The following is a 57,671-nucleotide window of genomic DNA, read 5'->3' as shown; positions in this document are numbered from 1 at the left end:
GCCGCAGCGGCACCCTCTCGGCCGGTCGCCACTGCCGGCTGCTGCCCACCGCCGACGGCTGGGCCGCGATCAGCTGCGCCCGGCCCGACGACCCCCCGCTGCTCGGCGCGCTCATCTCCCGCGATATCGAGGACGATCCGTGGCCGCAGGTGACCGAGTGGTTGCTGACCGCCACCGGCACCGAACTGGCCGAACGCGCCGACCTGCTGGGACTGGCCGCGGGCCCCGTCGCGGCGCCACCTGCCGCCGCCTCGACGGAAACGACCGCGCTGCCACCGCGCCCGGTCGACGGACTGCGCGTGGTCGACTTCAGCTCACTGTGGGCGGGGCCGCTGTGTGCCCATCTGCTCGGCCTGGCGGGAGCGCGAATCATCAAGGTGGAGACGCCGTCTCGGCCCGACGGTGCCCGCCGCGGTGACCCGGCGTTCTATCGGCTGCTGCACGCCGGTCACGAATCGGTCGTCCTGGCCCCGAACGATCCCGGCCAGCGGGCCGCACTCGCCGACCTCGTCGCCTCCGCCGATATTGTGATCGAAGCCTCGCGGCCCCGCGCACTGGCCGGATTCGGGCTCGACGCACAGGCTTTCGCGGATTCCGGCGGCACCTGGATCTCGATCACGGCGTACGGCCGGGCGTCGAACCGAGTCGGATTCGGTGACGATGTCGCCGCCTGCGCGGGACTGGTGGCCTACACCGCCGACCACACCCCGCTGTTCGTCGGCGACGCGATCGCCGATCCACTGACCGGGCTGGCCGCGGCGACGCTGGCGATGTCGGCCCCCGCCGACGGCTCCGGCCGATTGTGGGACGTCGCAATGTCTTCGGTGGTGGCCGCGACCCTCGATCCGCCCTCGGCCACCGAGCCGATCGACGAATCACGGATCACCGCACCGAGCCGCCGCGAACCCCGGGGCATCGCACCGGACAGCGGCCGCGACACCGCCACGGTGCTCGCCGAGCTGAGTGGACGGCCGCGGTGACGAAACCCGCACTCGCCGAGTGGCAGCGCAGTACGACAGCGCTCCTGCCGACCGGCTGGAATTCGGGCTCGCCGCGACGGGCGGCCCGCACATGACCGACATGCTGATTCGCGATGCCGAGGTGTCCGGGGCGCGCACCGATGTCCTGGTACGAGACGGGATTGTCGCGGCGGTCGGCGGGTCACCGGCAGTGGCGGGGATGCCCGTCCTCGACGCTCGGGGTGGGGCGTTGTTGCCGGGCCTGCACGACCACCACCTGCATCTGCATGCGATGGCGGCGGAGGCGGATTCCGTTCGCTGCGGTCCGCCGCGCGTCCACACGGGCCGGGAGTTGGCCACGGCGCTGGCCACAGCACCGGGGAGCGGCTGGATCCGTGGCGTCGGGTACGTGGAAACCGTTGCCGGACTGCTGGATTCGACCACGCTCGATGCGCTGTGCCGGGAGCGGCCGGTGCGCATGCAGCACCGTAGCGGTGCGATGTGGATCCTCAATTCGGCGGCGGCCGGGCTCGTCGATCTGGCATCGGCGACCGAGCCGGGGGTGGAACGTGACGAGCGCGGCCGGGCGACCGGCCGTATCTGGCGAGCCGACACCTGGTTGCGGTCGCGGCTGCCCGATACCGGACCGCCCGATACCGCGGCGGTGGGGCAGCAGCTGGCCGCCTACGGCATCACCGGAATCACCGATGCCACACCGGATCTGACCCCGGATTCGCTCGCGAACCTGATCGGCGCGGTCGCGTCGGGGGCGATCCCACAGCGCGTGCAGTTGCTCGGCGTGCCGCTGGGCCACACCGGAATTCCGGCGATCGGCGCGGCGGGAACCGCGCTGCGCGGCAGCGAGCCCGCCGTCACGGTGGGTCCGTACAAGATCGTCATCGCGGACTCCGACCTGCCCGACCTCGTGGACCTGGAGGAAACCGTCCGGCGCGCACACGAATCCGGCCGCCCGGTCGCGGTGCACTGCGTCAGCCGGGAGGCGCTGCTCATCCTGCTCGCCGTATTCGATGCCACCGGCACGATCGCGGGCGACCGGATCGAGCACGGCGCGCTCGTCCCGGCCGAATCCCTCGACTCGCTGCGGCGTTTCGGGCTCACCGTCGTGACCCAGCCCGGTTTCCTCGCCGATCGCGGCGACGACTACCTGCACCGGGTCGATCCCCGCGATCTTCCGGACCTCTACCGCTGCCGGAGCCTGTGCGAGGCGGGGGTGAGCCTGGCCCTGTCCAGCGACGCCCCCTACGGCCCGGCCGACCCCTGGCAGGTGATCGCCGCCGCCACCGAGCGCCGGGCGCCCGACGGCTCGGTCGTGGGCGCCGCGGAAACCCTCTCCGCGACAGCGGCTCTCGACCGATATCTGGCGCCGCTGGACGATCCGGGCGGTCCGGCCCGCACCGTCACGGTGGGCGCCACGGCGGATCTCGTGCTGCTGGACCGGCCGATCGCGCAGATGTACGCCCAGCCGAGCAGTGCCGCGGTCCGCTACACGCTCATCGGCGGAACAGTGGTGTACGAACGGCCTTGACGCCGGCGGTACCGTCGGCGGACCACGCCGCTAGCGTCGCCGCTGCGCGGCCCGCACGGCGACGTAGGACAGGGCGACGACAACGGCCAACTGCGCGAAGCGGATCGATGTCGTGTCACCCAGACCGCGCGTGACGGTGAAATAGAGGCTCACCGCCAGCAGCACGAGACAAGCTACCCCGGCAATCGATCGACCCCACCTCATAGGTCGAACGATACCGGCCCGGCGCAACGGCTGCGGACCGCGGATGCCGCGATCAGCGACGACGCGTACGGGCTGATCGAGCCCCCGGGGGTGGTGTGCCACTGTGTCCGGCGCCACCCGATTCGCCCTCCGGCGCCACCGGCACACACCCCCGCCCGAAGCCGCCAATCGACTCGAAGGGCGTGCCTGAACTGCGCGGATGTCACCTCCGGACGATCATGGCCCCGTTTTGGAACGGGTGGTTGGGATCAAGATTCTCGTTTTCCGTAAATAGCGTTCTCGGGTGTCCTATGATCGGCACCACACCGCACTGGCGGCCGCCATAGTCCTCGGCGTCCGGCTTGCTGCGGCCCGAGGAGAAGAACAGCCATGACCGCATCCTTCGTGGATCTTTGGCCGCCAGGGTTCGCCTGAAGGGAGCATCCGCTCACCGCGAAGGCCGCCCGGACGCACCGCGCCTGCGCACCGGGAATCCCGGCCGTCGCCATCTCATCCGCCTCTCGAATCACAATCTCATCGAAGTAGCTGAGGTAACACTCGTGGCTGATAAAACAGACACTCAATACATCCAGCCGACAGCAGCGGAGGACGCGGGCCGTATCGATCCGTCCCGCGTCGGGCGGCTGATCGCCATTCTCGTGGCATTGGTGCTGTACACCGAGGTCGCGCCGATGCAGCTCGGCATGGTCTCGATCGTCGTGCCGAAGCTCGCGGGCTCCTTCCCCGGCGCCGGCGCGGGGGTGACCTGGGCCGTCACGATCGTCGGCATCGCCGGCGGCGCCAGCATGGCGCTGATCGGCAAGCTCGGTGACCTGATCGGCAAGAAGCGCGTCGTGCTGCTGTCCGGTCTGCTGTTCCTGATCGGCGCGCTGCTGTGCGCCCTCACCCACAGCTGGGCCCTCTTCCTGATCGGCCGCGTCCTGGGCGGTGCGTCCTGGGCGATGACCGCGGTCGAGTACGGCCTGGTCCGAGACCTGATGCCGCGCAAGTGGATTCCGGTCGCCGTCGGCGTCATCGGCACCGGCTTCGGCATCGGCGGCGTGCTCACACCCATCATCTGCGGCGCGCTGACCGATCACTACACCTGGCGGTCGGTGTTCTGGTTCCTGATCATCTACGTCGCGGCCACCACCCCGCTGGTCATGATCGCGGTACCCGAATCGCCGTTCCGGGTGAAACAGAAGCTCGACATCCTCGGCGCCGTCCTGTTCGGCGCCTCCATCGGCCTGATCCTGCTGTATGTCAGTGAGGGTTCGACCTGGGGCTGGGGCGAGATCACCTCGCTGGCGTACCTCGTCGTGGGCGTGATCCTGTTCCTCGCGTTCATCGCCTGGGAGACGCGGGCACCGGAACCGATGATCGAGTTGCACCTGCTGCGCTCACGCGCGGTGGCGATCCCGATGGCGGTGGCCTTCCTCGTCACCCTCGCCATCAGCGCGGTCAGCATCATGATCGCGTACATGTTCCAGACGCCCAAGGGTCCGGACCTGGAGAACCAGATCATCGCCGGCGCCGCGGCGCAGTACCATGCACCGGCGGCCATCGTCGCGAAGGCGATGAGCTTCAAGGGTGACATCAGCTACGCCAACGGCTTCTCGACCTTGCAGATGGCGCTGCACATCACCGTGTGGACCGCGGCGTTCGGCATGATCTTCGGTGTCCTCGGCGGCTGGCTGTGCCGCATCGTCGGGGCCCGGATCCTGTTGATCACCAGCGGTATCACGCTGCTGGCCGCCTGTGCGCTGTGGATTCCGTGGCACAAGACCTGGCAGGAGCAGGTCTTCATCGGCCTGCTGTACGGCATTTCGTTCGGGTTCTACTACGCCGCCAACCCGAACCTGCTCATCGACGCCGTTCCCGCCGATCGGCAGGGTGTCAGCGCCGGCATGCTGGCGGTCTTCGGATCCATCGGCACCTCGGTGGGTACCGCGGTCTTCACCGCGATCGCGTCGGCGCATCCCTTCCAGATCGTCGCCAACCAGATGGGCAAGATCGTGGTCAGCGATGTGCCCAGCGTGTACACCGACACCGGGTACAAATGGTCCTATGTCGCGGTGGGCGTCGTCCCGGCAGCCCTGACGCTGCTGCTGGCCCTCGCCCTGCGCACCGGCCGGACACCGTCGCGCGGCGGCGCTGCCGCCGAGTCCGAGGCGGCGGTCCTGACCGAGGCCGGCGGCGCCGGCACCGCGGGCGTGTTCTGACCCGAACCCGCACGGCCGACAGCCCGGCCGCGGTTCCCGGTACATCATCGGAAACCGCGGCCGGGCTTCGTTTTTCGGCGCGATCAGCGCGGCATCGGGTGGGCCTGGAAGAAGTCCCACATGATCTGGTTCGCGTCGATCGAGTGAGTGGTGCTGCCGGTGAGGGCTTCCGGGCTGGGCAGCGAGCCGCTCGGCCAGGTGTGGCCGCCGCCGAGCACCGAATACAGTTCGACGGTGCCGTCCGCCGGGCAGTCGAAGGTGGTCAGGTCGACATCGGGGGTGACGTGCTGCCGGGCGGGCGTGGTCCCGCAGCCGTTGCGACGGGCCCAGGCGACGGCGTCGTCCGGAACACTCTGCGGGCCCGGCCCGTTCACGGCCGGGCCGCCGTTCTCGGCACGGGCGGTGCTGCCGTCGGGGGCCGGCAGGTAGGCCGCGTTCGGTCCGGGACCGCCGGTGTAGGAGACGATCGGATCACCGGTGCCGTGGAAGGCGACCACCGGCACCGGCCGGGTCGGGTGGCACCAGTCGAAGTCCTGGAGGCCGGCCACCGGCGCCACGGCCGCGATCCGGTCCGACAATCGGCAGGCCAGCGCCGAGGTGGTGAACGCACCCATCGACAGCCCCGCCACGTACACCCGACGCTGATCCACGCAGAGGGTCGACGCCACGTTGCCGATGAGATCCGACAGGTAGTCGACGTCGGCGCTGCCGGGGGTGAAATCCCAGCGCGGCAGGCCCGGCTCGTCGATCTGCGGTGTGACGGTGACGAATCCGTGCTTGCTGCCGAAGTCGCCGAGGCCGCTGCTGCTGCGCTCCAGTTCGGCGGGTTCCAGGTAGCCGTGCAGATCGAAGACCACCGGGGTCGGCCGGTCGGCCCCGGGCGGCACGTCGAGGAGGTAGTGGCCGGTCTCGCCCGCGGCCGCGAACTGGTGGGTGGACGATCCGGCCGCGGTGGCGGTCGCACCGCAGCCCGCCGAGGGTGCGGCCGGATCGTCCGCCCGGGCCACGGCATTGTGGCCGGTCAATGTGGTGGTCACCGCGACGGCCGCGGCAGCCGCGGCGACGATGCCGAGTCCGCGGCGCACACCGGATGGCGATCCGGTGGCCCGCGGCGAATTCGAAACTCTGGACATGGCAGTCATCGTGTCATCCGTCGCGCGGTTGATATCAGGAAACCTGACAATTTGTCGTAGTTCACAGCGCCCGGCGCACGGCGCCGGTGCTCGCGCGGTGGCGGTGCTCGGCCGCCCGGGTTCGCGCCGGAGGCGCCGGGATGGATGATGGAATGCGATGGCCGGAACATGCTCATTCACGATCGCGGCGGGGGTGATCGCCGTCGCGGTCGCGACAGCCGTCGGCGGTTGTGCCTCGCCCGCGCCCGCGGGCTCGCACCCGGCGGCATTGCCGGACAACGCGATCGGCAACAACGACATGCAGTTCGACACCAACCGGAAACCGGTGCTGGCGGCCGGTTCCGAATGTTCGGGCTTCACCGCGAAGGTCCGGGCGGCCGCCGCCGTTGCGGACAAGACCGCGGCCACGCCGATGGAACCCGGCCACGGCTGCTGGGCCGCCGACGGCCACGACGGCATGGTCAGCATCGTCACGACGGCGACGGCCTTCGGAAAGTTCTGGCGGCGCGGCTATCCCGACGACGACGGCAGCGGGCTCACCGCGAGCATCGTCGACGCCGGTACCGCGCAGTCGTTCGAGCGATTCGTGCTCGACCACCGCTACTACGGGGTCCGGGCCGGCAGCCAGTGGACCGCCGGGCTGAGCAGCGGCCTGACCAAGACCGCGTGCATGGTGGTCGTCGACACCGGGTCCGCGCAGCCCCTGCTGGTCGACCTCACGCAGCAGGTCCCGCACGGCGATCCGGCGACCGGGACCGTGGCCGGGCTGTGCGCGACGACCGAACAGGTCGCCCGGGCGGTGCTCGACGAACAGGATCCCGGCGGCGGCAGCCGGGTGCCCTGACACCGGCTCACGGTGTGCCGCAGGGTGAACCGGCCGCCACCGCGACCCCGGCGGTCGCCGAGCCGGAATCCGTACCGGTGGTGACCGGCCCGGACTGCGGGCTGTGCACCACGCCGGGCTGGTCGGTACAGCGGCGGAATATCGGCTGAGCGCGGGGTTCGCGGTTGCGTCGTTCAGCCGCGCAGGCCGAGCAAGCGCAGCGCGTTCTCCTTGAGGATCTGCGGCCGCACGTCGTCCTTGATCTCCAGCTGATCGAAATCCTTCAGCCAGCGGTCGGGGGTGAGCACCGGGTAGTCGGAGCCGAACAGCACCTTGTCCCGCAGCAGGCTGTTGGCCTGCCGGACCAGTTGCGGCGGAAAGTATTTCGGCGACCAGCCGGACAGGTCGATGTACACGTTGGCCTTGTGGGTGGCGATCGAGATGGCCGAGTCGACCCACGGCACCGACGGGTGCGCCATGATGATCCGCAGCCCGGGGAAGTCGGCGGCGATGTCGTCGAGCAGCATCGGGTCGGAGTACCGCAGCTTGATGCCGCGCCCGCCCGGCAGGCCCGCGCCGATCCCGGTCTGGCCGGTGTGGAACAGCGCGATGGTGCCCAGTTCCTCCAGCGCGCTCCACAGCGGGTAGTAGGCCGGATCGTCGGGCTGGAACGCTTGCAGGCTGGGGTGGAACTTGAAACCCAGCACGCCGTAGTCGTGGGCCAGGCGGCGGGCCTGGTCGATCGCGGCCGTTCCCTTGCGCGGGTCCACGGAACCGAACGGGATCAGCACATCGGCGTGTTCGGCGGCCTGTTGGGCGATCTCCTCGCTGGACAGCGCCGGATGTCCGAGGCCGGTGGTGGCGTCGACGGTGAAGATCACCGCGGCCATCTGCCGTTCCCGGTAGTACGCGGCCAGGCTCGCCACGGTCGGGGTCCGATCCTGGTCCGCGCGAAAGTATTTCGCCGAGGCGTCCAGCAATTCCCGGTCCAGGGAGCAGTGACCGTGGCCGTCGGACTCGATGTGGGTGTGCACGTCGAGCGCGACGATCGCGTCCGGGTCGATGCGCGATACGTAAGACATTGTCCGCAAATTCCTTTCGCCGGTCAGGGCAGCGCGTCGGACTGTTGTTTGGCCTGCAACAGCCGGATCAGCAGGGTGTCGCGGGCGGCGACCATCCGATCCCGGTCGATGCCGGCCAGTTCCCGGTCGACGCCGTCGACCAGCAGCGTGGTGAGTTCGGGGGTCAGTTGCGGGGCGCCGAGGTCGTCCATCCACGCCTGCGCGGGCGGGCCGAGATGTTCCAGGGTGTGCGCCATTCCACCCGGACCACCCGAAAGATGTTGATTGACCAGCGGTCCCAGCAGCGCCCAGCGCAGTCCGGGCCCGTTGGCGATGGCGGCGTCGATGTCGGCGACGCTGGCGACGCCTCGTTCGACCAGGGAATACGCTTCCCGCCACAGCGCGGCCTGCAGGCGGTTGGTGACGTGGCCGGGCACCTCCTGACGAATCCGGATGGGCCGCTTGCCGATTCCGGTGTAGAAGGCCGTGGCGGCGTCGGCGATCTCCGGTGCGGTGCCCGGTCCGGGCACCACCTCCACCAGCGGGATGAGGTAGGCGGGATGGAAGGGGTGGCCGACCAGGACGCGTTCCGGGTGCCGGGTGCACATGCCCTGCAACTCGGACGGCATCAGGCCCGACGAACTGCTGGCGATCGGGACACCGGCCGGGGTGGCGGCGTCCAGCGCGGCGAACAGCGACTGTTTCAGCGCGATGTGCTCCGGGCCGCTCTCCTGGACGAATTCGGCCCCGGCCACGGCCACGGCGAGGTCGTCGGCGAACCGCAGATTGTCCAGGGACGCGTGCTCGCTCAGACCCAGCTCACGCAGGGCGGGCCACGCGGTGCGGACGGCGTCGAGCAGCCGCCGGTGGGCGTCCGGCGCGGGATCGTAGGCGGTGACGTCGAGTCCGCGCGCGAGAAACAGTGCGGCCCAGCCCGCGCCGATCACCCCGGTACCGACGACGGCGACCCGCGTGACCGCGCTCATCGCGCCGCCTCCGGCCGGATCGGCCCGCGGCCCGAGCGGCGTCACCGTACCGCCCGGTTGCGAGCGAAATCGACGAAGGCGTCCAGTGCGGTCGGATCGGTCAGCGCACCCGGGGAGGCGACGGTCTCCGGGGCCGCGCCTTGCAGGATCTTCTTGACCGGGACCTCGAGCTTCTTCCCGGTACGCCCGTAGGGGAGCGCCGGAACACCGACGATGTCGTCCGGGATGTGGCGCGGCGACAGGGCCCCGCGGATCAGTGTCACCAGCGCGGCGCGCAGTTCGTCGCCGACCGGCGTGCCGCCGCGGGTGACCACGAACAACAGCAGCCGGCCCATGCCGCCGTCACGATCCTCCAGGTGCACCACCAGGCTGTCGGTGATCTCGTCGACATCCTGGAGGGTCCGGTAGAACTCGGCGGTGCCCAGCCGGACGCCGCCGCGGTTCAGGGTGGCATCCGAACGGCCGGTGATGACGCAGGAGCCCTCGGCCGAGAACCGGCACCAGTCGCCGAACCGGAACACGCCCGGATAGCGATCGAAGTAGGTGTCGCGCAATCTTTTTCCGTCGGTATCGCCCCAGAAGGCCACCGGCATCGAGGGCATCGGCGCGGTGAGTACCAGTTCGCCGACGTCACCGATCACGATGTCGCCGTCGTCGTCGAACGCCTTGGCGTCGACACCCAGACTCGCCCCGGACATCTCACCGGCCCACACCGGTTGCAGCGGCGACCCCTGGATCAGGCCGGTGCACACGTCGGTGCCGCCGCTGCCGACGTTCAGCAGTACCCGATTGCCGAATTGCTCTGCCACCCAGCGGAATCCCTCCGCCGACAACGGACTGCCCGCGACACCGAGCTGACGCAGCCGGGTGAGCCCGAACTCCTCGGCCGGCCGCACGCCCTCCTTGCGGCACGACATCAGATAGCCGGGGCTGGCGCCCATCAGGGTGGCGCCGGTGGCCTCGGCCAGCCGCCACTGTTCCCGCAGATCCGGGAACAGCGGATTGCCGTCGATCATGACGATCGAGGCGCGCAGCAGCAGCGCCGAGATCAGCGAGTTCCACATCATCCACGCGGTGGTGGTGAACCACAGCAGCCGATCCCCCGGCCCCAGATCCCAATGGAACGCATGGTTTTTCAGGTGCTCGACCAGGATGCCGCCGTGGCAGTGCACGATCGCCTTGGGCAGGCCGGTGGTGCCCGAGGAGAACAGGATGTAGAGCGGATGCTCGAACGGCACCGGCTCGAAGGTCAGCGATTCGTCCGTCGCCGCGGCCACCTCGGTCCACGACACCGCCTCCGGCAGGGTGAGATCCCCGTAGGGGACGTGCACCACGTGGCGCAGCGACGGCAGCGCCGCCCGGATGGCCGCGACCTCGTCGCGCCGGTCGACCGCCCTGTCCCCGTAGGTGTATCCGGCCACGGCGAACAGCAGCACCGGATCGAGTTGGCCGAAGCGGTCGATCACGCTCGGCGCACCGAATTCCGGTGCGCAGGTGGACCAGATCGCGCCGAGGCTGACCGTCGCCAGGAAGGCGATCAGCGTCTCGGGGCAGTTCGGCAGATAGCCCGCGACCCGGTCGCCGCGGCGCACCCCGAGCCGGACCAGCCCGGCCCGCACCCGGCGCACCTGCTCGGCCAGTTCGCCGAAGGTCAGCTCGAGCGGCGCGCGGGTCTGCGAATGCGCCACCACCGCAACGGTATCGATGTCCTCGGGGTCACCGAAGCAGTGCTCGGCGTAGTTCAGGGTGGCGCCGGGGAACCATTGCGTGCCGGGCATGGCGCGCTCGACCAGCACGGTGTCGTACGGGGTGTGCGCCTTCACCTCGAAGTACTGCCACACCGACTCCCAGAACGCCGCCGTCTCCCCCACCGACCAGGCATGCAGCGCCGCGAAAGAGCCGAAGTCCAGGCCGCGGTCGGCCCGCAGCCAGCGCAGATAGCCCTGGATCGCCGCGTGCTCCACCCTCGCCGGATCGGGGGTGTAGAGCAATTCCGGCCCCGCCGCACCGACAGTCATCGCTGATCTCCTGAGTTGTTCCCGGTCGCGGTCACCTTGCCCGCCCGGCCCGCGAGAAAGTCCGTCATCCGCCGCTTCGCCTCGTCGCTGCTCTGCGCCACCGCCGCCATCAGCGACTCCAGCAGATAGCCGACCTCCGGACTCGCGGACGCGATCTTCGGAAGTGCTTGCAGTACAGCATAATTGGAGACCGGCGAGTTGTCCGCGATGCGGGTGGCCAGCTCGATCCCGCGCGCCAGCCCCGCGCCTTCGGCCACCCGGTAGTTGACCAGCCCGAGGTCGGTCGCCTCCGCCACCGACAGCACCCGCCCGGTGAGCATCATGTCGGCCATCCGATGCGCGCCGATCAGCCGCGGCAGCCGCACCGACCCGCCGCCGCCGACGAACAGCCCGCGCTGCCCCTCCGGCAGCGCGAAATACGCCGACTCCTCCGCCACCCGCACGTGCGCGGCCGACGCCAACTCCAGCCCGCCCCCGATCACCGCACCCTTCAGCACCGCCACCACCGGCAGCGTGCCCGCTTCGATCCGGGCGAACGCCTCGTGCCACATCCGCGAATGATGCAGTCCCGCGAAGGCGTCGCTCTCGTCCAGCGAGCTCAGGTCCAGCCCGGCCGAGAAATGCTCACCCGCCGCGGCGAGCACCACGGCCCGCACCCACCGCGGCGGTGCGCCGAACCAGGCCCCGAGCGCGCGAATGGTGTCGTCGTCCAGGGCATTTCGCTTCGAAACCCGGTTCAGCGTCAGGACCGCCACGTCACCGTGGCGTTCCAGATCGAGGGAGGCAGGCAGTGTCGGTTCGCCGTTGCGCACATTCGGTCCTCAATTAACAGGAATCCTGATATCTTCACCATCCTGCGACGTCACCGGATCCGTGTCAATGTCGAGACCCGTAAGTAAAAGTGAAACCACATTTACAAAAGTTACGGGCTCGGCTACGGTGAGCTGTGCATGCGCCTGCCGGTCCCGGCGGGCCCGGTCGCGATGCCGGCCGTATCCGAGCAGCCATCAGGAGCAGGACCGTGACCGAGCGCAGGGCCACCGCCCCGGGTGCGGACACGGTTCCGGAGCACCCGCCCACCCCGAAGGGGCGCAACAGCCGGGAACGCCTGCTGGCCGCCGCCACCACGCTGTTCGCCGAGCGCGGCTACGCGCGGGTGCGGATCACCGACATCACCGAGGCCGCGGGGCTGTCGCCGGGCGCGTTCTACCGGTATTTCACCGATCGGCGCGAGCTCATGCTGGTACTGATGCGCGCGCTGACCGACGAGGTGTTCGATTTCGTGCGGGTGCCGTGGGACGAGTCCGATCCGGTGGCCACCGTATCCCTTTCCACCCGGCGGTATTTCCAGTTCTATCTGGAGCATCGCGGGTTCTTCGCGGTCCTGGTGGAGCTCGCCCAGACCGATGCCGAGGTCGGGCGGATCTGGGCGGATTCGCGGCGCGCGTTCTACGCTCGCATCGCCCAATCACTGCGCCGCGGAATGGAATCCGGCACCGTGCGCGCCGATGTCGATGTCACCGTCGCCGCCGAACTGCTGGGCGGCATGACCGAGTTCTACGCCTTCCAGCGCCTGGTCCTCGCCGACGGCGCCGTCACGGAGGTGCCGCTGGACCAGGCCGCCCGCCATCTCGCCGAGATCTGGACCTCCGGGGTACTGCGCCGGAACCTGCCTTCGTCCGCACACGAGCCGGTGGCCGGGTTCGCGCCGCCGGGACACGGGGAGTAGTCACGCCATGAAATCCACACTGCTGTCGCGCCGCGATCTGGAATTCCTGCTGTACGAGTGGCTGAATGTGGCCGCGCTGACCGAGTATCCGCGCTACGCCGACCATTCGCGGGAGACCTTCGACGGGATGCTGGAGTTGTCGGCCGCCCTCGCCGAACGCGAATTCCGCACCCACAATCGCAAGAACGACCTCCAGGAGCCGCATTTCGACGGCGCCACGGTCCACATCATCCCCGAGGTCGGGCAGGCGCTGACCGCGTTCGCGCAAACCGGGCTGATCGCCGCCGCGATGGATGAGGCGGTCGGCGGCCTCCAGCTCCCCCACACGGTGCACCGCGCCTGCTTCGCCTGGTTCCAGGCCGCCAACATCGCCACCTCCGGCTACCCGATGCTCACCATGGGCAACGCCAATCTTCTTCTCGCGCACGGCAGCCCGGAACAGGTGCGCACGTACGTCGAGCCGATGCTGGCGGGCCGGTTCTTCGGCACCATGTGCCTGTCCGAACCGCACGCCGGCTCCTCGCTGGCGGATCTGACCACCCGCGCGGTCCCCGACGGCGACGGCCGCTACCGGATCTTCGGCCGCAAGATGTGGATCTCCGGCGGTGATCACGAACTCTCCGAGAACATCGTGCATCTGGTGCTGGCCCGGGTGGAGGGCGCTCGCCCCGGCGTCAAGGGGTTGTCGCTGTTCGTCGTGCCCAAGTACCTGGTGAACCCGGACGGTTCGCTGGGCGCCCGCAACGATGTCGCGCCGGCCGGCCTCAATCACAAGATGGGCTTCCGCGGCACCACCAACACCATGCTGAATTTCGGTGAGGGCGCGCATCTTCCGGAGGACGGGCCGGGTGCGATCGGCTATCTGATCGGCGCCGAGAACCAGGGCCTCGCCTACATGTTCCACATGATGAACGAGGCCCGCATCGGTGTCGGAACCGGCGCGGCGGCCCTGGGCTACACCGGTTATCTGGAGGCGCTGGAATACGCCCGGACCCGGCCGCAGGGCCGCCCGCTCGGCCACAAGGACCCCACCGCGCCGCAGGTGCCGATCGTCGAGCACGCCGACGTGCGCCGGATGCTGCTGGCCGCCAAGAGCTATGCCGAGGGCGGCATGGCGCTGGCGCTGTACGCCGCGACCCTGCTGGACCGCAGCATCGCCGATCCGGACGACGCCGCCCGCGCCGACGCCGCCCGCCTGCTCGACGTGCTGACGCCGATCGTCAAGAGCTGGCCGTCGCAATGGGGCCTGGCCGCCGACGATCTCGCCATCCAGATCCACGGCGGCGCCGGGTACACCCGCGACTGCAACGTCGAGCAGCACTACCGCGACAACCGCCTCAACCCGATCCACGAGGGCACCTACGGCATCCACGGCCAGGACCTGCTGGGCCGCAAGGTGATCGCCGACGGCGGCGCCGGACTCGGCCTGCTGGTGGCCGCGATCCACCGCACCATCGCGGCGGCCCCGCCCGAACTCGATTCCCACACCGAGCAATTGGCCACCCGGGTCGACCGGCTCGCCGAGGTCACCGCGGCGCTGTGGCGCGACGGCGACCCCGCGGCGGCACTGGCGAACGCCACGGTGTACCTGGCCGCCGCCGGTCACGTCGTGGTCGCCTGGATCTGGCTGGAACAGGCCCGCGCCGCCCACGGCCGCACCGGACCGTTCTACGACGGCAAGCGGGCCGCGGCCCGCTACTTCTTCACCTACGAACTCCCCACCGTCGACGCACAATTCGACCTGCTGACCTCCGGCGACACCCAGTTGCTGGACCTCGACCCCGACTGCCTCTGATCCCGGGCCGCCGCCCCGCCGCCGAGCTGCCCGGCGCCGGAATTCCACGCGGCGCGGCGATCGGTTCTCGTGCACGCCACCCGTCGGTGGTGTCCGTGATTCCGCCTCGCGGAGCCCTCGTCCCGTGGGATCGTGCCGACATGCTGATCGAATGCGGAGTGTGGTTCTCGAGGTTGGCTGTGGCCGGGGTCTTCGGACTTTCGGCGATCGGGAAACTGGCCGATCGGGTGGCGACCGCCGAGGCGGCGCGCGAGTTCGGGGTGCCGATCCGGTGGTCCGCGGCGGTGGCGATACTGCTGCCGGTGAGCGAGGGCGTGATCGCGGTCGCGGTGCTGCCGGCGCCGACCGCCGTCGCCGCGGCGGGTGCGGCGATCGTGCTGCTCGTGGTACTGACGGCGGCCGTGCTGCGCTTGCTGGCCGCCGGATCCCGGCCCGCGTGCGCGTGTTTCGGGGCGGCGAGCGCCGAGCCGATCGGGGGCGCCACGGTGACCCGCAACGGGGTGCTGCTGCTGGTGGCCGCGGTCGCGGCGACCGGCTCCGCGCTGCGCCCCGGCGTGCCGGGTGACCTGCCCGTACCGACCTGGGCCGGGCTCGCGGTGATCGCGGTCCTGGCGACCTGGCAGGTGTGGACCCAGGGCCGGGTCGCGATGCTGCGGCGTCAGGTGGACCGGCTGGCGCTCGCCGATCTCGGCAGGGAGGGACTGCCCCCGGGTGCGGCCGCGCCGGAGTTCGAATTGGCCGACACCCACGGTGGCCGGGTGGCCCTGGCGGATCTGGTGGCGGACGGGCGCTCGCTGCTGCTGGTGTTCGTGCACGCCGAATGCGATATCTGCGCCGTGCTGGCACGGGAGCTGCCCCGCTGGCAGGCGCGGCGGTCCGGCGCCTTGACCATCGCGGTCGTCGGCAACGGCGACGTCGAGTCGTACGCGGCCTGGGCCCGCGCGCACGACTTGGGCGACCTGCGCGTCCTCGTGCAACAGGGCAACGAGGCGGCGCTGCGCTACCGGGTGCGGGGAACTCCGTCAGGGGTACTGGTCGGTCCCGACGGGCGCATCGCGGCGGCGGTGGGACGCGGGCCGATGGCGATCCGCGAGCTGATGATCACCGCCGACGGCCCGGCGCGGCGGCGCGATCCGGGCCTCGAACGCAGCAGCCGGCCGTAGCGCCGGCCCGCTCGGCGACACGCCATGCGGAGGCCAAGTGCCACAACGATTTCGGCGTGTCGATATTTGCTGTGTGGTTACCTGGAGATTGCTACTCAGTCACTGTCCGGCTCGTCAGAGGGGAAAATCATGGCCGATTTCGCCTTCACCGATTACTCCGGCAAAGAATTCATCATCCGACTGAACAACGATCAGCGCATCGAGGAGGCGCGGCGCATCCTCTCCGGCAAGGAGCAGATGTCCGTGCACGTGATGGGCCGAATTCGCAAGCAGCAGGCCCCGTACAACCCGGGCTGGACCTTCCACCTCGACCCCGACACCATCTCGTTCTTCACCGTGGCCATCGAGGTCTGCGACTCCAGTATCGAATACGCCGAGGAACATCTCGACGAGGCGTGTGGCGCGTTCCTGCCGGGCTGCTTCTGGTGTCCCTGGTCGTCGAGACTGACCAGGGAACTCCCGGCGGCATAGCCGCCCGGTGGGGGTGACGCCGCTACCCGGCGTCACCCCCGCCGCTGTCCGGTGGCGGCCGACCGGGAACGCCGTACGGGTGAGAGGCGAAGGGGCGCTATCTCGTTCGCACCCGGACCGGGATACTCCCCCATGCGCGCAGGGTGTTGTTGTGGTGGCGCCGGACAGGGCCGGTGAGTTCGACGCTGTGCACCCGCCGGACCAGCGCGGTGAGCAACGCCTCGGCCTCGAGCCGGGCGACGTGCTGGCCGACACACTGGTGGATGCCCATGCCGAACCCGACATGCCCGGAGGGGTCGCGGCTCAGATCGAAGGCGTCCGGGTCGGTCCAGCGGCGGGGATCGCGGTTGGCGGCGGCGAGGAACATCAGGATCTTGCGGCCGCCGGGGACGGTGTGGCCGCCGATGCGGATGTCGTCGGTCGCGGTCCGGAAGAAGGTCTGCACCGGCGATTCCCAGCGCACGGCCTCGTCGAAGGCAACCCGGGCCAGCGCCGGATGCTCCCGAAGTCGTTGCCACTGCGCGGGATTGGTGGCCAAGGCGTACAGGATCGCCGACAGGGCGTGCACGGTGGTGTCGACACCCGCGGACAGCAGTGAGCGAACGACCAGCGGCGCCTGCTCGGAAGTGATCTCACCGCGGTCGGCGGCGGCCCAGATCGCGGCGCCGAAGCCGTCTTCGGTGAGCAGGGGCCGAGCGCACTGCTGTTGCGCCCAGGCGAGCAGCTCACCGGCTCCGGCGGCGCCCTTCTCGACCAGGTCGTTGGCGGGCCCGAAGGCGTTGAACAGGTGATCGCCGTAGGGCAGCAGGTGCTGCCTGCCCTCCTTCGGGATGCCCACGGCATCGGGGAACACGCGTAGCGGGAACACCTCGGCGAGATCGGCGACGGCGTCGAATTCGTTCGTCCCGGACAGAAGCCGGTCGACGAGACGTTCGGCATCGGCCATCCATCTGTCCCGCAGGGTGCGCAGCGCCCGCGGGCCGAGGATCCGCGCCAGCACCCGGCGCGGGGCGTCGTGCAGCGGCGGATCGGCCTCCAGCAGCAGACTCGGTGTACGCCAGGGCTTTTCGGTGCGGAAGTTGGACAGGCCGACGCCGGCCGCGGATTGGAAACCCTGCCAGTCGACCAGCGCGGCACGCACCTGCTCGTAGCGGGCGAGCGCGTAGACATCATATTTCGTCAGGTACACGATCGGTCCGGCGTCGCGCAGTTCGGCGTGCAGCGGCAGCGGGTTCTCCAGCACCTCGTGGCCGAACGGGTCCGCATCGCTGGTGGGCAGCAGGCCGGAGCCGAGAGCTGTGGTCATGATCGGGAATTCCTCTCGGGGGCGGGCCGGTTCAGAGATCGAGGACGAGAATGTCACTGCGCGAACGAGATACGCAGACGAACAGGCAGTCACCGGCGTCGCGCTCGTGGTCCTCCAGCACGGCGTCACGGTGGTCGGGCCGCCCGGCGAGCACCGTCGTCTCGCAGGTACCGCAGGTGCCCTGCCGGCACGAGGACAGCACCTCCACCCCGGCGGCGGCGACGGCATCGAGGATGGTCCGCTCGGGCGGGACGGTGACGGTGATCCCGGTACGGGCCAGCCGCACGTCGAAGGAGGTGCGCGGCGCGGCGGCATCGTCGCGCCCGGCGAACCGCTCGGTATGCAGGGTGTAGCGGGGCCAGCCGGCACAGACCTCGGTCAGCGCGTCCAGCAGCGGCGCCGGGCCGCACGCGTAGATCTTCACGCCCGAGCGTGGCGCGCCGAGGAAGCCGCGCAGGTCCAGGCGGCCGCACTCGTCCTCGGGCGCCACCAGGACCCGGTCGCCGAAACGGGCCAGTTCGCCGGTGAACGCCATCGAGGCGCGGCGACGGCCGCCGTACAGCAATTTCCATGCGGCGCCGACCCGTTCGGCCTGATCGAGCATCGGCAGCAGCGGCGTGATGCCGATACCGCCCGCGACGAACAGGTACTCCGGCGACGGGATCACCGCGAAGTTGTTGCGCGGGCCACCGACGCCGACGAGGTCGCCGACCGCGAGCCGATCGTGCACGAAGGCCGACCCACCACGGCCGTCCGGTTCGCGCAGCACGGCGACGCGGTAGCGGTGGGGGTCCCAGCGATCCCCGCACAGCGAGTACTGCCGGATCTGCCCGTTCGGCAATACCAGATCGATATGAGCGCCCGGGGCCCAGTCGGGCAATCGCTGCCCGGACGGCGCGACCAGGTCCAGCGCGACCACGTTCTCCGCGACCGCCCGTTTCTCGGCGACACGCACCACGGCAACCGCGCCGGGTACCGAATTCGCCTGTGCGTCAAGCGGTGTCGGCATACTCATGTGGCGACCTCCTCGTCTCCCCCTCAGCGTGACCGGGGTCACCGGGATCCGGAAATTTCGTCCCAATGAATGGAAGAGGGATGTGCGGCGGGTCACGCCGCCGTCAGGCTGGGAACATGCCGCGCACCGCGACGGGTGAATCGTCCCTCACGCGGGCGATACGCATCCTCACCGCCTTCACTCCCGAGGAACCGGCCCTGCCGGTCACCGAAATCGCCCGGCGTACCGGCCTGCCGAACGCGACGGCCTCCCGGCTGATCGCGGAACTGGCCGCGCACGGCCTGCTGGAACGCCGGCCGGACCGGCTGATCAGCATCGGCATGCGCCTGTGGGAACTGGCCGCGCGCGCCTCCCCGGCGGTGTCACTGCGCGACGCCGCGATGCCGTTCCTGGAGGACGTGCACACGGTGGTCGGCCACCATGCCCAGCTCGGCGTGCTCGACGGCACGGATGTGCTGTTCCTCGAACGGCTGTCGGCGCGCGATGCGGTGATCAACTATTCCCGGGTGGCCGGGCGACTACCGCTGCACATCTCGTCGTCCGGGCACATCCTGCTCGCGCACGGCGGCGACGCGCTGCGGCAGCGGATACTGAACGGCCCGCTGCCGGCCCGTACGGCACGCACCGTCGTCGACCCCGCCGAATTGGCCGCGGTGCTCGCCGACACGCAGCGGCTCGGATACACCCTGTTGCGCGGGCACGTCCACGAGGACGCGGCGGGTGTCGCGGTCCCCGTGCGCAACGGCATGCACGAGGTGGTCGCGGCCCTGTCGGTCATCGTCCCCAACGATGCCCGCGCCGAATCCTACGTGCCGGTGCTGCTGGCGGCGGCCCGGGGCATCAGCCGCCGGATCGCCGAAAACCGTTCCGATTCCAGAATGCGGTAATGCGGTCCACGCGGCTCACACCGACGGAAACAGGCAGGATAATGTCGATGTCGAACGGCTCCGGACAGCCTCGACCCCGGCCGAATCGGCCAGACTACCCGCCCCGAAGTAAAGATTGCAATGCTTGCGATAATTGGCGTAGCGTCCGGGGATGGATATCAGGAGGACCCGGTGACGAGCCCGCGGCACAAACGCATCACCCAGCGTCGCATCGCCGAGGTGGTCGCCGCGGAGTTGCGGGCCCGGATCCTGTCCGACGACAGCGCCGAACGATTGCCGCCGCAGGAACAACTGGTCCAGGAATTCGGGGTCAGCTATCCGTCGGTCCGGGAGGCCTTGCGCATCCTGGAGACCGAGGGGCTGATCACGGTGCGCCGGGGCAATGTCGGTGGCGCCGAGGTGCACCGGCCCGATCCCGCTTCGGCCGCTTATCATCTCGGCCTCGGTTTGCAGGCCGCGCATGTCACCCTCGGCGATCTGGCCGTCGGCCTGCAGATGCTGGAACCCACCTGCGCCGCCGCCTGCGCCCGCCGGGCCGACCGCGAGACGGCGGTGATCCCGGCGCTGGAGGCGAATCTGGCGTCCTGCGCCGAACTGATGGGCGAGGGTCTGCCGTTCACGTTGGCGGCCCGCGCCTTCCACGATCTCGTCGTCTCCTTCAACCCCAATGTGACGGTCCGCTACGTGGTCAGCACCCTGGTCGCGCTGTGGTCCGCGCACGAGGAGACCTGGGCCGAGATCCTCACCAGGAGTGGCGAATACCCGTCGCCGCGGGATTCCGCGGAATCACTGGACTGTCATCGGCACATCATCACCGCCATCGCGGACGGCGACGCCGAGGAGGCCGAGCGCCACTATCGCTCGCATCTCACCGCCACCCAATCGCTGGTGCTCACCCATTTCGACACCGGCCCGGTCGACGTCTCCTCCGCCCAGGTCGGCGCGGCCATCCAGCAGAGCCGCGGCACCCATATCTGAGGGCCGCGCCCGAATCAGGGTGCGGTGCGGTAGAACTCGGCCGCGGTGACCGTGACGGGAACGCCGAGTTCGGCGGCGACCGCGGCGATCGCGGCGTCGCCCACGGCGAGATCGGCCCGGCCGTCGGTGGTGAAGTGCGGGGCGAGGAAAGTGTCGTAGTGGGTACGGATCTCGGCATCGGTGTGCCGGCCGAGGAAGGTCCGCAGGTGCCGCACCGTGGTGTCGGGATCCTCATGGATCACCCGCAGGGCGCGCCGGTGGGCGCGCACCGCGGCCTGCACCGCAGGATCGTCCGGCGCGAGGAACGTGGGGTCGACGGCGATGCCGACGGTGGGAATCCGGAAATGGTCGCCGACCCAGATCGGGGCGGGCCAGCCGCGACCGGCGGCGATCGCCTCCGGGGCCATGGTGCTGCCGACATAGGCGGCGTCGATGCCGCCGTCGTGCAGCCGGCGCAGATCCATGCCGTAGTCGCCCGGTGACCGGACCACGCAGTGGACGTCGCGATCCGGGTCGATACCGTTGCGGCGCAGCACGATCCGAGCGAAGCAGCCCGGCGGGGTGTGCGCGGCATGGACCGCGAGCCGGCGGCCCGCGAGCCGGTCGGGGGTGAGGAACCAGAACAGCGGAGCGTGGGTGTTGACGGTGAGCGCGACCCACGGGACGCCACCGGTCAACCGGGACAGCAGCGCACGACCGAGGCCGATCGTGGCGCCGCGCCGCAAACGCTGTTCGTCCCAGGCGCAGCCGTCGCGCAGCGCGACGTGAACGCCCTCGTCGGCGTAGAAGTCCTCCTGATCGGCGATGTAGGCGACCAGTTCCTCGTGCAGGCCGCGGCCCACGTAGGCGAGATCGAGGGTGTGCACGGCAATTCCTTTCTCGGGTACCTCTCAGTACATCGACATGCCGCCGTTGACCGCGGCGGTGGTGCCGGTCATGAAGGCGGCGTCCTCTCCGGCGTAGAAGGCGACCGCGCGGGCGACATCGCCCGGCCGGGCCAGCCGGCCCAGTGGGGTCGCGGCGATCTGCCGGTCCTTCAACTCGTCGTCGAGCACCTGGGAGATCCGGGTCTCGGCCACCGGACCGGGTTCGACGACATTGACCGTGATGCCCTGCGGCCCCAGTTCCTGGGCGAGATACCGGGCGAACTGGGCGAGTGCGGCCTTGGCCGTGCCCAGTGCGATCATGCCCGCCCGGGGCTGCCGGGCGAGCCCGGTGCCGAGGTAGATCAGCCGCCCCCAGCCCCGTGCGGTCATGGCGGGGAGCACCGCCTTGGTCACCACGAACGCGGTGCGCAATTCGCTGTCGAGCTTGCCGCCCAACTCGTCCCACGTCATCTCGCGAAACGGCTTGATCGCGTAGGGAGTCAACGCGTTGTGCACCAGCACATCGACCCCGCCCCAGGCCGCCCCGACCTGGTCGAGCATGGTGTCCACGGCCTCGGGATCGCGGACGTCGGCCTGGAATGCCATGGCCACACCGCCCGCCGCCTCGATACCGGCGACGACCTCCGCGGCCGCCCGATCACTGTGCAGATAGTCCACCACCACCCGCATCCCCCGTTCGGCCAGCAATCGCGCGGTGGCCGCGCCGATTCCGCTACTGGCCCCGGTCACCAACGCCACCCGGCCGGTCGTACCGGTCATGAGGCCGCCTCCTGTTCGTCGTCGCGGCCGGGGCGGATCGCCCCGTGCAGCAGGATGTCGACAGTCGACCGCAGCAGATCGGCTGCGGTGCAATCGAGTTCGTGCGGAAGTCGTGAATTCAGCAGCCGCTCCACCGCGCCGCGGGTGATCTCGGCCAGCAGTTCCGGCGGCGCCGACAGCTGCCCGCGCCGATACCCCTCCCGGAACAGCTCCTCGAGCCGCCGATACACCACCGCCTCGATCCGCTGCTCCACATGCCGGCGCAACACCGCGTCACCGCGACCGGTCGCCAGTTGAGCCGCACCGATCCGCCCGAGCTCACCAGCTGCCGCGAGCAGGAAACGCCGCATCTGCTCACCGAACGGCCGGTCCCGCGTGGCCTCGGCAGCCGCCGCCAGCGTGTGCTCGACGGCCTCGAACTGCCGGTCGAGCACCGCGATCAGCAGGCTGTGCTTATCGGGAAAGTACCGGTAGATCGTCTTCTTGCTCATCCCCAGATCGCGAGCGAGGTCGTCCATACCGACCCGTCCGGGCCCGGGCGCCAGGAACAGCCGCCCCGCCGCGTCGAGGATCACCTCGGCCCGCCGCCGCTCGGAAACTGAGGAAACTATCGTGGTTTCCATAGTTTCCAGAATGATCCACCCCCGGCCCGCTGTCAAGGCACCCCTGCAACCCCGGTGACCGGGCCGCCACAGTGCCTGCGACGGTCCGGTCACCGGCCGCCGGGCATCCCGCACCGCCGGTTTCCGCACATCTCGGCCACGTTGCCCGCGCCCGGATCGGGCCGGTGCCACGCGGCGGAGGGCGGCGGGGCACCGGCGGCGATTCAGAAGGAGGTGATGACCACGCGGGCCACGTCCGGGGATTCCAGTGCGGCGTAGCCCTTTTCGACCTCGTCCAGAGCGATGGTGCGGGAGACCAGGTCGTCCAGGTTGAAGCGGCCCTCCAGGTAGAGGCGGGCGAACATCGGGATGTCGTGGCGGGGGGTGGTCGAGCCCATGTTGATGCCCTGGATGCGCTTCTGGGACATGATGAGCGCCAGGGGGGCGAGGGGGAATTGGACGGTCGGGTCGACCAGGCCGATCAGGTAGAGGCCGCCGCCCACGGCGGTCATGGCCAGGGCCTGTTCGGTGACCGCGGGAATGCCGACGAAATCGAAGACGGCGTCGGCGCCGGCGCCGGTGATGTCCAGAACCGCTTGCACCGGATCGACTTTCGAGGAGTCGACGGTGTGGGTGGCGCCGCAGCGCCGGGCGAGCGCCAGCTTCTCGGCGGTGATGTCGACCGCGATGATGGTGGCGGCGCCGGCGACGACCGCGCCGCTGACCGCGTTGAGGCCGACGCCGCCGGCGCCGATGATCACCACCGTGTCGCCGGGTTTCGTTGCGGCCGTGTTGATCACCGAGCCGGCGCCGGTGACGACGCCGCAGCCCAGCAGGGCCGCCTGCGGGAAGGGGACCTCGGCGGGGATCTTCACCAGCTGGGCCTCGTGGATGAGGGCCTGCTGCGCGAAACCGCCGAGCCCGAACACCTGGCTGACCGCGTGGCCGTCGTGCGAGATCCGCGGATCCTGTTCCGCGGTACGCAGTGTCGCCTCGGGACGGGTGCACTGGTAGATGTGGCCGGTGAGGCACTTGTCGCAGCTGCCGCAGTACTGCACCAGGCAGGCGACGACGTGGTCGCCGACGGCGAGATCGGTGACGTCCGGGCCGATCCGCTCCACCACACCGCTGATCTCGTGGCCGAGCAGCATCGGGGTGGGCACGCCCATCTCGAAGCGGGAGAAGGTGAGGTCGGTGTGGCACAGGCCCGACGCCTTGATGCCGACGACCACTTCGCGGCCCACGGGGTCGGCGAGTTGCACCTCGGCGGGGGCGAAGCCCGCGCCGATCGCGTTGACGATCATGGCCTTCATGGTTATTCCGTTTCCGTTGCGAGAGTGGTCAGGTGAGGAGTGCGCCGGCGTCCACCGGCAGAGTGGCCCCGGTGATGTAGCGGGCGTCGTCGGACACCAGGAACAACACCGCCTTGCTGATGTCCTCGGGTTCCACCCAGGGCACCGGCATCGCGTTACCGCGCTGGAACGCGTCGCGGACGTCGTCGACGGTCGGGTTGTCGACGTCCGGCCGGAACAACGCGAACGTCGTGGGATTCATGATCATGGCGGAGTTCACCGAGGTCGGCAGGATCGCGTTGACTCGCACGAACTGCTCGGCGTATTCCAGTGCCAGTGTGCGGGTCAGGCCGATCACCCCGTGTTTGGTGGCGGTGTAGTGCGGCATGTTGCGGATGCCGCGCACCCCGCCGACCGAGCTGATCAGCACGACCGAGCCGCCCCGGCCACCGGCGGCGATGTGCGGCAGCGCGGCGGCGCAGGTGTTCCAGGCGCCGGTCAGGTTGGTGTTCAACACGTTCTGCCAGGCGGCATCCGAAAGTCCGCGTGCCACACTGCCGTAACCCGAGATCCCGGCGTTGGCGACCACGATGTCCAACCGGCCCAGTTCCGCCGCGGCGGTGTCGACCGCCGCGCGCAGCACCGGGCCGTCCCCGACATCGGCGACGGCGCTGTGCACCCGGCGGCCGAGTTCCCGCACCAGCCTTTCGGTTTCGGCCAGATCGGCCGGATCGGCCATCGGGTAGGTGACGGTGTCGATCTGGCGGGCGATGTCGATCAGGATCAGGTCCGCGCCCGCGCGGGCCAGATGCAGTGCGTGACTGCGTCCTTGGCCCCGCGCGGCGCCGGTGACCAGCGCGACCCGGCCGTCGAGCGCGCCCATCAGTACGGCCCCACGACCTTGGCCTGCAGGTAGCTCTCCAGCGCCTCGGGCCCGCCCTCGTGGCCGAAGCCGGACTGCCGCCAGCCGCCGAAGGGCAGATGGAAGTCGGTGATGTGGGTGTTGATGTTGACCGTGCCGGCCCGCACCCGCAGCGCGACCCGCTCGGCGCGGTCCAGGTCGGGGGTGAAGACCGCCGAGCCCAGCCCGTAGATGGTGTCGTTGGCGATGGCGATCGCCTCCTCGTCACCGTCGTAGGCGACGACCGACAGCACCGGGCCGAACACCTCGTCGCGGGCGATGGACTGATCGGGCCGTACCCCGGCGACCACGGTCGGCTGCACGTACCAGCCGCGATCGAGGCCGACCGGACGACCGCCGCCGACGGTGATCGTGGCTCCGTCCGCGCGGGCGCCCTCGATGAAGCCGAGCACCCGGTCCCGCTGCCGCTGCGCGACCAGCGGGCCGATCTCGGACTTCTCGTCGAACGGATCGCCGACCACCTGGGTGGACATCGCCGCCGACACGGCCTCGACGATCTCGCGTTCCCGGCTGCGCGGCACCAGCAGCCGCGAATTCGACACGCAGATCTGGCCGTTGTTCTGGCAGACGCCGAACACGATGCCGGGCAGCGCCGCCGCCAGGTCGACGTCGTCGAGCAGGATCGCCGCGGACTTGCCGCCGAGTTCCAGGCTCAGCCGCTTCAGGTCGGCGGCGGCGTCGGCCATGATCGTGCGACCGGCGGCGGTGCTGCCGGTGAAGGCGATCTTGTCCACGCCGGGGTGCTGCACCAGGTAGCGACCGGCGTCGCGGCCGCCGGGCACGATGTTGACCACACCCGGCGGAATGCCCGCCGCCGCCAGCGATTCGGCCAGCAGGTAGGCCGACAGCGGCGATTCGGGCGCGGGCTTGAGCACCACGGTGCAGCCGGCCAGCAGCGCCGGCGCCAGCTTGTACATGGCGAGGAAGATGGGCCCGTTCCACGGCACGATCGCGCCGACGACGCCGACGGGCTGCTTGTGGATGGTCCAGTCGCCCATCAGCCCGGTACGCGATTCCCGCAGCGAGACGGACTCGGCCAGGTCGGCGTAGTACTGGAGCATCATGATCGGCGCGGGCGCCTGGCCGGTGCGGGTGTAGGAGATGACCGAACCCATCTCCGCGGTGATCGTGGTGGCCAGCGCGTCGACGCGCTCGCTGAGCGCGGCGGCCAGCGCGCGCATCTTCTCGGCCCGTTCGACCGGGGTCAGCCACGGCCAGTCCGAATGGTCGAAGGCGCGGCGCGCGGCGGCCACGGCGGCATCGATGTCGGCCGGTCCGGCCTCGGGCACCGACCCGATCACCTGCTCGGTCGACGGGGAGATCACCTCGATGCGGGCGGTGGTCGACGGCGCCACCCAGCGGCCGTCGATGAAGAAGTCGTCACGTACGTACGTCGGCTCGGACATCGGAGCACACACTTTCTCGGAGCGTCGATGCTCCGAATCAGGTTCAGAAACAAAGAGATTCGGGAATGCTGCCGAGCCGTCCGCGGATTCGGTGCGCGGTCACCGAATCGCGCGGACGGCCGGCGGCTTCCGGGCGCTCAGCGCACACGGAAGGCGATGGACTGGGGCTGGGCGAATTCGAGCAGACCGGGCAGGCCGTGCTCGGCGCCGATGCCGGAGGCGCCCCAGCCGGTGACGGGTGCGTCGGCGTCGAGCGCGGTGCCGCCGCCGTTGATCCGCACCGATCCGGTGTTCAGCCGCCGCGCGATCTCCCACGCCTTTCCGGCGTCGGCGCCGACCACGCCGCCGGACAGGCCGAAGCGGGAATCGTTGGCGATCGCCACGGCCTCGTCGTCGGTGTCGAAGGGCAGCACGACGGCGACCGGGCCGAAGATCTCCTCCTGTGCCACACGCGCTTTCGGCGTGACGCCGTGGATCACGGTGGGCGCGAAGAAGTATCCGGGCCGCTCGACCGGCTCACCGCCGGTGACGATCTCGCCACCCTCGGCCGCGCCGATGGCGACGTAGTCGGCGACCCGGCCGCGCTGCGTCTCGGAGATCAAGGGCCCCATGGTCGTCGCGGGATCGGTGGGATCGCCGACCACCGTGTGCGCCGCCCGCTCGGCGAGCGCGTCGAGGAAGTCGCCGACCAGCCGCCGGTGCACCACGTGCCGGGTGAGCAGCACACAGCCCTGCCCCGCGTGCAGGGTGAAACTGTTGTAGGCGAGGTTCGCGGCGTCGGCCACCGCCGCGTCCTCCCGGACGATCAGCGCGGATTTACCACCCAGTTCCAGCACCACCGGCGTGAGCGAGCGGGCCGCCAGCGCCATGATGTCGCTGCCGACCCGGCTCGAGCCGGTGAAGCTGATCAGATCCACCCGCGGATCGGCCACCAGCGCCTCGCCGACGGCGACCCCACCGGTGACGACGTTCACCACCCCCGGCGGCAGCCCGGCCTCGGCGGCCGCCGCGCCGAGCACCAGCCCTTCCAGCGGGGTCAGCGGAGAAGGCTTGAGCACCACCGTATTTCCCATGGCCAGTGCCGGACCGAGCTTGCACAGGTTCAGATAGAGCGGGAAATTGAACGGGGTGATCAACCCGGCCACACCGCGCGGCTTGTACACCAGCGCGGTGGCGCCGAGCACCGATCCCGGCCCGGTCCGCAGCGGCGTCACCGAATCCAGTTGGGTGGCAGCGAGATCCACCGCATGCCGGAACCGCCCGAAGCCGATGCCGAAGTGCGTGCCCTCGACCAGCGCCGGTAGCGCACCGGACTCCGCGGTGATGATCGCGGCCAGTTCCTTCCGGTGCGCGTCGAGCACATCGGCGAACCGGTGCAGCAACCGCGCCCGCTCCCGGGCGCTCAGCCGCGGCCACGGGCCCTCGTCGAAGGCGCGCCGGGCGGCGGCGACCGCGACGTCCAGATCGGCCGGATCGCCCTCCGGCACCGAGCCGATCACGGTCGCGGTGGCCGGATTCGTCACCGCGGTGGTGCGCTGCTCGCGGGTGGCGATCCAGTCGCCGTCGACGAAGAGACCGTCGTAGCTGGTCGAATCGAACATGACTTCCTTCGTGAGCGGGTGGTCCGGGATGCGGTTGCGGGTCAGTCCCAGACCAGCGGCAGCGCGTCCAGCCCGCAGACCTGGTTCATGTGGCGGTGCAGCGTCTCGCCCTCGGCCACCCGGTAATTCGGGATCCGCGCGTGGAACTCCTCCAGCACGATCTTCAGCTCCAGCCGCGCCAGGTGCGAGCCCACGCAGCGATGCGGGCCGATGCCGAAGGTCAAGTGCCGGTTGGCATCCCGGGAGAAGTCGATGACATCGGGATCCTCGAACTGGCTCGGGTCCCGGTTCACCGCGATCGGGTTGATCAGCACCCGCTCGTCGGCGGTGACCTCGTAGCCGCCGATCTCGGTGTCGGTGCCGACCGCCCGGCCGATCATGATGACCGGATCGAAGCGCAGGAACTCCTCGACCGCGGCCGGGATGATCTCCGGATCGTCGAGGATCTGCTGCCGCAGGTCCGGGCGCTGCGCGAGATTGGCGAACATGAACGACATCGCCGAGGTGACGGTGTCCAGCCCGCCGAGGAACAGCAGCAGCGCCATGTGGATCAGGTCGTCCTCGCTGATCGGCGCACCGTCGATCTCGCCCTGCACCAGGGCGGTCGCGATGTCGTCGCGCGGGTTGGCCTTGCGCTCGTCGAGGATGACCCGCAGATACTCCATCGTCTGCGCGGTGGCCTCACCGGCCGAGATCGCGCCGTCGCCCTCGTGGGCCACATGGTTGATGTTGGTCGCCCAGTAGTGGAACTTCTCGGCGTCGGCGTTCGGCAGGCCCATCAGCTCGGTGAAGATCGTGGTGGGCAGCGGGGCGGCCAGATCGGCCACCAGTTCGCAGGAACCCTTCTCGCGGAACTGCTCGATCAGGTTCACCGTCAGCGCCCGGATGGCCGGTTCCAGCGCCGCGATGTTCTTCGGCGAGAACGCCTTCGAGATGATGTTGCGGTACTTCATGTGCTGGGGCGGGTCGTACTCCAGCGGCGGCAGCGGCCGGGTCTGCGGACCGGCCGGCACACGCACGGACTTCGAGTTCGTGAACGTCGCGGGATCCTGGAGGATCCGGCGGGCGTCGTCGTAGTCGGAGACGACCCAGAAACCGCCGTGGACATCGGTGTGGGTCACCGGGCAGCGTTCCCGCATCTCCCGCGAGACCTCCAGCGGGTCGGCGCCCAGCCGGGCGTCGTGATGGTCGAAGTGCGCTACGAAGTGCTCGATGAGCTCAGGTTGCATCCGGGCTCCTTGGACAGGACGGCGTCGGTCGCCGAGGCGGCAGGAAGGTGGAGGACACCGGTGTGGGCCGAAAGGCGCTGTCACGGGGTGTCGTCGGATGTGCAGCCTGGCACGTGACCGTTATCACTTCCGTTACGACGAGCGGAAACGCCGCCGGTAACGCGCGCTCGCGACCATGAGCGCATGCTGACGACACCACCCCCGGTCACGGATCCGGCCGATCTGCGCCGCACCTTCGGATGCTTCCCCAGCGGGGTCGCCGCGCTGTGCGCACTCGGCTACGACGGCGTGCCGGTCGGCATGGCGGTGAGTTCCTTCACCTCGGTATCGCTTGCCCCGCCGCTGGTTTCGGCGTGTGTGCAGGACACCTCCAGCACCTGGCCGCGGCTGCGCGCCCGCGATCGTATCGGGGTCAGCATTCTCGCCGAGGGGCACGAGGACGCGTGTATCGCGTTGTCCCGCAAGCAGGGTGATCGCTTCGCCGGGGTCGGCTGGGACGCCACCACCGACGGCGCGGTGTTCGTGCACGGCTCGACCGCCTGGCTGGACTGCGTGGTGCACGACGAGGTGGCCGCGGGCGACCACACCATCGTCGTGTTCCGGATCGAGGGTGCGCTGGCCGACACCGGGATCGAGCCACTGGTGTTCCACGGCAGCAAGTTCCGGCCGCTGGCGATCGGCTGAACCCGATCGTGCGGTCAGTCCGCGCCGCGTCCGGTCAGGTAGGCCGGCAGCATGCCGAGGATCAGTTCCACCAGTTCCGCGCGGCTGGTCTGCCGCTCGTCGGACAGCCAGTGCATCATGACCCGCAGCGTGCCGGCCGCGAGGAACTGGCTGCCGTAGTCCAGCAGTTCCGCGGTGGCATCCGGCCGTTCGATCGCGATGATCGGCACGATGTTGCGCGCCATCTCGTCGACGAAGCGTTCGCGGATGGCCGCGCCGCTGGAACCGTCGCGGGCCAGCCGCAGCAGGTAGTCGTTGGCCAGCAGCCCGTCCAGCACATCGGCCAGACCCGTGCGGGTGATCTGCTCCCGGCTCAGGCCGGAGTGGGCGCGCCGGGCCACGTCGACCGAGCCGAGTTCGTCGAACAGCTCCTCCACCGCGAACAGCGCCAGCGCCTCGACGGTGGCGAAATGGGTGTAGAAGGTGCTGCGGGCCACCCCGGCCCGGCGGGTGATGGTCGCGACGGACAGATTGCCGGCGCCGCTCTCCGCGATCTCGTCGTGCAGGGCGTCGGACAGCCGCCGCCGGGTACGGCTCACCCGCGCGTCGCCGGTCGCCGACAGCGCGTTGCGGCGGGATTCCTGAGCTGAGTCGGTCATTCGTCCTCAATTAATAGACATCCGTCTATTGGAGGGTAGTCTGAGGGAGATTCAGGTCACACGATAGGTACTACCAGCGACGATGATCATCGAAGATCAGGCGCCGGGATCCTTGCGGACTCGACAGCGCGCCCATCAGCTCCGGCTCGCGAACGCGAGCGCCGCCGTGCTCGGCGAACTTCCCGCGCTCGCGACGGTCGTCGTCGCACGCCCCCGGGTCGAGCACACCATCGCCGACGCCTTCACCCGCGCCGGGGTGGTGGAGATCATCGCGGGCAGCGGCTGTGGCAAGACCACGGCCGCCGCCCTGCACGCCGAAACCCGGCCGGGCCCGGTCACCTGGCTGACCCTGCCACCCGGCTTCACCGCCGACGAGCTGGGCCGCGCCCTGGAGAGCTGCCTGCCGGCGCCGGGAATTCCGGGCGCGACGCCACCGCTGGTGGTGATCGACAACGCCGAGATCGCCGAGGGCGATCCGGCCACGGCCACGGTGCTGGCCGGCTTCCTGCGCCGGGCCACGGCCGTCGACGTGCTGATCCTGACCACCCGCCACCTCGGCAGCACCACCGGCGACCTGGTCCTGCGCGGGCTGTGTGAGGTCGTCATGGCCGAGCAGTTGCGTCTGACCACCGACGACGCCGCGGCCCTGATCGAGCGGCTGCGGCCCGCCGAGCCGATCGGCGCGGACGCCGTCGTGGCCCAGTCCGGCGGCTGGATCGCCGGGGGGGTCCTGCTCATCCGCTTCGGCGGCGCGGGCGGGTCGGCGCAGTCGCCGGTGCTGGTGGCCTACGTCGAATCGCAGATCGTCGACACGCTGCCGCTGGACGAACAGGACCTGCTGCTCGCGGGCGCGCTGCTGGACCGCATCACCCGGCCCGACAGCGCGGGCCTGCTCGGCACGCACGGCGAGTCGGTGTTCTTCGCACTGCGCGGCCGCGGCCTGCCGATGATCACGGCCGCGGACGACACCCTGGTCTACAGTCCGCTGCTGCGCCGCTGCCTGCGGGAGATCCTGCCGCGGCGGCGGTCCCAGCGGATGGCCGACATCCGCCGCCGATTCGCCTTCCACCTGGCGGTCGCGGGCCGATTCGACCAGGTCGTGGACTGGTGTGTGGCCGCCGAAGAACCGTTGCTGGCCGTCGAGGCGCTGGAGTACGGCGTTCGGTCGCTCGGCGATCCGGCCGCGGTCACCGACCGGGTCGAGCGCTGGTCGGAGCTGATCGGCGAATCCCGCCTGCTGACCAGTGACCTGCTCACCGCGTGTGTGCTGCGCGCGCTGCACGCGCGGCGCGGCTTCGATCGCGCGGTCCCGCTCATCCACCAGCTCGAGGCCGACGACCGGATGGACGACATCGTGGCCGCCGATCCCGGCATCGTCGGGGTGGTGCTGTGGACCCTGCACAGCCGGCCGATCGAGGCCGAGCACTACGTCCGCGACCACCGCGACGATCACGCCGCGGATGCCGTGCGGTTCATGCTGGCCGCCACCAGCGGCACCGAACCGGCCCTGCCGCCGCTGGCGACCAGCTGGGGAAATCTGGCGAAGGTCGTGCACTGGGGCATGCTGTGGCAGGGCCGCTGCGACGACATCGTCGCCGCGCTGGACGGCCCGGATGCCGAGGACAACCCCAATGTGGCGCTGGCCGCCGCCTGGAACGACCGGATCGACCTGGCGGAGCAGGCCTTCGAGCGCATCGTGCCGACCGGCCGGGACCGGCCGCACGCCGTATTCGTCCGTGCCGCACTGGATATCGCGCGGGGACGGCACGACGAGGCCCGGCAGCAGCTGCGCGCGCACGCACTGGAGGCCCGCCGGACCGGGGCCGAATCCACCTACGAGATCCTGACCGCCTGGGCCACCCTGCAAGCCGGTGCGCCGGAGGAGGCGACCGCGCTGCGGTACGGCTCCATCGAGATGAACGGCGGTGAGCGCCGGGCGATCAGCGAATGGGCCCGGCTGGTGCTCGGCGTGGCGCTGCTGGAGCTCGACCAGCCCGGCGACGCCGCCGTGGTCCTCACCCCCGCCGTGGAATCCATGCGCCGGGCGCGGCGGCAGCTGATGCTGTCCGCGGCGAGTTACGCACTCGCGGAAGCGCATCTGCGACTCGGCGCCGAATCCACCGCCGCCGCGGTGCTGGCCGATCTGCGCCGGTCCGGAATCCGCCGCCGCGGCTACTGGACCACCGAAACACTCACGCGATGTCACCATCTGCGCGCCGCCCGCCTGCTGGAACCGGTCACGCCGGCACTGTCGGAGGAGCCCGCCGAGCAACTGCCGGAACGGATTCCGGCGGTCACCGCCGTGCAGGACCGGCAGCCCGCGGTGGTGGAATTCCTGCCCTTCCACGAACCGCCGCTGATCGTGGTCGACGGCATGGAGACCTCGGGGCGGCGGACCAAGGTGGTCGAGCTGATCGCCGATCTGGCCCAGCACCCCGACGGTGTGGAGCGATCGCGGTTGCAGGAGCGGCTGTTTCCCGAGGTGGAGCGGAGCAAGGGCGGTAATCACTTCCGGCAGATAGTGTTCCGGCTGCGCGAACTCACCGGGGTGCGGCTGGAACGCCGCAACCCGGCCGTGGTCGCCTGGCCGGAATCGGTGAAACTCGTTGCCCTGGATCGACAGTTCGAGCAGGAGGTGCTGCGGGCCCGCACCGTCGCCGAGCCGACCGAGGCGCACCTGCGGCAACTGCGCGACGCCCTGGATCTGGCTCCCGGGATCTATCTGCCCGGCAGCGATCTGGCCTGGGTCGAGGAGCGGCGGACCTATCTGTCGGTGCTGTTCGAGGAGGCGGTCACCACACTGCTGTGGTGGGCGGTGGAGGCCGGCGACGTGGAACTGGTCCGCGGCTACGGCGCCCGGGTGCTGGAGTTCAACCCGTTCAGCGAGGAGATCTACGGATTGCTCATCCGGGCCGAACATCTGGCCGGGAACCGGGCCGCGGCGATGGCGATCTTCCAGCGGGCACATTCGGCGCTCGGCGAACTGGGCCTCGAACCGGGGGCGGAGCTGCGCCGGCTGGTGCAACTCCCGCCCGCGGCCGTCAACGCCCGCGCCACACGGGGGCCCGCTTCTCGGTGAACGCGCGCGCCCCCTCGATCCGGTCCTCGGACAGGTACGGGTTGGGGCCCGCGTTCAGCCGGAGATTCGCGGGAACCGGCATTTCCCAGCCCTTTCCGGCCATCTCCTTGTAGCGGCGCAACGACAGCGGGGCCCGGGTGAGCAGGTCGGCGACCCATTCGTCCACGCGCGCATCGAGTTCCGCTTTCGGCCACACCCGGTTGATCAGCCCGATCCGCAGGGCGTGCTCGGCGGTCATCCGGTCGCCGAAGTACAGCATCTCCATCGCCAGCGCGCGCGGGATCAGCCGGGGCAGCAGCACCGAACCGAAGTTCGCGCCCATGCCCCGGGTGGACTCCGGCATGCCGAAGATCGCGTCGTCGGAGGCGACCCGCAGGTCACAGGCCATCGCGAGTTCACAGCCGCCGCCGAGGGCGAAGCCGTCGACCACCGCGACGGTCGGCTTCGGGATCTCCAGCACCGCCTCGTAGACGTTGCGGGCCGCCTCGATCATCGGGGTGCTCGGCCGGCCGCCGTCGCGGTCGCGGGCCCGCATGTCCTTCAGATCGCCGCCGACACTGAACGCCCGGCCCCCGGCGCCGCGCAGCACCACGACCCAGACCTCCGGGTCGACGGTGGCCGCTACCGCGGCCTGCACCAGGCGCTCTTTCATGTTGGTGTCCAGGGCATTGAGCCGGTCCGGGCGATTCAGCGTCAGCCAGACGGCATGGCCGCGCCGCTCCGCCAGCAGGACGTCCTCGGTCATCGGGGCACTCTCCTGACGTCGGCGGCGGCCAGCGATCCGTGCTGCTCCGCCAGATCGCGTTGCACGCTGGTGATCGGCTCGGCCCAGGGCGCGCGGGCGGCGGCGTAGACATCGGGCCCGCAACGGAAGTGGCTCGCCTGCGCGGCGGTCTCGATGAACGGCAGGTCCATCGGGTACAGCCGGTTCCCGCGCGGGCGGGGACCCGCGAGCGGGGTGCGGCCGTGTAGTTCGCGGCCGAGGATCCCGGCGGCGAGCAGGGCGGCATCGATCAGGCGGTCGCGGTCGACACCGGCGTGGATGCCGGATTCCTCCAGCAGATCCACCAGGTCCTCGGTGGCGATCATGCCGGTGACCCGGCCGTTGCCGCAGTACGGGCAGCCGCCGATGCCGCCGACCGCGGCGTCCAGCACCAGCGTGGTGTCCGGCGGCATCGCGCGCAGCGCGGCCCACGCGGACACCAGCGCCGCGCCGCGCTGATCGTGCAGGTGCAGGTGGATGGTCCGGACCGTGGGCCAGCGCCGCAGGATCTCGGTGACGAAGCGTTCGGTCCGCAGCGGTGTGTTCCAGCCCATCGGGTCGCCGAGCCAGACGGTGTCGACGGTGATCCCGGCCGCTTCCCAGGCGCCGATCATCCGCGCGAGCAGGTCCATGCCGTACTCGAAGGGGATGTCGCCCACCCAGTTCGAGCCGAATCCCGCGCCGAGCCGCACGGTCGCCGTGCGGGCACCGCGTTCCCGGGCGGCCGCGACCACTGCGGGCCAGGCGGCGATCTCCTGCGCCTGACTGCGATTGGTGTTGCGCCGCACGAACACATCGCACGCGTGCACGGTGAGCCGGGGGCGGTCGTCGACGGTCAGCGGCGGCGTGAAACGCGACCGCCGTTGCGCGCCTTTGTCGTTGAGCACCAGCGCGGTGTACTCGACACCCGGCACCGGAGTGAACCGTTCCAGCAGCTGTTCGACATCGGCCATCTGCGGCACCCAGCGCGGGCTGACGAACGAGCCCACGACCAGATGCCGCAGCCCGGTGCCGGACAGCGCGTTCAGCAGTTCCACCTTGCGCGCCAACGGAATCCGCGCGTCCTCGATCTGCATTCCCTCGCGCATCGTCTCGTCGACGATGCGCACCGCCGGGAATTGCGCGGTCATCGAGAACCGTTCATGGTCAGCACACCGCGCACGTTGCGGCCCTCCAGCTGATCGGCCAGCGCCACATTGATATCGGCCAGCGGGTAGGTGGTGATCATCGAGTCGATGTCCAGCAGCCCGCGCCGGTACAGCTCGGCCAGCCGCGGCACCGCCGCGCGCGGATCCAGCCCGCCGAACAGCGAGCCGCGAATCTGCTTGCTGAACAACGCGAATGCGCCGATGTCCAGCGGCACCGGAGTCTCGCCGTAGGGGCCCATCCCGGTCACCACGAGGACGCCGTCCTTACCGGTGATCGCCAGGCCGTCGTGCAGGATGCCGGGGGTCACCACGCTGGGCGTCAGGATCACCCGATCGGCGCCCTGGCCCCAGGTCAGCTCGTCGACGATGGCGCGCGCGTCGGCGATGGCGGCGGCGGTGTGCGTCGCGCCGAAGGTCTTCGCGGCGTCGCGGCGGGTCGCGAACGGCTCGATCGCGACGATCGCCGCGGCTGCGGCGTTGCGGGCGCCCTGCACCGCCGCCGCGCCCAGTCCGCCGCAGCCCACCACCACGACGATGTCGCCGGGCCGGGTGCCCGCGGTCTCCACCGCCGAACCCCAGCCGGTGGCGACGCCACAGGAGATCAGGCAGGCGGCCGTGAACGGCAGATCATCGGGAATCGGCAGCAGCGAGCGCTCGGAGACCACCGTGCGCTCGGCGAAGGTGCCGAGCTTCGCCATCAGGTACAGCGGCTCGCCGTCCAGGTGATGGCGGTATTCACCGTCGGCGAGCTGGCCGCGCGACATGAAGTCCTTGTTGCCGTTGCACAGCGAGCCGCGGCCGCTGACGCAGTACCGGCAGTGGCCGCAGGTGGGCGAGAAGCTGGCGCAGACCCGATCGCCGACCGCGAACCGGGTGACCCCCGGGCCGACCTCGGCCACCACACCCGACGCCTCGTGGCCGCCGAGCATCGGGTAGACGGCGGCATCCGTGCCCGGCCCGACCCGGTCGCCGCTGCGGAAGTGCTCGTCGGAATGGCACAGGCCCGCGGCCGCCCATTCCACCAGCACCTCACCCGCCGCCGGTGGCGCGACGTCGATCTCCACGACCTGCCACGGCTGCTCGCGACCGACGACGACCGCCGCCAGGGACTTCCTCGAACCCACAGCTGACCTCCGCTTCCTCCACTGCCGCCGCCCACCGCACGGCGGACGACTCGCGGGTCATTACACGGGCGCGGGCATTATGGCGTCCGTTACCGCGGCGCCCCTCCCGAGCGCCATGCGGCAGTAATGCAGCGGGTAACGAAGCGGGGGCCATTCTCGTTCGCACCGGCCGGCGTCCGCCGCCGGACCGACTGCCCGTCGAGGGCGCAATTCACTCGGGAGGAGAACGGTGTCCCTGCGGATCGAGATCGATCGTGGCCGCTGCACCGGCCACGGCCGGTGCTACATGCTGGAACCGGAGTTGTTCGACGTCGACGACGACGGGTGGCCGATCGTCCTCGTGACCGACGCCGAGCCGTTGCGCGAACGAGCGGTGCACGCCGCCGACAACTGCCCCGAACGGGCCATCACGCTGCACGAGGAAGCGAGCGCGGACCGATGAGCGTCCCGCTGCTGCTCGACATGGCCGCCGCGGTGCACGGCGATCGGATCGCGCTGCACCTGCCCGAGCCGCTCACCTTCGCCGGGCTCAACGACCTGGCCGGCGGCGGGGCGACGCTGATCGCCGCGTCCGGGGCCCGGCACGTGATCTACGCCGGCACGAACGGACCGGCGTTCACCGCGGCCGTGTTCGCCGCGGCGCGAGCGGGTGTGCCGATCACCCCGCTGAACTATCGGCTGTCCGGCGCGGAGCTGCGGCGCCTGGCCGAACAACTGCCGCGGCCCTACATCGTCGCGGACACGGAACTGCACGCACCGCTGGCCGGTCTGAGCGAGAACATCCTGACCGGAACGGAATTCGTCGGCACCGCGGCCGGCACCCCGGCGGCCGCGGAGGTTCCGGTCGCACCCGGCGCCACCGCGGTGGTGCTGTTCACCAGCGGCACCACCAGCGCCCCCAAGGGTGTGGTGCTGACCCACGCGAACCTGTCCTCCTACGTGTTGCAGACCGTGGAGCTGGGCTCGGCCGAGCCGGAAGACTGTGCGCTGGTGGGTGTTCCGCCGTACCACGTCGCCGGGATCGCGGCCGTGCTGACCAATACCTACGCCGCGCGGCGCACCGTGCACCTGCCCCGGTTCACCCCGGCGGACTGGCTGGAAACCGTTCGGGCACACGGTGTCACGAACGCCATGCTGGTGCCGACCATGCTGGCCCGGATCACCGAGCACCTGGCGGGCAGCCCGGCAGCGACGCCGACGCTGCGCGCGCTGTCCTACGGCGGCGCGCGGATGCCCGCCACCGTGCTGGAACGCGCGCTGGCGGTGTTCCCGGACACCGGCCTCACCCACGCCTACGGCCTGACCGAAACCTCTTCCACCATCGCGGTTCTCGGGCCCGAGGATCATCGGGCCGCGATCGCCTCGGCGGATCCGGCGGTGCGGGCCCGGCTCGGCTCGGTCGGCGTCCCGGTCCCCGGTGTGGACATCGAGATCCGGCTGCCCGACGGCTCCCCCGCGCCCGTCGGGGTGCCCGGTGAGCTGTTCGTGCGCGGCCCGCAGGTCTCCGGCGGCTACGTCGGCAAGGGCAGCGCGCTCGACGCCGACGGCTGGTTCGCCACCCGCGACCGGGTGTGGCTGGACGACGGCGGCTACCTGTTCGTCGAGGGCCGCAGCGACGACACCATCATCCGCGGCGGCGAGAACATCGCTCCGGCCGAGATCGAGGACGTGCTGCTGCGCCACGAGCAGGTCCGCGAGGCGGCCGTGGTCGGCCTGCCGGACGAGGAGTGGGGCGAGCGGATCGCCGCGGTCGTCGTCCCGGTGGCCGGCGCCGAGCCGGACCCGGAGGACCTGCGCGAGTGGGTCCGCACCCACCTGCGCAGCTCGAAAACTCCTGCGCTGGTAGCGATCCGGCCCGAACTACCGTACACGCCGCTGGGCAAGCTGCTGCGCCGGGAGGTGGCGGCCGACCTGCTGGCCGCGCGGGGACCTGATCCGGCGTCCGCCCCCGGAGCAAACGGCCCGAATACCCCGACCGCCGAACCGCGACCCAGCTCGGCGGCCGACGCCCCGAACGTCGCGGCCGCCGAGTTTCCGGCCGCTCCGCCTGCCGATCTGCTCGATCCGGCCGCCGATTCCGCTTCGCCCCAAAGGAGTAGCCGATGACCACCCCGACCCCGCTCACCGCAGGCGCTCGCCTGCGCAGCCAGACCTGCACCACGGAGGTGATCGTGGTGCGCGCCGGCTCCGGCACCGTCGGTCTCACCTGTGGTGGCGCGCCGATGGTCGGCCTCGACGTCCCCGCCGCGGCAGCGACGGAACCGGCGGCGGACCTCGCGGGCGGCACCGCGGTCGGCAAGCGCTACACCGCTGTCGCCGATCCGGCGCTGGAGGTGCTGGTGACCAAGGCCGGGCGCGGCACGCTCGGCGACGGCACCGCACCGATGGTCGTCAAGACCGCGAAGACCCTGCCCGCCAGCGACTGACCGATCCGATCGAGAGGGAGAGAATCGTGAACGCTCTACTGAACGGCCGGACCGCCGTCGTCACCGGCGCGGCGCGCGGGCTGGGCCTCGCCATGGCCCGCGGCTTCCTCGACCAGGGCGCGACGGTGATCCTGGCGGACCTGGACGGTGACGAAACCGTCGCCGCCGTCGAGAAATTGGCCGCCGAGGGACTGACGAACGCGCAGGCGATGGCCTGCGACGTCACCTCGGAGGCCGACGTCGCCGCGCTCGCGCAGCGGGCCGCGGCCCTGCCCGGCGGCCTGGACGTCTGGGTCAACAACGCCGGGGTGCTGCGCAACGGGACGATGGCCGAGGTGCCGCTGCACGACTTCCGGGTGCTGATCGACGTCCACGTGCAGGGTTCCTGGCTGGGCTGCAAATACGCCGGGCTGGCGATGGGCGACCGGTCCGGGCGGGCCAGTGGCTCGATCGTGAACATCTCGAGCATCGGCGGCAAGGCCGGTCTGCCCGGCCAGACCGTCTACAGCACCGCCAAGTCGGCCATCCTCGGCTTGACCAAGGCGGCCGCGAAAGAGCTGGCGCCCAAGAACATCCGGGTCAACACCATTCTGCCCGGGATCATCCGCACGGCGATGACCGAGCAGTTGGACCCCGCGGATCTGGCCGCCCGGCTCACCGACGTCCCGCTGGGCCGCATCGGCGAACCGCACGAGATCGCCGACGCCGCGGTCTTCCTCGCCTCCGACATGGCCGGTTTCGTCACCGGCGCGGCACTCGAGGTGTCCGGCGGCCGCTTCATGTGACCAATTCGGTCACCACGGAATACACAGTCGTTCACCATATTTCGCTCGACGGAAGGAATACGATGCAGACCACCACCCACGGGACGGTGACCACGGCCCCGACCTCCGGCGCCCCACTGGGCATCGCCGACCCCGTCGAGCGGGCCCGCACGGTGGCGCCGGCCGTGCGCGACGCGGCCGCGGCCGTGGAGGCCCACGGCACCATGACCCCCGAGATGGTCTCGCTGCTGAAGGAAGCCGAGCTGTTCTGGCTGCTGGTGCCGGGCGAACTCGGCGGCGGCAACGGCACGATCACCCAGGCGCTGGCGGTCACCGAGGAGATCAGCGCCGCCGACGGTTCGGTCGGCTGGAGCCTGATGGCCAACATGTCGGTCACCGGATTCAGCGGCGGCCACTGTGCCGACACCGCCGTGGACACCCTGTTCCGCGGCCCGGAGAAGGCGATCATCGCGGGCATGTTCGGCCCGATCGGCAAGGTGACCCCGGCCGAGGGCGGCTACCGCGCGGGCGGCCGCTACCAGTTCGGCAGCGGCACCGGCCATGCCGACTGGATCGGCGGCGGCGCTCGCACCGGCGCGAACAACGAGATCGAACTCATCTTCATGGTCCCGCGCGACCAGGTCGAATTCCTCGGCAACTGGGACGTGCTCGGGCTGGTCGGCACCGGCAGCTACGACTACCAGATCCCGGAACAGTTCGTGCCCACCGAGTTCACCGTCCGCCGCGTCGGCGCGAAGCCGTTGCGCGGGCAGGTGACTCAGCACCTGGGCTTGCAGATCATGGGCTCGGCGGGGCACGCGGGCGTCGCGCTGGGCATCGCCCGTCGCGCGTTCACCGAACTGCACGCGATCCTGTCGGCGGGCAAATCCCGCCCCGGCGTGCAGCCGATCATCGAACAGCAGTTGTTCCGGCACGATTTCGCGGTGATGGAGGGCAAACTCGCTGCCGCGCGGGCGTTCTGCTTCGAGGTGTTCGACGCCGCGCAGCAGACCGCCGAGGCCGGCCACGAGGTCTCCGAGCTCCAGTACCAGCGCATCCGGCAGGCCTCCACCCTGGTCACCGGAGTCGGCCGGGAGGCAGTGGAATTCGCGTACGCGTGGTCCGGCAGCAAGGGCCTGCGCGGCCCGAACGCCCTGGCGCGCTGCGTGCGTGACATCCACGGCGCCACCCAGCACGTGTACGTCGACCCGACGACGATGGTCAACGCCGCGCCGTCGGTGCTCGCCTCGTACGCCGGACGCTGAGCGGCGGCGGTATCCAGCATGACAACGAATTCGCTGCGCGGACGGGTCGCGGTGGCCGGGATCGGCGCCAGCGAGTACTTCCGGCACGGCGGCTCGGACGAATCCGAGTTCGCGATGGTGCTGCGGGCGATACTCGCGGCCGCCGAGGACGCGGGTGTCGAGGTCGCCGACATCGACGGCTTCGTCGCCTACTCCAACGACGGCAGTAATCCGGTCCGGCTCGCCACCGCCCTCGGCATCCGCGAATTGCGGCTGGGCGGAATGCAGTTCGGCGGCGGTGGCGGTGGTTCGGCCGGGCACGTGGCCATCGGCGCCGCGGCGATCGCCGCGGGCCTGGCCGACTGCGTGATCGCCTACCGGGGTTGCCGGCAGGGCGAGGTGGGCCGCTTCGGCCGCGGCGTCGGGTACGGCGGCAGCGGCGGCGGGCCGGAGGTGTCCGGCTACGACCTCGGCGGCGCGGCGATGGGCCCGTACGGGGCGTTCGCCGCACCGCACAAGTACGCGTTGCGCGCCACCCGCATGATGGCCGAACACGGTGTGGGGCAGTCCACCATGCGCGCGGTCGCGATGGCCGCCTATCAGCACGCCCGCACCAATCCGGCGGCCGTGATGCGCCATCGCGGCCTCACCGCCGAGCAGTACGACGAAAGCCGTTGGATCGCAGAGCCTTATCACCTCTACGACTGCTGCCAGGAGAGCGACGCCGCGGCGGCGGTGCTGCTGGTCTCGGCGGAGCGGGCGCGCTCGCTGCGCCGGACTCCGGTCTATGTACTCGCCGCCGGGCAGAGCGGTGGTTACCGCTCCGGCGCGGGCGCGGAGAACAATCCGGACTACGCCACCGCCGGGTACCGGGACCTCACGCAACGGCTGTACCGGGACGCCGGAGTCGGGGTCGCCGACATCGACAGCTTCCAGATCTACGACAACTTCACCGCCGGTGTGGTGATGGGCCTGGTCGAGATGGGCGTGTGCAGTTACGCCGAGGCCGGCGAGTTCCTCACCGTGGCGAACTTGACCGCGCCCGGCGGTGTGGCGCCGCTGAACACCAGCGGCGGCAACTTCGCCGAGGCGTACATCCTCGGCATGGGCCACCACCTCGAGGCGGTGCGCCAATTGCGCGGCACCGCACCGAATCAGGTGCCCGGTGCTGTGATCTCCGCCGCCATGGGCGGCCCGATGACCTCGCTGACCAGCGGGGTGCTGTACGGAACGGAGGCCGCGCTGTGACCGCAGCCGCTCGCGAAAACACTGCGCTGCCACAGGTTTTCGGTGTTCCGGTGGCCCTGCCATCCGGCCTGGACCAGCCGTATCACGACGGGCTGGCGGCCCACGAACTGCGGTTGCAGCACTGCGAGTGCGGCACCTGGCAGTGGCCGCCGGAGGTGATCTGCCACCGCTGCCACCGATTCGATCCGGGCTGGCGCACGGCAGCCCCGGAGGGCGTGCTCTTCAGCTGGACCCGGGTCTGGCATCCGGCGCGCGAGGAGCTGGTGACCGCCGTGCCGTACGTGGTCGCGGTGGTGGAACTGCCTGCCGCGGGCGGGATCCGGCTGGTCGGCAATCTGCTGCTCGACGATCCGGGCGCCGGCCCGATCACCGTCGGCGCCGTGGTGCGCGGCGAATTCGCCGACCAGCAGGTGGGCAGACGCAATTACACCCTGCTGCAGTGGCGGCTCGTGGAAGGAGAGGACCGGTGAGCACACCGAACGGCCCCCTGGCCGGAATCCGGATCGTGGAGCTCGCGCAATGGGTGTTCGTGCCGAGCGCGGCGGCGATCCTGGCCGATCTCGGCGCGGACGTGGTGCGCATCGAGCATCCCCGGCACGGCGATCCGTACAACACGCTGACCACCGCCGGGACCGCCAACACCGCCGGCGCGCTGTCGGCCCGCTCCGCGCAGGCCAATCGGGGCAAGCGCAGCATCGGCATCGACCTGTCCGCACCCGGCGGCCGGGAACTGGCGTACTCGCTGATCCGCGACGCGGACGTGTTCATGACCAGCTTCCGGCACAGCGCCCTGGTGAAACACGGTCTGGCACAAGATGATCTGGCCGAGATCAATCCCCGGCTGGTGTACGCGCGCGGCGACGCGTTCGGGCCCGCGGGCCTGGACAGCGACAAGCCCGGCTACGACATCACCGCCTTCTGGGCGCGCGGCGGGGTCGGCGAACTGGTGACCGAACCCGGTGCGCAGCAGGTGGCCCGGCAGCCACCGTCGTTCGGCGACCGGATCGCCTCGGTCGGCCTGGCCGCCGGTGTGATGGCGGCGCTGCTCGGCCGGGAGCGCGGCGGCGACGCCCAGCCGGTCGGCGCGTCCCTGATGGGTGCGGCAGCCTGGGTCACCGCCAGTGAAATCGTCTCCGGCGCGGCCACTTCCGGTGAGAAATTGCCGATGCCCGCGCTGACCGGCTCGTATCGTTGCGCCGACGGCGGCTGGATCATGATCAACCTGATGCAGTCCGACCGCTACTGGGCCGAATTCTGCTCGCACCTCGGCGTTCCGGAGCTGGCCACCGAGCCGCGCTTCGCCGACGCCGCGGCCCGCGCGGTGCACACCGCCGAACTGCGTACCGCGCTGGAAGCGGCCTTCGCCCGCAACACCCGCGACCAATGGTGCGCGGTGTTCGCCGGATTCGCCGGTCCGTGGGCGCCGGTGCAGGCGGTCTCGGAGCTCGTCTCCGATCCGCAGGTGATCGCGAACGGATTCGTCTGCCCGGTCACGGATTCCGAGATGCAGCTGGTCCGGGCCCCGTTCACGGTGGGCGCCCCGACGGCCACGCTGCCGCGCGGCCCCGAACTGGGTGAGCACACCGAGATGCTGCTGCTGGAGGCCGGCCACGACTGGGACGAGATCGTCCGGCTCAAGGAGGCGGGCGTCATCACCTAACACCCCCTCGTCCCCGAACCGCCGAACACACAGGAGAGTCGGTCATGAACATGGCGACACCACCGGACCGGGAGGCCGCGGCCACCGGTGCGAACGACAGCGGCACCACCGAATTCGGGCTCAACGCCTGGGATCTGCGGCTGTCCCCGGCCGCGGTCGCCGCCGAGCTGGACCGCGTCGCGGGCCGGCTGCGGGCCGACTTCGCCGCGCGGCCACGGCCGGTCGCGGTGCTGGCCCGCAATTCCGGTCGCACCCTGATCGGCTATGCCGCGACGATCCTCTCCGGTGCGCCGCTGGTGCCGCTCAACGTGCACCTCCAACCCACCGAGATCGCGCACATGCTGGCGGAATCGGGTGCGGGCACACTGTTCGCCGGACCGGAGCTGCTGGACACGGCGCTGGCCGCCACCGCGGAGCTGCCCGAGGTGCGGGTGCTGACCTGGGCCACCGAACCGGGTGCCGGCTACAGCACGCTCGAGCAGTGGTCGGCCGGGCCGATGCTGCCCGAGGGCCCCGAATATCCGGTCGCCGCACCGATTCTCTTCAGTTCCGGCACCACCGGCCGCCCCAAGCGGACCCTGATGCCGCGCTCGATCTTCCCGCGCGGAGCGACCCCGGCCGAGTACCGGCGCTGGGCGACGACCAACCGATTCTTCGGGCAGGGAACACATCTGGTGTCCGGCCCGCTGTACCACTCCGGTCCGATTCAGGCGACCGCGCTGCTGACCGCCGGTGTTCCGGTGCATGTGCCGTGCCGCTTCGACCCGCCCGCGATCCTGGAAACCATTGCGCGCGAACGCATCGCGACCAGCCTGATGGTGCCCACCCACTTCATCCGGTTGCTGCGCGCCCGCGATGAGAGCCCGACCGGCTACGACGTGAGCTCGATCCGGCTGATCACCCAGACCGGCGCCGGCTGCCCGGAGGACGTCAAACGGGCCATGATCGACTGGTGGGGACCGGTGTTCCTGGAGACCTACGGCGGCACCGAATCCGGCGGCGTCTGCGCCATCGGCAGCGCCGACTGGCTGGAACATCCGAACTCGGTGGGCCGCACCGTGAACGGCTATCGCGCGCTGGTGGTCGACGAGACGGGCCGCGAACTGCCCGCCGGCAGCGAGGGCCGGCTGTACTTCGAGAACGCCGCGGGCTGGGGCATCGAATACGAGGACGCGCCGGAGCTCACCGCCGCCGCCAACCTGCGGCCGGGCGTGTTCACCCTCGGTGAGATCGGCCGGGTCGACGCCGACGGCTTCGTGTACCTGACCGACCGGGACAGCGACAAGATCGTCTCCGGCGGCGTCAACATCTACCCCGCCGAATCGGAGCGCGTGCTCGCCGAACATCCGGCGGTCGCCGATGTCGCCGTGATCGGCGTGGACGATCCGGAGATGGGCGAACAGGCCCTGGCCCTGATCGTCGCGGCCCCGGGGACGACCCCGACGGCGGAGGAACTGGTCGGCTACTGCCGCACCCAGCTGTCGGCGGTGAAGACGCCGCGGGTGATCCGCTTCGTCGACGCCATCGAGCGCACGCCGATGGGCAAGTTGAACCGGCGGGAACTGCGCCGGCAGTACGCCGCGGTGGGAGGACACTGATGGGCCCGCTGTCCGGTCTGACCGTCATCGACCTCACCCGCGCGCTGTCCGGGCCGTACGCCACGCTGCTGCTCGGCGGCCTCGGCGCCACGGTGATCAAGATCGAGGAGCCCGGCGGTGGCGACGTGGCCCGGGGCAATGTGCCCTATCTGGGCCGCGACGGGGTGCACCGGCTGCCGCAGCACGACGACGATCTGTCGATCCCGTTCCTGGAGCGCTGCCGCGGCAAACTCGGCATCACCCTGAATCTCAAACACCCGGAAGCGATCTCGGTGTTCGACGACCTGATCCGCGACGCCGATATCGTGGTCGAGAACTTCAGCGCGGGCACCGCGGATCGGCTCGGCATCGGGTACGCGCATGCGCGCGAGGTCAATCCGCGCCTCGTCTACACCTCGATCAGTGGCTTCGGCGCCGACGACGCCGGGGATTCGGGCAAGGCGTACGACGTCACCATCCAGGCTCTGTCCGGGCTGACGCTGGCCTCGGGCTCCGAGGGCGACGACCCGATCCGGGTCGGGCTACCGCTCGGCGACATGGTGGCCCCGCTGTTCGCGGTGATGGGCACGGTCGCGGCGGTGGTGCAGGCCCGCGAGACCGGGCAGGGGCAGCACGTCGACGTCTCCATGCTCGGCGCGCTCACCTCGATGGTGGCCGTCGAACCGTGGGGCGGGTACGCCGAGACCGGAATGTCCCCGCGCACCGGCAATTTCCTGAACCGGCTGGCGCCCTTCGGCATCTTCCCCGCCGCCGACGGGCAGGTGACGATCTGCGCCGCCAACGACCGCTTCTTCGCCCGGCTGCCCGCCGCGATGGACAGCCCGGAACTACTGACCGATCCGCGCTTCGCCACCCGCGCGCCACGGGCCGCGCACGCCGACGAGATCCACGCGATCGTCGCCGAGTGGACCTCGGGGCTGACCGTCGCGGAGATCTGCAAACGGCTTGCGGCCGCGGACATTCCGGCCTCCGAAGTGCGGACGCCGGAGGAGGCGGTACGGGATCCGCGGGTGCGGGCCCGCGGTGAGACGGTGCCGCTGGAACATCCGGACTACGGCGTGGCCGACCAACTGCACGGCAGCGGCCTGCCCATCGTCTTCTCCGAAACCCCGGCCGGATTCGACGGTCCCGCACCGCATCTCGGCCAGCACAACGACCGCGTCTACGGCGACCTGCTCGGCTACTCGACCGAACGCCGCGCGCGGATGCGCGACCAGGGCCTGCTGTAGCCACCGACGAAAGAGAAATCCCATGAGCGACTACCGATTCATCACCTACACTCTCCTCGACGAGGGCCGGGTGGTCCGAATCATGCTGGACCGCCCCGACGTCCGCAACGCGCAGAACCGGCAGATGCTGGTCGAACTGAACGAGGCGTTCCTGCGCGCGGAGGCCGACGACGAGGTGCGGGTGGTCATCTTCGGCGGCACCGGCCCCATGTTCTCCTCCGGCCACGACCTCGGCACCCCGCTGCGCGTCGAGGAGCGCGAGCCCGGCCCGAACCAGCACATCACCCACCGCACCAACGGCGGCACCCGGGTCGGGGCCGAGCACCGGATGTTGCAGGAGTGGCACTACTTCTTCGAGAACACCCGGCGCTGGCGCAATCTGCGCAAGATCACCATCGCCGAGGTGCACGGCAACGTCTACGCGGCCGCGCTGATGCTGATGTGGAGCTGCGACCTGATCGTGGCCGCCGAGGGCACGCGGTTCGCGGATGTGGTCGGCGCCCGGCTGGGCATGTGCGGCGTCGAATACTTCGCGCACCCCTGGGAATTCGGGCTCCGCAAGACCAAGGAGCTGATGCTGACCGGTGATTCGATCGAGGCCGAGGAGGCGTACCGGCTGGGCATGATCTCCAAGCTGTGGCCGCGCGAGGAACTCGCCGCCAACACCGAGGAATTCGCGAAGCGGATCGCGAAGACGCCGACCATGGCGGCGCTGCTGATCAAGGAGTCGGTGAATCAGACCCAGGACAACATGGGCTTCTACAACGCCCTCAATGCCTGTTTCAGCCTGCACCAGCTCAACCACTCGCACTGGGCCGAGGTGCACGACGACAAGGTGGCCCGGGCCCACGAGTCCGACGGCGTGCCGAACTGGAAGAACGCCGGTCCGGTCCGCCCGGCCGTGCGGGACCGGGTGATCGCCGACGTGGAGCCGGCATGACGATGGAGATCGAACCGGCCGAGGACCAGCGGCTGCTGCTGGACACCTCCGCCCGGTTCATCGACGACGCGTTGCCGCTCACCGCGATCCGCGCGCTGGCCGACGGCGCGCCCGCCGACCTCGGGCACGTCCCGGCGGCCGCCGAACTGGGCTGGTTCGCCATGTTCGTGGACGAATCCCTCGGTGGCGGAAGCGTTTCCGGTGATCCGGTGACCGATGCCGTGCTACTCGCGCTGCTGCGCGGCGGGCGGCTGCTGCCCGAACCGTTCGTGGCCGGCAATGCCGTCGCGGCGGCCGTGGCCGCCGCGGGCAGCGACGCGCAGCGCCGGGCCGTGCTGCCGGAGCTCGCCGCCGGCAAGACCCGCGCCACCCTCGCGGTCACCGGCGACGCCCTGTGGGGCGGAACCACGCTGCTCGCCGAGGCGGCGGGCGCGGATCTGACGCTGACCGGCAGCGTGATCGTCGACGACGCGGCCGCGGACTGGATCGTGGTCACCGCGCTGTCCGGAGAGGAGGCCGTGCCCGTCCTGCTCGAGACCGGCGCTCTGCCCGCCGGACGGCCCCTGGCCTGCCTGGACCTCACCCGGCGGCTGGAACGGATCACCCTGGACGGGGTCCGGGTGCCGCGGACGGCGGTGCTCACCGGCGCGGTGGAACGCCTGCGCACGGTGGCGGCGCTGCTGGCGGTGGCCGGGACCGTCGGCGCGCTGGACCGGCTGTTCGAACTGACCCGGCAGTATTCGCTGGACCGATTCGCCTTCGGCCGCCCGATCGGCTCCTTCCAGGGGCTGAAACACCTGATGGCCGATATGAGCGCGGTGGTGGAGTCGATGCGCGCGGTGCTGGCGGGCGCGACCCGCGCGGTCGCCGCCGATCTGCCCTACGCCGCCGAGACCGTCGCGATCGCGAATACCTATGCCGGCGAACGCACCACGCGGCTGGTGCAGGACTGCCAGCAGGTGTACGGCGGCATCGGATTCGCCTGGGAGCACGATCTGCACCTGTATCTGCGCCGGGCCGCCACCGATGTGGCGCTGTACGGCAGCACCGATTTCCATCGCGGCCGGATCCTGGCCGCGCACGCCGAGGAATGGCAGGAGGCCCGGTGACCGCGCCCGCCGAGAGCATCGAGGAATTCCGGGCCCGGGTCCGGGCCTGGCTGCCCGGAAATCTGGACCGCCGCCCGGCCACCGCGCCGGATCCGTATTCCGAGGCGCACATCGCCGAGCACCGGGCCATCCAGCGCCGCCTGTTCGACAGCGATCTCGCGGGCCTGACCTGGCCGGTCGAATACGGTGGCCGGGGCCTGCCCGCGGCCTACGAGCGGGCCTTCGCCGAGGAGGCGGCCGATTTCGTCACCCCGTATTTCGGCATTCTGAGCACCACCACCTTCGGGTCCTGTGTGCCGACGATGCTGCGGCACGCGACACCGGAATATCTGCACCGGCACGTGCCGCGGGTACTGCGCGGCGAGGAATTGTGGTGCCAGTTCTTCTCCGAACCCGCGGCCGGTTCGGATCTGGCGGGTATCCAGACCCGGGCCACCCGCCGCGACGACGGTTCCTGGACCCTCGACGGCGCGAAGATCTGGAGTTCGCTGGCGCATCTCGCGGATTGGGGCATGTGCCTGGCCCGCACCGATTGGGACGTCCCGAAACACCAGGGCCTCACCTGGTTCGGCGTGCCGTGCGACGCTCCCGGCCTCACCGTCCGCCCGATCCGGCAGATCGGCGGCGGCAGCGAATTCTGCGAGGAATTCCTCGACGGCGTGATCGTGCCCGACTCCGACCGCATCGGCGAGATCGACCGCGGCTGGTCGGTCACCTCCACCCTGCTGGTGTTCGAGCGCGGTGCGGGCCGTCCCGGCGCCACCGAGACCCCCGACGATCCCGGCCCACTGGCCCCGGATCTGGTGGCGCTGGCCCGCCGCACCGGTCGCCTCGGCGACGCCGCCGTGCTGCGCGCGATCGCCTCCGCACACGTCGAGAGCTATGCGGTCGCCCAGCTCGAGGCACGGATCGCGACGCTGTCGCGGCAGGGCCGGGCCGATTCGGGGATCGCCGCCTACGGCAAACTGGCGAAGGCCGCCGCGACCGCCGCCAGGGCGCGCACCGCGCTCGACCTCGGCGGCGCGGACGCCGTGCTCTGGGATCCGGAGCAGCCCGGCGCCGACGCCACCGCGCACGCCTTCCTGGAGAGCAAGAAGCCGTCGGTCGCGGGCGGCACCGAGCAGATGCAGCGCAACGGCGTCGCCGAGCGAGTGCTCGGCCTGCCCCGCGAACCCGCCGCCGACGCGAAGCTGCCGTTCTCCGAGGTGCTGCGCCGGGCCCGGGAATGGCGGCAGCCGTAATGCGGGGGTCCACGCGAACGGCGGAGATCGAACCCAACGACTCACGGTGCGCACCGGAGTCGCCGACCATGTGCAAGGTGGTGTGAAGTGGCTTTTCCGATGAAAGAGCTCGATGTCCACAACGAGCTGCTGGGCAACCACGAGGAGCTGGAACGGGTGTACCGGGAGGAGGGTTATCTCTTCTTCCGGGACGTGCTCGACCGCGACGCGGTGGCGGCCGTCCGGACCAAGTACTTCTCGATCCTCGTCGACGACTACGGTGTGGTCGACCCCGGTCTCACCGAACCGATCTGGAACGGCAAGGACGTCAGCGAATTCCCGGTGAAGGTCCCGGAGATCTACGGTTCCGGCGTCTGGGAGGAATTCACCGCGAACCCGAAGATCCACAATTTCTTCGAAGCGGTCGTCGGCGAGCCGATCGCCTGGGTGCCCAGCACCGAATACCGGTTGAATCCGCCGGTCCCCGAGGATCCGGAGGATTACGTCGCCGGTCGCCATCAGGACGGTTTCTTCAACGAGGGCATTCCGTTCCGCACCTGCTGGCTGCCGTTCAGCCATATCGATGCCGACTGCGGCGGCGTGGCGATCGCCCCCGGTTTCAGCAAGCACGGCTACCTGCACGACTGGGATTCGCCGCCGAAATACGGCATTCCGGCCGGGGCCGTGCCGGATGCCGCGTGGGCCCGCGCGAGCGTCTACCACCCCGGTGACGCCCTGATCTTCGCGGAGGCCACCCCCCATTCGGGCCTGGCCAACCGCTCGGACCGGTTCCGATTGTCGATGGACATCCGAATGTCGCCGAAGTCCGCCCCCCAGCCCGTCGTCGGCGTGCTGTCGGCGGTCACCGACGACTCGATCACCCTGGACACCGCCGAGGGCCCGGTCACGCTCTTGGTGAACGAGCGCACCTATCTGCGGCTGAAGGACGGCGCGCAGCTGCCGCGCGAACGGATCACGGAGATCCTGGAGCCCGGCGAGAAGATGATGGCCGGCCGCAACGGTGATTACGCCCTGGTGGTCCGCCCGCAGAAGGGCTGACCTGTCGAGCACCGGGCAGTTTCACCTGCCCGGTGCTCGACATCGCTTACCGCTCAATGCCCTTCGCCGGAATGCCGGGACAGCCAGACCCGGCCCTGCACCCCGACCAGATCCACCAGGTCCTGCTGCGCGATGTTCATGTCGAACAGGTGCAGCCCCCAGTTCGCCGCGGGCACGGTGGGCAACGAGGCAGCCGGCGGCACCCCGCCGACCCCGCCGCCGTCGACCAGCAGCACCCGGGGCCCGTCGGTGGTGCAATAACCGTGGTAACCGGAAACCTTGCGCCCGTAGATGATCGACCGAAACGGCGTGTCGGCCGCCGACCCGGGCGCCGCCGGATCGGTGCACAGCACCTCGTAATCCGGCCCCGACGGGAAGTGCCCGCGCGTGCCGTAGACCGCCGGATCATCCGGTGACACACCGAAATTGGTGTCCGGCGGCGGATTCTCGGCGAAGGTCGACCAGGCCAGCACGCAACCGGCCTGCTCACGCCCGGTGCACGCGGGCACCGAGGCGAAATCACCACCGGTCGTCTTACCTGCTGCGACAAGCACATTGGCCCCCGGAATGATCGCCGACACCAGCAGTTGCTGCAACGGTGTCCCATCGATGCGGTTCCGGATCAACGCCCGCAACATCATCGACCCCTGCGAATGCCCGATCAGCACCACACCACGCCCGTGGTTGTCGTGCGCGAGATAGTCCTCCCACGCCGCCTCGAAACTGTCGTACGCGATATCGAGCGCACCGGCCCGCTTCGCGCCCGGCGAGGTCAGCAATCCGGCGGCGGTGCTCTGCCGGTACATCGGCGCCCAGATATTGCACTGCCCGTCGAACGGCGCCGCCTGCTCGGCAGCGGCGAACCGCTCCTCGGGCTCGACGGTCAGATCCGAATTCGCCGCGGCCTGAGTGGAAGCCGTCGGATAGACATAGAAACAGTCGATCGGCGCCCCCGTCCCGCCACCGCACGGATCGTCGGACCCGCCGGGGCGGCACAACCACACGGTGGAACCGCCCCCGTCCACCGCCGGAACCGCCGCCGCCACACCGGTTCCCACCAGCAGCGCGGCGAATACCCCGCACAACAGTCGTAATCCCGTACGGACCAGGACCAACCGATCTCCGATATCCGGACCAGGTCCGGTGAACTTCCTCGATGCTCGCACGCGCCCAGCATCGCAAATCCGGCACCTACCGTCTTGAAGAAATGTTCCGCACCGCCTGCCCCGGCCACGCGACCTCGTCCACCGCCAGCCACGGCGCCGCCGCCACCGCCGCCGGCGTCATCCCCGCGAACGCCACCGCATCCCGATGCAGATGCGACTGATCGGCGAACCCGCACGCCACGGCCACATCGGCGGCGCTGTGCCCCGCCGCGAGGCAGTGCGCCACCCGATCGAACCGGATCAGATTGGCGGCCCGCTTGGGCGTGAGCCCGATCTGCGCCCCGAACCGCGCCCACAACCGCTTCCGGCTCCACCCCACCTCCTCCGCCAGCCGCTCCACCCGAATCCGCCCCCGGCTGTTCACCATTCGCCGCCACACGAACCCGATCTCGGGATCCACCGCCCGCCCCGCCTCGGCCCGCCGCACCAGCGCCGCCACCGCGATCGCGAACCGCTCGTCCCACGACCCCGCCGCGGACAACCGCTCCTGCACCCGCCCGGCCTCCCGCCCCCACAACTCCTCGAGCCCCAGCACCGCCCCCGAACACTCCCCACCGGCCCCCAGCACGGTATGCGCCACCACCGGCGACAACCGAATCTGGAGACAATCGGCCTCGTACCCGCATGCCGCCCGCACGGTCCCCGGTGCCAGCCCCACCACCGAACTCCCCCACGCCGACTCCCCACCGTCCCCATCGATGAGCAACGCCGAAGACCCGAAGTCGATGAACACGGTCAACGCCGGATAAGGCACCATCCGCAACTCCACGGCCCGATCCGTCCGCCCCCGAAACCCGGCCATCTCGACTCCCGCCGGACAACTCCCCCACCCCGGCACCGCGACATCGATCGACGCCGCGATCCCGGGCATCGCCACCTCGGTCTGCATACCGCCATCGTACGAGCGCCGCGCCGCGCCCTACTCTCGAAGCGAGACCGACTGCCGACGAAAGACATTCGCATACCGATGAGCACCGACGCGCCCACCCCTTTCGTGCCCGAGGATTTCGACGTTCCCGACCGCCTGGAAACCTCGGAATTCCGATTGGAACCACTCGGCCCGCAGCACAACGATGCCGATTACGCGGCCTGGACCGGCAGCATCGATCACATTCGTGCCACGCCCGGCTTCCCCGAACGTGATTGGCCGCCGTGCGGTGGAATGTCGCTGGAGGACAACCGGAACGATCTCGTACGACACGCCGATGACTTCAGCCTCCGGCGCGGGTTCACGTATACCGTCCTGGACGAATCCGGCGTCGTGATCGGATGTGTCTACATCTATCCGGACCGCACCGAACCCGGCAGCACAGATGTTCGTTCCTGGGTGACGGCCGATCACGCCGAATCGGACCGGACGGTATATCGCGCGGTGTTCTCCTGGTTGCGCGCGGAATGGCCGTTCGACAACATCGTCTACGCCGAGCGGCCGACGCGCTGATACCATCGCTCTCGCGGGGGACGATGAACGCCGATACGCCGAAACAAGCCGAGTAGCAGTCGATCTCGCGACTCACCACGCACAAGTGTGAATGCTCAACTCTATGAGCACCGAAGTGTGGCTCCGCACCGCCGCCTGTTGTGATGCCGTGAGAATGGGTACCCACTCTCCGCCCCGGTTCTTGCCGTGCTCCCAGGTGCTGTGAACCGAGAGTGGCGGATTCGACACGAAGATCACGGAAGCCGCCGTGCACAGATCCTCGCTCTGTCCCGCCGCGACGAAGATATGGTCGCGGCCGGGAGATGCTCGCTCATCATCCGCCGGCGGTGGATCGAGCGCCGTCAGACGGACCGTCGGCACCGAAACCGCTGTCAACACAGCAGGATTCGGAGCTGGGCCGATGAAATACACATCGGCCTCCGGTGGATGGCCGCCGTCGTCCACGTCGAGAACCGCGGTACGAACGAACCCGGTGACGGCTGCCGCGTCTGCGATCCGATGAGCCGCGGTGGGACGGTTACGCTCGAACTGGTAGCGATGATAACCGAACGCCAGAATACCCATGGCGATGACCAGCAGAAACAGAAAGCACCCCAGCCAGAACCAGCGACTGTTGCGAATCCTCACTCGTATTTCCTGTGAGCGCCCCCATTTTCCACCGGCGTCGTAGCCGGACCTGAGGTGTACGCCGTGCACCTGCGGATCGGGCCACCGGGCGAACCTGTCCCCGTGCATCGGCCTGCGGCCGGGATCGGCTGGAACGCAGGCGATCTCCGGGTACGACAGCGTCTGGAGTCGTGGATGATGAGCACCGGCGTGGATGATGAGCACCGATGACACGGACGGATTCAAACGTGTTCGTTCTCCGGGGAGAGCTCTTCCGCAAAGTCGTAAAGTTCGACGATCCACCGCACTGACAGGACTCGGTGCACACCCCGAGCGGATTGCCGCGCATCACCGTCCCATCCCGCCGCTATCCCGGCGAGGGCGGCAACCGCCCGCACATCGTCGGAATCGCACGATACGGGTGACGCGCTGGAATGGGACGACACGGAACTGCGCAGTGCCGCAGCGCGACCGGCACGGGTGCGCATCTCCGCTGCCCCGACGGCGTGGACATCGAATACGTGCGGTGGGACGACGCCGTGCGCACGGCGGTACTGGGGTGACAGCGGTTCCGAGGTGGCACGTTGTGCGTTTCATAAGCCGTTGCCAAGGTCGGGGCGATTCACTGCTCACACAGGCACGGAAGCCCTCGGGGTGGGTGCGATCGACAGCGGCAGAGAGGGATTCGGGATGGATGTGCAGGAGAGCCAGGGCGGGACGCGGGAACAGTTCATGGCGGCGGGGTGGTATATCGACCCGGCCGAGCCGAGTGTGCAGCGACGCTGGGACGGTTACGGCTGGACTGCCGATATCGCGCCGGCACCGCCGCAGGCGCCGGTCGTCGAGGGGGGCGGGGATCTGGCGGGGGCGATGAATCGGCTCTGGCGGTTCAACACCTCGTCGTTGTCCGCGCTGCTGGTGTGTGTGGTGTATCTGGTGCTCGAAAGCTATACGAACATCGTGATGTTGGGCCTGATCCCGATCTCGCTGTCGGTTCAGGCGGTGCGGCGGCGTGAACCGCTGTGCATCGCGGCGGCGGCCGGTTCGGTGATCTTTCTCGTGGCGCCGTTCCTGTTGTTCCGGCACTGATTTCGGTCGATCACCTCGTGGCGCCGGGGATCGACGCGGAGGCGAGAAACACCCGTCCACCTCCCGATCAGCCCTGCGCGGCAACCGCGGCATCCCCTCCGGACCGCACCACGAACCCACCGCACCGACGGTCGAGTCCTCCACCGTCCCCGCCTCACTAGGCCGGCTCCGGCCGGTCCGCGTCCACCACCAGCAGATGCTCCAGTAGTTCGGCAGACCCGGTGTTCGCTGTGGTGACCGCGCAGTAGCGGTAGGCGATTCGATGCCGGTCGTCCGCCAGTGCGGTCGGCAGCGGGCCGAGTGCTTCATCGATACTGCGCACGCGTGCGTCCATCGACAGTGCGGCGCCGGCCCGGTGGGCGACCGCGCGCCGGGTCGCGGCGGGCAGTTCGGCGATGAGGACGAGCATGCGGCAGCGGGCCGGGCAGCGAGCGCAACCGGGCAGTTCGCGGGGTGGTGTACTCGCCAGCAGTGCCGTCAGATCTCGGTGCGCCGCCTCGAAGGATGCCGAGTTGTCCTCGGCGGACAACCATTCCGAGCACAGCCGGCCCAACGTCGCGGCCACCCGCTCGGCGTCGAGCAGGACCGCGGCCCGTCCGCCACCGCCGAGCGCGTCGCGCCGATCGGCGGCGGCCCGGGTACTCCAGCGATGCGCCGATTGGCTTGCCGCACAATACGCGACGGGTGAGTAGCCGTCGCTGTTGCCGGTTCGCCACGGCCGACGCCACGTATCCCACGCCTGCCAGGCGGTCTCGCGGTCGCCGAGCAGAATCGCGCGGAAGGCCGGCCACAGTTGCCGGTCGGTGTCGTCTTCGGCCTGCGCCCGGCGACCGGGTTCGAGCAGTGTGCACGGCGCCGGGCACCGCGCGCACGCCGAATTGCGATGCAGATAGCCGAGATCGATGACCGGTACGCGGACGGTCCCGGTGGCGGAGGGCAACGGCGTGACCCGGACCAGCACCGCGGAACCGATCCGATCGTCGTGGACGACGGCCTCCCCGGGATGCAGACCGGCGAGATGGCGGTTCTGGTTCTGGTCCAGGTTCGTCGCCGCGGCGACCACGGCACGGTCGTCGGGTGCGGCGAGCCGGTGCAGGATCTTGATGTTCGAGTTCTTCAGGATATCCGGGGCGAGCTTGGTGGGAATCTGATCCGCGACGATGAAACCCTCACCATAGGAACGCATTTCGGCAAGCATATCGGTGAACAGAGTGACAGCCTTGGCCTGGGCATCCGGCGACTCGGGTCCGCCCGCCGCCCGCGGCGCACGCAACAGCCGGTGTGCTTCTTCGATCAACGTGAGGTGCCGAAGCTGCTCACCGGCGGCCGGTGACCGGTGCTGCCGACCGGCCTCGGCGAACTCGTAGAGCCGGGACAGCAGCAGCGCCATGACGAACGCCTTCTCCTCGTCGTCACCGAGGTTGCGCAGTTCGATGACGCAGGGCGCCTCGAACAGTTCGTCGATCGGCACCGACCGGGTGGTGTCGAGCGTCATCCCCTTCGCGCCCACCATGAGGCTGCGCAGCCGGGACCGCAATGCCGCACCCAGGTTCTGGTGCACTTCGCGGCCGTATTGCCGGCCTTCGAGCACCTGCTCGATCTTGTCGTGCAGATCGGTCATCGACGGTAGCAGCGCGTAGCGTTCCATCGGCCCGGCCGACCGGTCGAGGTAGTCGTTCTGCGAGGTGTGCAGATTCCAGCCCCGCTCGGTGTAGATATCGAGCATGGCCTCCTCCAGCACGTAGGACATGCCGGCGAACATCGGGAAGGAGGCGTTGAACACGGCTTTCAGCAGATCGATGTGCCGCAGCAGCGGCACCCCGGGCTGCGGCTCGAACGGATTGAGCCGCAGCGGCCGGCCGTCGTCGACGCCGATGGTGAACACCCGCAGCCGATCCTGCAACCGGGGATGCTCACGCAGCCTGCGGTATTCGGCCTTGACCGGTTCGATGACCAGGAACGGCAGGCCGAGTTCGGTGTAGCTCTCCAGCAGCAGCCGTTGCGCCGTCGTGGTTTTGCCGTAGCCGGTCATGCCCGCGATCAGCACATGGCGGTTGAGCGCCTGCGAGGTCAGGGTGACCGGCCCCAGCGAGCGTCCGGCCGGGTCCTGCAACGCCCCCAGCACGATCGAGGAATCCGTGGGTGGTGCTGCGGTCAAAGCGAATTCGCCGATCTCCCGGCGTGGCAACCCGGGGATCTCCCGGCGCGGCGGGGTGACCAGGATCGCGAGTTCGTCGGAGGTCATACAGGTGGCGAGGGCGTCGAAGGCGGGGCCCAGCGGGTGGCCGATCCCGCGCGTCGCCGGATGCAGCGCGATCGACCGGCCGCGGGTCGCCGCCGAGCGGACGAGATGCGCGGGCACCGGGACGACGCGCATCGGATCGAGGAAAGTGCTTGTGCCGCTGGCGATACCACGCACCGCGCCGGCCACGGCGGCGGCGGTGGCCGCACTGTCCGCGAAGA

General features: G+C 70.2%; 53 protein-coding genes (2 of these 53 only partly in view). 29 read left to right on the top strand and 24 right to left on the bottom strand.

The window, feature by feature from the left end:
- Both LBW94_RS08545 and LBW94_RS08540 read left to right on the top strand, forming a co-directional pair.
- A protein-coding gene (locus LBW94_RS08545) for a CoA transferase (RefSeq protein ID WP_225055443.1) crosses the window boundary here: on the top strand, positions 1-980 show its 3' portion. The gene continues 223 nt to the left of window position 1, outside the view; the window shows 980 of its 1,203 coding nt (coding positions 224-1,203); the start codon falls outside the window, past its left edge; the stop codon is at positions 978-980.
- Positions 981-1,071: 91 nt separating this feature from the next.
- On the top strand, positions 1,072-2,505 hold the full coding sequence (locus LBW94_RS08540; protein ID WP_225055616.1) for an amidohydrolase family protein: 1,434 nt from the start codon (positions 1,072-1,074) through the stop codon (positions 2,503-2,505).
- 30 nt (positions 2,506-2,535) lie between these two features.
- Here LBW94_RS08540 and LBW94_RS08535 read toward each other — a convergent pair whose 3' ends face one another.
- Complete coding sequence (locus tag LBW94_RS08535; protein WP_225055441.1) at positions 2,536-2,709, bottom strand: hypothetical protein; 174 nt, start codon at positions 2,707-2,709, stop codon at positions 2,536-2,538.
- Between the two features lie 539 nt (positions 2,710-3,248).
- Between LBW94_RS08535 and LBW94_RS08530 the strand changes: the two genes are divergently transcribed.
- Entirely contained in the window at positions 3,249-4,910 is a 1,662-nt protein-coding gene (locus LBW94_RS08530; RefSeq protein WP_225055438.1) for an MFS transporter, read from the top strand.
- An 83-nt stretch (positions 4,911-4,993) separates the two neighbouring features.
- Here LBW94_RS08530 and LBW94_RS08525 read toward each other — a convergent pair whose 3' ends face one another.
- Positions 4,994-6,043, bottom strand: a complete 1,050-nt coding sequence (locus LBW94_RS08525) for an alpha/beta hydrolase family esterase (protein ID WP_225055436.1) — start codon at positions 6,041-6,043, stop codon at positions 4,994-4,996.
- 157 nt (positions 6,044-6,200) lie between these two features.
- On the opposite strand from LBW94_RS08525, the gene LBW94_RS08520 reads away from it, so the two are divergent.
- Positions 6,201-6,887: a hypothetical protein gene (locus LBW94_RS08520; RefSeq protein ID WP_225055435.1), complete on the top strand. Its 687-nt coding sequence runs from the start codon at positions 6,201-6,203 to the stop codon at positions 6,885-6,887.
- Between the two features lie 14 nt (positions 6,888-6,901).
- A complete protein-coding gene (locus LBW94_RS08515; RefSeq protein ID WP_255633835.1) occupies positions 6,902-7,036 on the top strand; it encodes a hypothetical protein in 135 nt (44 codons plus the stop codon).
- 24 nt (positions 7,037-7,060) lie between these two features.
- Here LBW94_RS08515 and LBW94_RS08510 read toward each other — a convergent pair whose 3' ends face one another.
- Genes LBW94_RS08510 through LBW94_RS08495 form a run of 4 tightly spaced genes read right to left on the bottom strand, consistent with a single transcriptional unit; the run spans position 7,061 to position 11,743 of the window.
- Positions 7,061-7,948, bottom strand: a complete 888-nt coding sequence (locus LBW94_RS08510) for an amidohydrolase family protein (protein ID WP_225055433.1) — start codon at positions 7,946-7,948, stop codon at positions 7,061-7,063.
- Between the two features lie 23 nt (positions 7,949-7,971).
- Entirely contained in the window at positions 7,972-8,913 is a 942-nt protein-coding gene (locus LBW94_RS08505; protein WP_225055431.1) for a 3-hydroxyacyl-CoA dehydrogenase NAD-binding domain-containing protein, read from the bottom strand.
- Positions 8,914-8,954: 41 nt separating this feature from the next.
- Positions 8,955-10,931: an acetoacetate--CoA ligase gene (locus tag LBW94_RS08500; RefSeq protein WP_225055430.1), complete on the bottom strand. Its 1,977-nt coding sequence runs from the start codon at positions 10,929-10,931 to the stop codon at positions 8,955-8,957.
- On the bottom strand, positions 10,928-11,743 hold the full coding sequence (locus LBW94_RS08495) for a crotonase/enoyl-CoA hydratase family protein (protein ID WP_225055428.1): 816 nt from the start codon (positions 11,741-11,743) through the stop codon (positions 10,928-10,930). The genes LBW94_RS08500 and LBW94_RS08495 overlap by 4 nt, the downstream gene beginning before the upstream one ends.
- 209 nt (positions 11,744-11,952) lie before the next feature.
- Between LBW94_RS08495 and LBW94_RS08490 the strand changes: the two genes are divergently transcribed.
- The 4 genes from LBW94_RS08490 to LBW94_RS08475 all read left to right on the top strand — a co-directional run bounded on the left by LBW94_RS08490 (position 11,953) and on the right by LBW94_RS08475 (position 16,089).
- Positions 11,953-12,660, top strand: coding sequence for a TetR/AcrR family transcriptional regulator (locus LBW94_RS08490; RefSeq protein ID WP_225055426.1), 708 nt, complete (start codon positions 11,953-11,955; stop codon positions 12,658-12,660).
- Between the two features lie 7 nt (positions 12,661-12,667).
- The gene (locus tag LBW94_RS08485) at positions 12,668-14,455 is read left to right on the top strand and encodes an acyl-CoA dehydrogenase (RefSeq protein ID WP_225055424.1); all 1,788 of its coding nucleotides are present in this window, start codon (positions 12,668-12,670) and stop codon (positions 14,453-14,455) included.
- A 140-nt stretch (positions 14,456-14,595) separates the two neighbouring features.
- Complete coding sequence (locus LBW94_RS08480) at positions 14,596-15,618, top strand: peroxiredoxin family protein (RefSeq protein ID WP_225055422.1); 1,023 nt, start codon at positions 14,596-14,598, stop codon at positions 15,616-15,618.
- A 129-nt stretch (positions 15,619-15,747) separates the two neighbouring features.
- The gene (locus LBW94_RS08475) at positions 15,748-16,089 is read left to right on the top strand and encodes a calmodulin (RefSeq protein ID WP_225055421.1); all 342 of its coding nucleotides are present in this window, start codon (positions 15,748-15,750) and stop codon (positions 16,087-16,089) included.
- Positions 16,090-16,186: 97 nt separating this feature from the next.
- Here the strand turns inward: LBW94_RS08475 and LBW94_RS08470 are convergent, their stop codons facing one another.
- Together LBW94_RS08470 and LBW94_RS08465 are read right to left on the bottom strand one after the other, a co-directional pair.
- Entirely contained in the window at positions 16,187-17,395 is a 1,209-nt protein-coding gene (locus LBW94_RS08470) for a cytochrome P450 (protein WP_225055419.1), read from the bottom strand.
- Between the two features lie 31 nt (positions 17,396-17,426).
- The gene (locus LBW94_RS08465; RefSeq protein WP_225055417.1) at positions 17,427-18,410 is read right to left on the bottom strand and encodes a PDR/VanB family oxidoreductase; all 984 of its coding nucleotides are present in this window, start codon (positions 18,408-18,410) and stop codon (positions 17,427-17,429) included.
- Positions 18,411-18,526: 116 nt separating this feature from the next.
- On the opposite strand from LBW94_RS08465, the gene LBW94_RS08460 reads away from it, so the two are divergent.
- Together LBW94_RS08460 and LBW94_RS08455 are read left to right on the top strand one after the other, a co-directional pair.
- Positions 18,527-19,297: an IclR family transcriptional regulator gene (locus LBW94_RS08460; protein WP_225055415.1), complete on the top strand. Its 771-nt coding sequence runs from the start codon at positions 18,527-18,529 to the stop codon at positions 19,295-19,297.
- A 171-nt stretch (positions 19,298-19,468) separates the two neighbouring features.
- Positions 19,469-20,275 (top strand): FadR/GntR family transcriptional regulator, encoded by an 807-nt coding sequence (locus LBW94_RS08455; RefSeq protein WP_225055413.1) that lies wholly within the window; start codon positions 19,469-19,471, stop codon positions 20,273-20,275.
- Positions 20,276-20,289: 14 nt separating this feature from the next.
- Here LBW94_RS08455 and LBW94_RS08450 read toward each other — a convergent pair whose 3' ends face one another.
- From LBW94_RS08450 to LBW94_RS08415, 8 genes are all read right to left on the bottom strand, one after another.
- A complete protein-coding gene (locus LBW94_RS08450) occupies positions 20,290-21,141 on the bottom strand; it encodes an ABC transporter substrate-binding protein (RefSeq protein WP_225055412.1) in 852 nt (283 codons plus the stop codon).
- Positions 21,142-21,165: 24 nt separating this feature from the next.
- A complete protein-coding gene (locus LBW94_RS08445; protein WP_225055410.1) occupies positions 21,166-21,921 on the bottom strand; it encodes an SDR family NAD(P)-dependent oxidoreductase in 756 nt (251 codons plus the stop codon).
- The gene (locus LBW94_RS08440; RefSeq protein WP_225055408.1) at positions 21,918-22,544 is read right to left on the bottom strand and encodes a TetR/AcrR family transcriptional regulator; all 627 of its coding nucleotides are present in this window, start codon (positions 22,542-22,544) and stop codon (positions 21,918-21,920) included. Before LBW94_RS08440 ends, LBW94_RS08445 begins: the two co-directional genes overlap by 4 nt.
- 203 nt (positions 22,545-22,747) lie before the next feature.
- On the bottom strand, positions 22,748-23,836 hold the full coding sequence (locus LBW94_RS08435; RefSeq protein ID WP_225055407.1) for a zinc-binding dehydrogenase: 1,089 nt from the start codon (positions 23,834-23,836) through the stop codon (positions 22,748-22,750).
- Positions 23,837-23,864: 28 nt separating this feature from the next.
- The gene (locus LBW94_RS08430) at positions 23,865-24,701 is read right to left on the bottom strand and encodes a mycofactocin-coupled SDR family oxidoreductase (protein ID WP_323137834.1); all 837 of its coding nucleotides are present in this window, start codon (positions 24,699-24,701) and stop codon (positions 23,865-23,867) included.
- Entirely contained in the window at positions 24,698-26,143 is a 1,446-nt protein-coding gene (locus LBW94_RS08425) for an aldehyde dehydrogenase (RefSeq protein ID WP_225055403.1), read from the bottom strand. The genes LBW94_RS08430 and LBW94_RS08425 overlap by 4 nt, the downstream gene beginning before the upstream one ends.
- A 137-nt stretch (positions 26,144-26,280) precedes the next feature.
- Positions 26,281-27,744 (bottom strand): aldehyde dehydrogenase family protein, encoded by a 1,464-nt coding sequence (locus tag LBW94_RS08420; RefSeq protein ID WP_225055402.1) that lies wholly within the window; start codon positions 27,742-27,744, stop codon positions 26,281-26,283.
- Between the two features lie 41 nt (positions 27,745-27,785).
- Positions 27,786-28,973, bottom strand: coding sequence for a cytochrome P450 (locus tag LBW94_RS08415; protein ID WP_225055400.1), 1,188 nt, complete (start codon positions 28,971-28,973; stop codon positions 27,786-27,788).
- A gap of 183 nt (positions 28,974-29,156) precedes the next feature.
- Between LBW94_RS08415 and LBW94_RS08410 the strand changes: the two genes are divergently transcribed.
- Positions 29,157-29,657 (top strand): flavin reductase family protein, encoded by a 501-nt coding sequence (locus LBW94_RS08410; protein WP_225055398.1) that lies wholly within the window; start codon positions 29,157-29,159, stop codon positions 29,655-29,657.
- A 14-nt stretch (positions 29,658-29,671) separates the two neighbouring features.
- On the opposite strand, the gene LBW94_RS08405 is transcribed toward LBW94_RS08410, so the two are convergent.
- Positions 29,672-30,295 carry a TetR/AcrR family transcriptional regulator gene (locus tag LBW94_RS08405; RefSeq protein WP_225055396.1) on the bottom strand — a complete coding sequence of 208 codons (624 nt, stop codon included), beginning with the start codon at positions 30,293-30,295 and terminating at the stop codon, positions 29,672-29,674.
- An 82-nt stretch (positions 30,296-30,377) separates the two neighbouring features.
- Here LBW94_RS08405 and LBW94_RS08400 point away from each other — a divergent pair, with 82 nt between their 5' ends.
- Positions 30,378-33,374 (top strand): bacterial transcriptional activator domain-containing protein, encoded by a 2,997-nt coding sequence (locus LBW94_RS08400; RefSeq protein ID WP_225055394.1) that lies wholly within the window; start codon positions 30,378-30,380, stop codon positions 33,372-33,374.
- On the opposite strand, the gene LBW94_RS08395 is transcribed toward LBW94_RS08400, so the two are convergent.
- The 3 genes from LBW94_RS08395 to LBW94_RS08385 are packed head-to-tail and all read right to left on the bottom strand — an operon-like array spanning position 33,337 to position 36,409.
- Complete coding sequence (locus LBW94_RS08395; RefSeq protein ID WP_225055393.1) at positions 33,337-34,119, bottom strand: enoyl-CoA hydratase/isomerase family protein; 783 nt, start codon at positions 34,117-34,119, stop codon at positions 33,337-33,339. The two genes, LBW94_RS08400 and LBW94_RS08395, sit on opposite strands and share 38 nt — an antisense overlap.
- The gene (locus tag LBW94_RS08390; RefSeq protein WP_225055391.1) at positions 34,116-35,267 is read right to left on the bottom strand and encodes a citramalate synthase; all 1,152 of its coding nucleotides are present in this window, start codon (positions 35,265-35,267) and stop codon (positions 34,116-34,118) included. The genes LBW94_RS08395 and LBW94_RS08390 overlap by 4 nt, the downstream gene beginning before the upstream one ends.
- A complete protein-coding gene (locus LBW94_RS08385; RefSeq protein WP_225055390.1) occupies positions 35,264-36,409 on the bottom strand; it encodes an alcohol dehydrogenase catalytic domain-containing protein in 1,146 nt (381 codons plus the stop codon). The genes LBW94_RS08390 and LBW94_RS08385 overlap by 4 nt, the downstream gene beginning before the upstream one ends.
- 229 nt (positions 36,410-36,638) lie before the next feature.
- Here LBW94_RS08385 and LBW94_RS08380 point away from each other — a divergent pair, with 229 nt between their 5' ends.
- The 14 genes from LBW94_RS08380 to LBW94_RS08315 all read left to right on the top strand — a co-directional run bounded on the left by LBW94_RS08380 (position 36,639) and on the right by LBW94_RS08315 (position 50,906).
- A complete protein-coding gene (locus LBW94_RS08380; RefSeq protein WP_225055388.1) occupies positions 36,639-36,851 on the top strand; it encodes a ferredoxin in 213 nt (70 codons plus the stop codon).
- The gene (locus tag LBW94_RS08375; RefSeq protein WP_225055386.1) at positions 36,848-38,515 is read left to right on the top strand and encodes a class I adenylate-forming enzyme family protein; all 1,668 of its coding nucleotides are present in this window, start codon (positions 36,848-36,850) and stop codon (positions 38,513-38,515) included. The genes LBW94_RS08380 and LBW94_RS08375 overlap by 4 nt, the downstream gene beginning before the upstream one ends.
- Positions 38,512-38,835: a hypothetical protein gene (locus LBW94_RS08370; protein ID WP_225055384.1), complete on the top strand. Its 324-nt coding sequence runs from the start codon at positions 38,512-38,514 to the stop codon at positions 38,833-38,835. Before LBW94_RS08375 ends, LBW94_RS08370 begins: the two co-directional genes overlap by 4 nt.
- Before the next feature lie 26 nt (positions 38,836-38,861).
- Positions 38,862-39,620, top strand: a complete 759-nt coding sequence (locus LBW94_RS08365) for an SDR family NAD(P)-dependent oxidoreductase (protein WP_225055382.1) — start codon at positions 38,862-38,864, stop codon at positions 39,618-39,620.
- Positions 39,621-39,682: 62 nt separating this feature from the next.
- Positions 39,683-40,864 carry an acyl-CoA dehydrogenase family protein gene (locus tag LBW94_RS08360; RefSeq protein WP_225055380.1) on the top strand — a complete coding sequence of 394 codons (1,182 nt, stop codon included), beginning with the start codon at positions 39,683-39,685 and terminating at the stop codon, positions 40,862-40,864.
- An 18-nt stretch (positions 40,865-40,882) separates the two neighbouring features.
- Positions 40,883-42,091 (top strand): thiolase C-terminal domain-containing protein, encoded by a 1,209-nt coding sequence (locus LBW94_RS08355; protein WP_225055378.1) that lies wholly within the window; start codon positions 40,883-40,885, stop codon positions 42,089-42,091.
- Positions 42,088-42,561 carry a Zn-ribbon domain-containing OB-fold protein gene (locus LBW94_RS08350; protein WP_266270289.1) on the top strand — a complete coding sequence of 158 codons (474 nt, stop codon included), beginning with the start codon at positions 42,088-42,090 and terminating at the stop codon, positions 42,559-42,561. Before LBW94_RS08355 ends, LBW94_RS08350 begins: the two co-directional genes overlap by 4 nt.
- Positions 42,558-43,751 (top strand): CaiB/BaiF CoA transferase family protein, encoded by a 1,194-nt coding sequence (locus tag LBW94_RS08345; RefSeq protein WP_225055374.1) that lies wholly within the window; start codon positions 42,558-42,560, stop codon positions 43,749-43,751. The genes LBW94_RS08350 and LBW94_RS08345 overlap by 4 nt, the downstream gene beginning before the upstream one ends.
- Positions 43,752-43,795: 44 nt before the next feature.
- Entirely contained in the window at positions 43,796-45,349 is a 1,554-nt protein-coding gene (locus tag LBW94_RS08340) for an AMP-binding protein (RefSeq protein WP_225055372.1), read from the top strand.
- The gene (locus tag LBW94_RS08335; RefSeq protein WP_225055371.1) at positions 45,349-46,578 is read left to right on the top strand and encodes a CaiB/BaiF CoA transferase family protein; all 1,230 of its coding nucleotides are present in this window, start codon (positions 45,349-45,351) and stop codon (positions 46,576-46,578) included. The genes LBW94_RS08340 and LBW94_RS08335 overlap by 1 nt, the downstream gene beginning before the upstream one ends.
- A 22-nt stretch (positions 46,579-46,600) precedes the next feature.
- Positions 46,601-47,518, top strand: coding sequence for an enoyl-CoA hydratase (locus LBW94_RS08330; RefSeq protein ID WP_225055369.1), 918 nt, complete (start codon positions 46,601-46,603; stop codon positions 47,516-47,518).
- Positions 47,515-48,627, top strand: coding sequence for an acyl-CoA dehydrogenase family protein (locus LBW94_RS08325; RefSeq protein ID WP_225055367.1), 1,113 nt, complete (start codon positions 47,515-47,517; stop codon positions 48,625-48,627). Before LBW94_RS08330 ends, LBW94_RS08325 begins: the two co-directional genes overlap by 4 nt.
- A complete protein-coding gene (locus tag LBW94_RS08320; protein ID WP_225055366.1) occupies positions 48,624-49,868 on the top strand; it encodes an acyl-CoA dehydrogenase family protein in 1,245 nt (414 codons plus the stop codon). Before LBW94_RS08325 ends, LBW94_RS08320 begins: the two co-directional genes overlap by 4 nt.
- Positions 49,869-49,955: 87 nt before the next feature.
- A complete protein-coding gene (locus LBW94_RS08315) occupies positions 49,956-50,906 on the top strand; it encodes a phytanoyl-CoA dioxygenase family protein (RefSeq protein WP_225055364.1) in 951 nt (316 codons plus the stop codon).
- A gap of 53 nt (positions 50,907-50,959) precedes the next feature.
- Here the strand turns inward: LBW94_RS08315 and LBW94_RS08310 are convergent, their stop codons facing one another.
- Entirely contained in the window at positions 50,960-52,072 is a 1,113-nt protein-coding gene (locus tag LBW94_RS08310; protein WP_225055362.1) for a DUF3089 domain-containing protein, read from the bottom strand.
- Between the two features lie 25 nt (positions 52,073-52,097).
- Positions 52,098-52,961 (bottom strand): helix-turn-helix domain-containing protein, encoded by an 864-nt coding sequence (locus LBW94_RS08305; RefSeq protein WP_266270282.1) that lies wholly within the window; start codon positions 52,959-52,961, stop codon positions 52,098-52,100.
- A gap of 78 nt (positions 52,962-53,039) precedes the next feature.
- Between LBW94_RS08305 and LBW94_RS08300 the strand changes: the two genes are divergently transcribed.
- Complete coding sequence (locus LBW94_RS08300; RefSeq protein ID WP_225055360.1) at positions 53,040-53,513, top strand: GNAT family N-acetyltransferase; 474 nt, start codon at positions 53,040-53,042, stop codon at positions 53,511-53,513.
- Positions 53,514-53,585: 72 nt separating this feature from the next.
- On the opposite strand, the gene LBW94_RS08295 is transcribed toward LBW94_RS08300, so the two are convergent.
- Positions 53,586-54,353: a hypothetical protein gene (locus LBW94_RS08295; protein WP_225055358.1), complete on the bottom strand. Its 768-nt coding sequence runs from the start codon at positions 54,351-54,353 to the stop codon at positions 53,586-53,588.
- Between the two features lie 456 nt (positions 54,354-54,809).
- Between LBW94_RS08295 and LBW94_RS08290 the strand changes: the two genes are divergently transcribed.
- Complete coding sequence (locus LBW94_RS08290; RefSeq protein WP_225055357.1) at positions 54,810-55,208, top strand: DUF2510 domain-containing protein; 399 nt, start codon at positions 54,810-54,812, stop codon at positions 55,206-55,208.
- 157 nt (positions 55,209-55,365) lie between these two features.
- Here LBW94_RS08290 and LBW94_RS08285 read toward each other — a convergent pair whose 3' ends face one another.
- Positions 55,366-57,671 carry the 3' portion of an ATP-binding protein gene (locus LBW94_RS08285; protein ID WP_225055355.1) on the bottom strand. Its footprint extends 1,048 nt past the window's final position, so 2,306 of the gene's 3,354 nt are visible here — the last part of the coding sequence; its start codon lies off the right edge, out of view; it ends in the stop codon at positions 55,366-55,368.

This window comes from Nocardia sp. alder85J (genome assembly GCF_020176955.2).
Taxonomy (GTDB): Bacteria; Actinomycetota; Actinomycetes; order Mycobacteriales; family Mycobacteriaceae; genus Nocardia.
The sequence above is the reverse complement of the archived record's forward strand: the minus strand, read 5'-3'. Positions and strand labels throughout refer to the sequence as shown.

Coding starts and splice junctions, on each gene's coding strand:
- LBW94_RS08540 (WP_225055616.1), top strand. CDS start 1,072: ATGACCGACATGCTGATTCGCGATGCCGAGGTGTCCGGGGCGCGCACC.
- LBW94_RS08535 (WP_225055441.1), bottom strand. CDS start 2,709: ATGAGGTGGGGTCGATCGATTGCCGGGGTAGCTTGTCTCGTGCTGCTG.
- LBW94_RS08525 (WP_225055436.1), bottom strand. CDS start 6,043: ATGTCCAGAGTTTCGAATTCGCCGCGGGCCACCGGATCGCCATCCGGT.
- LBW94_RS08520 (WP_225055435.1), top strand. CDS start 6,201: ATGGCCGGAACATGCTCATTCACGATCGCGGCGGGGGTGATCGCCGTC.
- LBW94_RS08510 (WP_225055433.1), bottom strand. CDS start 7,948: ATGTCTTACGTATCGCGCATCGACCCGGACGCGATCGTCGCGCTCGAC.
- LBW94_RS08505 (WP_225055431.1), bottom strand. CDS start 8,913: ATGAGCGCGGTCACGCGGGTCGCCGTCGTCGGTACCGGGGTGATCGGC.
- LBW94_RS08500 (WP_225055430.1), bottom strand. CDS start 10,931: ATGACTGTCGGTGCGGCGGGGCCGGAATTGCTCTACACCCCCGATCCG.
- LBW94_RS08485 (WP_225055424.1), top strand. CDS start 12,668: ATGAAATCCACACTGCTGTCGCGCCGCGATCTGGAATTCCTGCTGTAC.
- LBW94_RS08480 (WP_225055422.1), top strand. CDS start 14,596: ATGCTGATCGAATGCGGAGTGTGGTTCTCGAGGTTGGCTGTGGCCGGG.
- LBW94_RS08475 (WP_225055421.1), top strand. CDS start 15,748: ATGGCCGATTTCGCCTTCACCGATTACTCCGGCAAAGAATTCATCATC.
- LBW94_RS08470 (WP_225055419.1), bottom strand. CDS start 17,395: ATGACCACAGCTCTCGGCTCCGGCCTGCTGCCCACCAGCGATGCGGAC.
- LBW94_RS08465 (WP_225055417.1), bottom strand. CDS start 18,410: ATGAGTATGCCGACACCGCTTGACGCACAGGCGAATTCGGTACCCGGC.
- LBW94_RS08460 (WP_225055415.1), top strand. CDS start 18,527: ATGCCGCGCACCGCGACGGGTGAATCGTCCCTCACGCGGGCGATACGC.
- LBW94_RS08445 (WP_225055410.1), bottom strand. CDS start 21,921: ATGACCGGTACGACCGGCCGGGTGGCGTTGGTGACCGGGGCCAGTAGC.
- LBW94_RS08440 (WP_225055408.1), bottom strand. CDS start 22,544: ATGGAAACCACGATAGTTTCCTCAGTTTCCGAGCGGCGGCGGGCCGAG.
- LBW94_RS08435 (WP_225055407.1), bottom strand. CDS start 23,836: ATGAAGGCCATGATCGTCAACGCGATCGGCGCGGGCTTCGCCCCCGCC.
- LBW94_RS08425 (WP_225055403.1), bottom strand. CDS start 26,143: ATGTCCGAGCCGACGTACGTACGTGACGACTTCTTCATCGACGGCCGC.
- LBW94_RS08420 (WP_225055402.1), bottom strand. CDS start 27,744: ATGTTCGATTCGACCAGCTACGACGGTCTCTTCGTCGACGGCGACTGG.
- LBW94_RS08415 (WP_225055400.1), bottom strand. CDS start 28,973: ATGCAACCTGAGCTCATCGAGCACTTCGTAGCGCACTTCGACCATCAC.
- LBW94_RS08410 (WP_225055398.1), top strand. CDS start 29,157: ATGCTGACGACACCACCCCCGGTCACGGATCCGGCCGATCTGCGCCGC.
- LBW94_RS08405 (WP_225055396.1), bottom strand. CDS start 30,295: ATGACCGACTCAGCTCAGGAATCCCGCCGCAACGCGCTGTCGGCGACC.
- LBW94_RS08400 (WP_225055394.1), top strand. CDS start 30,378: ATGATCATCGAAGATCAGGCGCCGGGATCCTTGCGGACTCGACAGCGC.
- LBW94_RS08395 (WP_225055393.1), bottom strand. CDS start 34,119: ATGACCGAGGACGTCCTGCTGGCGGAGCGGCGCGGCCATGCCGTCTGG.
- LBW94_RS08390 (WP_225055391.1), bottom strand. CDS start 35,267: ATGACCGCGCAATTCCCGGCGGTGCGCATCGTCGACGAGACGATGCGC.
- LBW94_RS08375 (WP_225055386.1), top strand. CDS start 36,848: ATGAGCGTCCCGCTGCTGCTCGACATGGCCGCCGCGGTGCACGGCGAT.
- LBW94_RS08370 (WP_225055384.1), top strand. CDS start 38,512: ATGACCACCCCGACCCCGCTCACCGCAGGCGCTCGCCTGCGCAGCCAG.
- LBW94_RS08360 (WP_225055380.1), top strand. CDS start 39,683: ATGCAGACCACCACCCACGGGACGGTGACCACGGCCCCGACCTCCGGC.
- LBW94_RS08355 (WP_225055378.1), top strand. CDS start 40,883: ATGACAACGAATTCGCTGCGCGGACGGGTCGCGGTGGCCGGGATCGGC.
- LBW94_RS08340 (WP_225055372.1), top strand. CDS start 43,796: ATGAACATGGCGACACCACCGGACCGGGAGGCCGCGGCCACCGGTGCG.
- LBW94_RS08335 (WP_225055371.1), top strand. CDS start 45,349: ATGGGCCCGCTGTCCGGTCTGACCGTCATCGACCTCACCCGCGCGCTG.
- LBW94_RS08330 (WP_225055369.1), top strand. CDS start 46,601: ATGAGCGACTACCGATTCATCACCTACACTCTCCTCGACGAGGGCCGG.
- LBW94_RS08325 (WP_225055367.1), top strand. CDS start 47,515: ATGACGATGGAGATCGAACCGGCCGAGGACCAGCGGCTGCTGCTGGAC.
- LBW94_RS08305 (WP_266270282.1), bottom strand. CDS start 52,961: ATGCAGACCGAGGTGGCGATGCCCGGGATCGCGGCGTCGATCGATGTC.
- LBW94_RS08300 (WP_225055360.1), top strand. CDS start 53,040: ATGAGCACCGACGCGCCCACCCCTTTCGTGCCCGAGGATTTCGACGTT.
- LBW94_RS08290 (WP_225055357.1), top strand. CDS start 54,810: ATGGATGTGCAGGAGAGCCAGGGCGGGACGCGGGAACAGTTCATGGCG.